Annotated in this window: 44 protein-coding genes and 11 pseudogenes (2 of these 55 cut by a window edge); 10 read left to right on the top strand and 45 right to left on the bottom strand. The window is 38.2% G+C overall.

Annotated features, from left to right (window positions below; all coding sequences use genetic code 11):
* The 5 genes in view from ACLKL2_RS00545 to ACLKL2_RS00525 are tightly spaced (at most 55 nt apart) and all read left to right on the top strand, a layout consistent with a single transcriptional unit that may run on beyond the window.
* A protein-coding gene (locus ACLKL2_RS00545) for a paraquat-inducible protein A (protein WP_413692972.1) crosses the window boundary here: on the top strand, positions 1-530 show its 3' portion. It extends 31 nt beyond the left edge of the window; only the last 530 of its 561 coding nucleotides appear in the window; the start codon falls outside the window, past its left edge; its stop codon occupies positions 528-530.
* Positions 523-1,155 carry a paraquat-inducible protein A gene (locus tag ACLKL2_RS00540; RefSeq protein WP_413692971.1) on the top strand — a complete coding sequence of 211 codons (633 nt, stop codon included), beginning with the start codon at positions 523-525 and terminating at the stop codon, positions 1,153-1,155. The genes ACLKL2_RS00545 and ACLKL2_RS00540 overlap by 8 nt, the downstream gene beginning before the upstream one ends.
* Positions 1,145-3,811 carry a PqiB family protein gene (locus ACLKL2_RS00535; protein ID WP_413692970.1) on the top strand — a complete coding sequence of 889 codons (2,667 nt, stop codon included), beginning with the start codon at positions 1,145-1,147 and terminating at the stop codon, positions 3,809-3,811. Before ACLKL2_RS00540 ends, ACLKL2_RS00535 begins: the two co-directional genes overlap by 11 nt.
* A 55-nt stretch (positions 3,812-3,866) precedes the next feature.
* Complete coding sequence (locus ACLKL2_RS00530) at positions 3,867-4,874, top strand: NOL1/NOP2/sun family putative RNA methylase (RefSeq protein ID WP_413692968.1); 1,008 nt, start codon at positions 3,867-3,869, stop codon at positions 4,872-4,874.
* Complete coding sequence (locus ACLKL2_RS00525) at positions 4,813-5,313, top strand: methyltransferase RsmF C-terminal domain-like protein (RefSeq protein WP_413692967.1); 501 nt, start codon at positions 4,813-4,815, stop codon at positions 5,311-5,313. Before ACLKL2_RS00530 ends, ACLKL2_RS00525 begins: the two co-directional genes overlap by 62 nt.
* 344 nt (positions 5,314-5,657) lie before the next feature.
* Here ACLKL2_RS00525 and ACLKL2_RS00520 read toward each other — a convergent pair.
* From ACLKL2_RS00520 to ACLKL2_RS00455, 13 genes and pseudogenes are all read right to left on the bottom strand, one after another.
* A protein-coding gene (locus tag ACLKL2_RS00520) for an IS3 family transposase (protein ID WP_413692283.1) occupies positions 5,658-6,850 on the bottom strand; the annotation gives its coding sequence in 2 pieces (ribosomal slippage) (positions 5,658-6,542 and positions 6,545-6,850; 1,191 coding nt in all).
* Between the two features lie 33 nt (positions 6,851-6,883).
* Complete coding sequence (locus ACLKL2_RS00515; protein WP_413692966.1) at positions 6,884-7,414, bottom strand: hypothetical protein; 531 nt, start codon at positions 7,412-7,414, stop codon at positions 6,884-6,886.
* A gap of 720 nt (positions 7,415-8,134) precedes the next feature.
* Positions 8,135-9,127, bottom strand: a complete 993-nt coding sequence (locus ACLKL2_RS00510) for a transposase (RefSeq protein WP_413692965.1) — start codon at positions 9,125-9,127, stop codon at positions 8,135-8,137.
* Positions 9,128-9,217: 90 nt separating this feature from the next.
* Positions 9,218-9,981, bottom strand: a pseudogene (locus tag ACLKL2_RS20235) (transposase); the annotation flags it as partial.
* A 247-nt stretch (positions 9,982-10,228) separates the two neighbouring features.
* Positions 10,229-11,212: a hypothetical protein gene (locus tag ACLKL2_RS00495; RefSeq protein ID WP_413692963.1), complete on the bottom strand. Its 984-nt coding sequence runs from the start codon at positions 11,210-11,212 to the stop codon at positions 10,229-10,231.
* Positions 11,213-11,347: 135 nt separating this feature from the next.
* Positions 11,348-11,695, bottom strand: coding sequence for a cell division protein SepF (locus tag ACLKL2_RS00490; RefSeq protein ID WP_413692962.1), 348 nt, complete (start codon positions 11,693-11,695; stop codon positions 11,348-11,350).
* Positions 11,692-11,916, bottom strand: coding sequence for a hypothetical protein (locus ACLKL2_RS00485; RefSeq protein WP_413692960.1), 225 nt, complete (start codon positions 11,914-11,916; stop codon positions 11,692-11,694). The genes ACLKL2_RS00490 and ACLKL2_RS00485 overlap by 4 nt, the downstream gene beginning before the upstream one ends.
* Before the next feature lie 20 nt (positions 11,917-11,936).
* A complete protein-coding gene (locus ACLKL2_RS00480; RefSeq protein ID WP_413692959.1) occupies positions 11,937-12,587 on the bottom strand; it encodes a hypothetical protein in 651 nt (216 codons plus the stop codon).
* Between the two features lie 797 nt (positions 12,588-13,384).
* Complete coding sequence (locus ACLKL2_RS00475) at positions 13,385-14,680, bottom strand: undecaprenyl-phosphate glucose phosphotransferase (protein ID WP_413692958.1); 1,296 nt, start codon at positions 14,678-14,680, stop codon at positions 13,385-13,387.
* A gap of 340 nt (positions 14,681-15,020) precedes the next feature.
* On the bottom strand, positions 15,021-16,271 hold the full coding sequence (wecC, locus tag ACLKL2_RS00470; RefSeq protein WP_113817693.1) for a UDP-N-acetyl-D-mannosamine dehydrogenase: 1,251 nt from the start codon (positions 16,269-16,271) through the stop codon (positions 15,021-15,023).
* Positions 16,272-16,273: 2 nt separating this feature from the next.
* Entirely contained in the window at positions 16,274-17,395 is a 1,122-nt protein-coding gene (gene wecB / locus ACLKL2_RS00465; protein WP_413692957.1) for a non-hydrolyzing UDP-N-acetylglucosamine 2-epimerase, read from the bottom strand.
* Between the two features lie 248 nt (positions 17,396-17,643).
* Positions 17,644-17,868 (bottom strand): DUF2835 domain-containing protein, encoded by a 225-nt coding sequence (locus ACLKL2_RS00460; RefSeq protein WP_113817695.1) that lies wholly within the window; start codon positions 17,866-17,868, stop codon positions 17,644-17,646.
* Positions 17,868-18,638 carry a methyltransferase domain-containing protein gene (locus ACLKL2_RS00455; RefSeq protein ID WP_413694378.1) on the bottom strand — a complete coding sequence of 257 codons (771 nt, stop codon included), beginning with the start codon at positions 18,636-18,638 and terminating at the stop codon, positions 17,868-17,870. The genes ACLKL2_RS00460 and ACLKL2_RS00455 overlap by 1 nt, the downstream gene beginning before the upstream one ends.
* A 455-nt stretch (positions 18,639-19,093) precedes the next feature.
* On the opposite strand from ACLKL2_RS00455, the gene ACLKL2_RS00450 reads away from it, so the two are divergent.
* Positions 19,094-19,897, top strand: a complete 804-nt coding sequence (locus tag ACLKL2_RS00450; protein ID WP_413692956.1) for an ElyC/SanA/YdcF family protein — start codon at positions 19,094-19,096, stop codon at positions 19,895-19,897.
* Between the two features lie 75 nt (positions 19,898-19,972).
* On the opposite strand, the gene ACLKL2_RS00445 is transcribed toward ACLKL2_RS00450, so the two are convergent.
* From ACLKL2_RS00445 to ACLKL2_RS00340, 22 genes and pseudogenes are all read right to left on the bottom strand, one after another.
* Positions 19,973-20,155: a DUF1737 domain-containing protein gene (locus tag ACLKL2_RS00445; protein WP_220149623.1), complete on the bottom strand. Its 183-nt coding sequence runs from the start codon at positions 20,153-20,155 to the stop codon at positions 19,973-19,975.
* Between the two features lie 346 nt (positions 20,156-20,501).
* Positions 20,502-21,957, bottom strand: a pseudogene (thiI, locus tag ACLKL2_RS00440) (tRNA uracil 4-sulfurtransferase ThiI).
* An 88-nt stretch (positions 21,958-22,045) separates the two neighbouring features.
* Entirely contained in the window at positions 22,046-22,582 is a 537-nt protein-coding gene (locus ACLKL2_RS00435) for a YaeQ family protein (protein ID WP_113817698.1), read from the bottom strand.
* A 70-nt stretch (positions 22,583-22,652) separates the two neighbouring features.
* Positions 22,653-23,756 carry a 3-isopropylmalate dehydrogenase gene (leuB, locus tag ACLKL2_RS00430; protein WP_113817699.1) on the bottom strand — a complete coding sequence of 368 codons (1,104 nt, stop codon included), beginning with the start codon at positions 23,754-23,756 and terminating at the stop codon, positions 22,653-22,655.
* A gap of 193 nt (positions 23,757-23,949) precedes the next feature.
* Positions 23,950-24,939: a murein tripeptide/oligopeptide ABC transporter ATP binding protein OppF gene (gene oppF / locus ACLKL2_RS00425; protein WP_413692955.1), complete on the bottom strand. Its 990-nt coding sequence runs from the start codon at positions 24,937-24,939 to the stop codon at positions 23,950-23,952.
* Positions 24,939-25,904 (bottom strand): ABC transporter ATP-binding protein, encoded by a 966-nt coding sequence (locus tag ACLKL2_RS00420; protein ID WP_413692954.1) that lies wholly within the window; start codon positions 25,902-25,904, stop codon positions 24,939-24,941. The genes oppF and ACLKL2_RS00420 overlap by 1 nt, the downstream gene beginning before the upstream one ends.
* Before the next feature lie 19 nt (positions 25,905-25,923).
* Positions 25,924-26,824, bottom strand: a pseudogene (gene oppC / locus ACLKL2_RS00415) (oligopeptide ABC transporter permease OppC).
* An 11-nt stretch (positions 26,825-26,835) separates the two neighbouring features.
* Positions 26,836-27,754: pseudogene (oppB, locus tag ACLKL2_RS00410) on the bottom strand (oligopeptide ABC transporter permease OppB).
* Positions 27,755-27,877: 123 nt separating this feature from the next.
* Positions 27,878-29,286: pseudogene (locus ACLKL2_RS00405) on the bottom strand (ABC transporter substrate-binding protein).
* Between the two features lie 980 nt (positions 29,287-30,266).
* Positions 30,267-31,022, bottom strand: coding sequence for a Nif3-like dinuclear metal center hexameric protein (locus tag ACLKL2_RS00400; RefSeq protein WP_413692953.1), 756 nt, complete (start codon positions 31,020-31,022; stop codon positions 30,267-30,269).
* 58 nt (positions 31,023-31,080) lie between these two features.
* On the bottom strand, positions 31,081-32,550 hold the full coding sequence (locus ACLKL2_RS00395) for a right-handed parallel beta-helix repeat-containing protein (protein WP_413692952.1): 1,470 nt from the start codon (positions 32,548-32,550) through the stop codon (positions 31,081-31,083).
* The gene (locus ACLKL2_RS00390) at positions 32,459-32,821 is read right to left on the bottom strand and encodes a hypothetical protein (protein ID WP_413692950.1); all 363 of its coding nucleotides are present in this window, start codon (positions 32,819-32,821) and stop codon (positions 32,459-32,461) included. The genes ACLKL2_RS00395 and ACLKL2_RS00390 overlap by 92 nt, the downstream gene beginning before the upstream one ends.
* Before the next feature lie 4 nt (positions 32,822-32,825).
* On the bottom strand, positions 32,826-34,811 hold the full coding sequence (locus ACLKL2_RS00385) for a transglutaminaseTgpA domain-containing protein (protein ID WP_413692949.1): 1,986 nt from the start codon (positions 34,809-34,811) through the stop codon (positions 32,826-32,828).
* Between the two features lie 4 nt (positions 34,812-34,815).
* Entirely contained in the window at positions 34,816-35,721 is a 906-nt protein-coding gene (locus ACLKL2_RS00380) for a DUF58 domain-containing protein (protein WP_413692948.1), read from the bottom strand.
* Between the two features lie 86 nt (positions 35,722-35,807).
* Positions 35,808-36,725 (bottom strand): AAA family ATPase, encoded by a 918-nt coding sequence (locus tag ACLKL2_RS00375; protein WP_413692947.1) that lies wholly within the window; start codon positions 36,723-36,725, stop codon positions 35,808-35,810.
* A 410-nt stretch (positions 36,726-37,135) separates the two neighbouring features.
* A complete protein-coding gene (gene phoR / locus ACLKL2_RS00370; RefSeq protein WP_413694377.1) occupies positions 37,136-38,239 on the bottom strand; it encodes a phosphate regulon sensor histidine kinase PhoR in 1,104 nt (367 codons plus the stop codon).
* Positions 38,219-38,373, bottom strand: a pseudogene (locus ACLKL2_RS00365) (phosphate regulon sensor protein PhoR); the annotation flags it as partial. The pseudogene ACLKL2_RS00365 and the gene phoR, both read right to left, overlap by 21 nt.
* 120 nt (positions 38,374-38,493) lie before the next feature.
* Positions 38,494-39,177: a phosphate regulon transcriptional regulator PhoB gene (gene phoB, locus ACLKL2_RS00360; protein WP_113817711.1), complete on the bottom strand. Its 684-nt coding sequence runs from the start codon at positions 39,175-39,177 to the stop codon at positions 38,494-38,496.
* 130 nt (positions 39,178-39,307) lie between these two features.
* Positions 39,308-40,852 (bottom strand): annotated as a pseudogene (locus tag ACLKL2_RS00355) (diguanylate cyclase domain-containing protein); the annotation flags it as partial.
* A gap of 191 nt (positions 40,853-41,043) precedes the next feature.
* A pseudogene (locus ACLKL2_RS00350) lies at positions 41,044-41,262 on the bottom strand (CHASE sensor domain-containing protein); the annotation flags it as partial.
* Between the two features lie 92 nt (positions 41,263-41,354).
* The gene (locus ACLKL2_RS00345; RefSeq protein ID WP_413692946.1) at positions 41,355-41,900 is read right to left on the bottom strand and encodes a YfiR family protein; all 546 of its coding nucleotides are present in this window, start codon (positions 41,898-41,900) and stop codon (positions 41,355-41,357) included.
* 10 nt (positions 41,901-41,910) lie between these two features.
* The gene (locus ACLKL2_RS00340; RefSeq protein WP_413692945.1) at positions 41,911-43,728 is read right to left on the bottom strand and encodes a TonB-dependent receptor plug domain-containing protein; all 1,818 of its coding nucleotides are present in this window, start codon (positions 43,726-43,728) and stop codon (positions 41,911-41,913) included.
* A gap of 727 nt (positions 43,729-44,455) precedes the next feature.
* On the opposite strand from ACLKL2_RS00340, the pseudogene rdgC reads away from it, so the two are divergent.
* The 3 genes and pseudogenes from rdgC (at position 44,456) to ACLKL2_RS00325 (ending at position 46,609) form a co-directional block, all read left to right on the top strand.
* A pseudogene (rdgC, locus tag ACLKL2_RS00335) lies at positions 44,456-45,399 on the top strand (recombination-associated protein RdgC).
* A 321-nt stretch (positions 45,400-45,720) separates the two neighbouring features.
* Entirely contained in the window at positions 45,721-45,960 is a 240-nt protein-coding gene (locus ACLKL2_RS00330) for a hypothetical protein (RefSeq protein ID WP_413692944.1), read from the top strand.
* Positions 45,961-46,405: 445 nt separating this feature from the next.
* The gene (locus ACLKL2_RS00325; protein ID WP_113819148.1) at positions 46,406-46,609 is read left to right on the top strand and encodes a YaeP family protein; all 204 of its coding nucleotides are present in this window, start codon (positions 46,406-46,408) and stop codon (positions 46,607-46,609) included.
* A gap of 85 nt (positions 46,610-46,694) precedes the next feature.
* On the opposite strand, the pseudogene serS reads toward ACLKL2_RS00325, so the two are convergent.
* The 6 genes and pseudogenes from serS to fadR all read right to left on the bottom strand — a co-directional run bounded on the left by serS (position 46,695) and on the right by fadR (position 53,662).
* Positions 46,695-47,980, bottom strand: a pseudogene (gene serS / locus ACLKL2_RS00320) (serine--tRNA ligase).
* 8 nt (positions 47,981-47,988) lie between these two features.
* Entirely contained in the window at positions 47,989-48,375 is a 387-nt protein-coding gene (gene crcB, locus ACLKL2_RS00315) for a fluoride efflux transporter CrcB (RefSeq protein WP_113819150.1), read from the bottom strand.
* Between the two features lie 40 nt (positions 48,376-48,415).
* Entirely contained in the window at positions 48,416-49,744 is a 1,329-nt protein-coding gene (locus ACLKL2_RS00310) for a replication-associated recombination protein A (RefSeq protein ID WP_413692943.1), read from the bottom strand.
* Positions 49,744-50,358: an outer membrane lipoprotein chaperone LolA gene (lolA, locus tag ACLKL2_RS00305; protein WP_413692942.1), complete on the bottom strand. Its 615-nt coding sequence runs from the start codon at positions 50,356-50,358 to the stop codon at positions 49,744-49,746. Before lolA ends, ACLKL2_RS00310 begins: the two co-directional genes overlap by 1 nt.
* Positions 50,359-50,360: 2 nt before the next feature.
* Positions 50,361-52,895: pseudogene (locus ACLKL2_RS00300) on the bottom strand (DNA translocase FtsK 4TM domain-containing protein).
* A gap of 56 nt (positions 52,896-52,951) precedes the next feature.
* Positions 52,952-53,662: a fatty acid metabolism transcriptional regulator FadR gene (gene fadR, locus ACLKL2_RS00295; RefSeq protein ID WP_413692941.1), complete on the bottom strand. Its 711-nt coding sequence runs from the start codon at positions 53,660-53,662 to the stop codon at positions 52,952-52,954.
* Positions 53,663-54,005: 343 nt separating this feature from the next.
* Here fadR and dsbB point away from each other — a divergent pair, with 343 nt between their 5' ends.
* Positions 54,006-54,542, top strand: a complete 537-nt coding sequence (gene dsbB, locus ACLKL2_RS00290; protein WP_413692940.1) for a disulfide bond formation protein DsbB — start codon at positions 54,006-54,008, stop codon at positions 54,540-54,542.
* 59 nt (positions 54,543-54,601) lie between these two features.
* On the opposite strand, the gene ACLKL2_RS00285 is transcribed toward dsbB, so the two are convergent.
* From ACLKL2_RS00285 to ACLKL2_RS00270, 4 genes are all read right to left on the bottom strand, one after another.
* The gene (locus ACLKL2_RS00285; protein ID WP_113819156.1) at positions 54,602-54,862 is read right to left on the bottom strand and encodes a DUF5062 family protein; all 261 of its coding nucleotides are present in this window, start codon (positions 54,860-54,862) and stop codon (positions 54,602-54,604) included.
* 88 nt (positions 54,863-54,950) lie between these two features.
* Positions 54,951-56,969 (bottom strand): NAD-dependent DNA ligase LigA, encoded by a 2,019-nt coding sequence (gene ligA, locus ACLKL2_RS00280; protein ID WP_413692939.1) that lies wholly within the window; start codon positions 56,967-56,969, stop codon positions 54,951-54,953.
* A gap of 82 nt (positions 56,970-57,051) precedes the next feature.
* Positions 57,052-57,447, bottom strand: coding sequence for a cell division protein ZipA (gene zipA / locus ACLKL2_RS00275; RefSeq protein WP_413694376.1), 396 nt, complete (start codon positions 57,445-57,447; stop codon positions 57,052-57,054).
* Positions 57,411-57,671, bottom strand: partial view of a hypothetical protein gene (locus ACLKL2_RS00270; RefSeq protein ID WP_413692938.1) — the 3' portion only. 222 nt of this gene lie beyond the right edge of the window; only the last 261 of its 483 coding nucleotides appear in the window; the start codon falls outside the window, past its right edge — the gene reads right to left on this strand; it ends in the stop codon at positions 57,411-57,413. The genes zipA and ACLKL2_RS00270 overlap by 37 nt, the downstream gene beginning before the upstream one ends.

Genomic DNA, 57,671 nt, shown 5'->3' with positions numbered 1-57,671 from the left:
ACGTTGCTAAATGTTCTCGATGCCAACATACGTTGTACAAAGCGAAAGTGGCTAATGAAAAGAAAATACTCGCCTTAGCTCTCAGCGCATTATTACTTGCAGTCCCTGCTTTTTCTTTCTCTTTAGTCTCAGTGCATTTACTTGGTGTAACAGAGCAGACTAGCTTATTACAAGGTGCACTATTATTAATCGGTTTTGCACCTATTGTCGCGCTTGTAGTGATTTTTTGTGCGGTAGTCGCCCCTGCACTGCTCGCTGCTTGTATGTGCTTCAGTAGTGCTTGTGTTGTTTTAAACAAACGCCCTCCTTTATTAAACCCAGTGCTTAAATTAACCAGCGTATTAATTCATTGGTCTATGTTAGAAGTTTACATCGTCAGTTTTATGGTGGCTCTGTTCAAACTAAGTAGTTATGCAGATATCTATTACGATAGTGGACTATTCTTTTTAGTGGCTTTATTAATCCTTAACATGAGTATGATCTGTGAATACAGCAATGCTTATTACTGGAGCTTCTTAACTAATGAATAAACCATTAAAAAGTGGATTAAGTGCAATTCAGCAAGATACACAACTATGTAAAGAGTGTGATCGCCCTTCTACTATTAGTCAGCATAAAACACACTGTCCGCATTGTGGCACTCCTATTTCAGTGAGAACAAAACACAGTATTCAAAAAACCTGGGCATTGTTATGCATTGCATTTATTTTTATCTTTCCCGCAAATATTTACCCAATAACGTTTTTAGTCAAAAATAATGAAGCTTACCCAGACACTATTTTTTCTGGCATTATGACCTTAGTCTCCACGGGCATGCCAGGTATTGCGCTTATTGTATTTGTCGCTTCAATGTTAGTACCCGTATTAAAGATCATTGCCTTAGCCGTGATCTCTTTAGCCGCGCATTTTAAATGGAAGATGAACCCTAAGAGGCAACTTCTTGCCTATACTATTGTCGATTGGATAGGACGCTGGTCAATACTCGACCTGTTTGTTATTTCTATCATGATGGCCGTATTTGATAAAGGTAACCTTTTATCTGTATACCCAGGAATTGCCGCAACCTCTTTTACCGTAGTGGTGATCACTACCTTATTCGCCGCACAAAGTTTCGATACTCGCTTAATATGGGACGCTAACCTCGATGCCAACTAATTTAAACTCCTCCACTGACTCAACTTCTCAGCCAGTGATTGCGCCTGCTAGATCCATTTCTCCAATATGGTTTTTACCATTTATCGCCGCCGTATTGGCGATTTGGATCCTATTTCAAAACATTACCCATCGAAATGTGCAAATTAGCATTCACTTTACCAATGCTGACGGGATCATTGTTGATAAAACCAAAGTACGTTACAAAGGTGTGATTGTAGGTACAGTGAAAAAAGTCGAGTTAGATGAGGTGGATGGCGTGAATGTGATCGCTGAAATTGAATCCCATGCAACCTTCTTATTAAAAGAGAAAAGCAAACTCTGGTTAGTCTCGCCTAAAGCCTCTTTAACCTCTATCACGGGGTTAGATACCCTATTCTCAGGCAGTTATATCAACATTTTACTCGGTGAAGGTGAAGATGCCACGGAATTTATGGCCACTGCAGAGCAACCGATCATCATTCCCGATAATGCGCTATTAATCAATTTAAGTAGTACTAATGCTGACTCAATTACCGTAGGCACACCGATTTTCTTCAAAAAAATACAAGTGGGTGAAATCGCACGCGTTAGATTAGATAAATCAGGGAAGCACGTTAATATCCAAGCATTTATTGAAAAGAAGTACAGCAGCTTAGTTAAACAAAAGAGTAAGTTTTGGAATATTAGTGGTTTGAATGCCAATTTATCTCGTTCAGGAGTGGAATTTAAATTAGATAGCTTAACCACCTTGATTGCCGGAGGCATTACTTTTAGTAGCCCAGAAGGGTCAGCATCAACAGATCAAGATAAGGTCTATCAGTTGTTTGAAAATATTGCCGATAGCCAACAGGGATTAAGCATTACTTTACAATTAAACAATACCAACAACTTACCTAAAAGAGCCGGTATTTTATTCAAAGGACATGGTATTGGACGTATCGATAATATTCGCTATGACTCAGCGAGCCAATTGTTTGTTGCAAATGCGACAATCAACCCAGCATTTAGTGAGCTAGTCACTGAGAGCGCAGAATTTTGGGTAGAGCAAGCCGCAGTGTCATTTTCTAAAATAGAAAACTTGAGCAACTTGATCACCGGTGATTTCATCAGTTTTTCACATGGCGATAACTACCTAAATGAAAAACAACAAACCACATTTATGGTTAAATCTGATCAGTCTAAGGAGACATTATCGCTTACCTTAATAGCAGATAATGCCAATGGATTAAGTGAGAACGCACCGATTACATTTAAAGGGTTAACCATAGGCCACATTAACGGTTTAACCTTAAGTAATGACAGTCAGCATGTACAAGTTAACATGGATATCGACCAACAATTTGCTTACCTAGTTAATCAGGACAGTAAATTTCACTTACTCAGCGGCGTTAATATTAAAGCCTCTGTTCAAGGTGTAGAGGTTGATAGCAAACCGATCCAACATATCATTCAAGGCGGTATTGCGTTATATAACCCAACGCCATCTAATCAAGAAACTGCGCCGTTAACAGAAGATCGTAATTTCTATTTATATGCTTCTAAAGAGATGGCGAAATTAGGTAAAGATGCCTTTGCTAGCCCATTGCAAGTTAACCTATTAAGTAAAGAGTTACCTTCCGTCAGTATTGGGTCGCCTGTTTACTACCATAAACTCGCGATAGGTGAAGTAAGTGCTCTGAATTTACACGATAGCAGTTTGATGCAAACCACCATCAATATAAACCCAAAGTTTAAACACCTGATCACCGAGCAAACTATCTTTTGGAATATTAGCGGTTTTAGCGTTAACGCTGGCCTATCTGGCATCAAAGTCGATGCACAATCTTTATTGTCTATTGCTACGGGAGGCATTGCCTTAGCCTTTTCACCTGATGCAACGGGTAATAAGACTCAGAATGGTGCGTACCGTTTGTATAATAGTTACCAAGATGCAACGCAATCTTTAAAGCAAATCACCCTCTTATATGACGATGCCTCTGACTTAAAAGTCGGTAATAAAGTTAAATTAAAAGGACTAGAGATTGGTGAAATCAGCGCCTTAGATTTAAATAACAACAATCAAGTGGTTGTCACCTTAGATATTATGGAAAACTACTTTGATAAGGTCGCAAAACAAGGTAGCCGTTTTTGGATAGTTCGCAGTGATATCTCCTTATCAGGAGCCAAACACCTATCAACCTTAATCAGCGGCGTCTTTATTAATGTTGCACCAGGACAAGGTCAAGTCAGCAAACAATTTGTAGGGGAAGTCGCACCACCTACATTAGATAAAGATAAAGTGGGTCTCTCTCTGATTTTAACCGCTGATAATGCAGGCTCTACTAATATCGGCAGCCCTATCTACCACCGTAAAATTCAGATTGGTGAAGTGACGGATAAACGCCTGAACAGCAATGCATCAGGTGTGGAAATAATGATCAACATATACCCAGAATTTAGCCATTTAATTCGAGAAAATAGTATTTTCTGGCCGGCCTCAGGCTTTAATCTAGATATTGGTATTACCGGCGCTGCATTAAAAGCAGCCTCATTAACCTCACTATTAAAAGGAGGGATCAGCATGAGCACAACCGACAATAAACCATTACAGCCAGCGGCAGCTGATTATTCAACCTTTAAATTAAAATCTGGATTAGATGAAGATTGGTTAGATTGGAAACTTAATATTCCTAATTAAAATCAGATTATGGTATCTTGCGCGCATTAACCGTGCGCGTTTTGTAAGGATCCAAATGGACAGCAATACTTTTATACCTCAAGCTTTTATCGATAAGATGATCAACATTTTACCTGAACAATTAAATATTGATGATTTGCTCAGTGCCTGTCGCCGTCCGCTGCGCCGCGCCATTAGAATTAATACACTGAAAATAAGTATTAATGCCTTCAAACTTATTGCACAAAAGCACGCTTGGTCCTTAACGCCTGTACCTTGGTGTAAAGAAGGTTTCTGGATTGATATTGAAGATGAATCAATCCCACTGGGTAATAGTGCAGAGCATCTAGCAGGTTTATTTTACATTCAAGAAGCCAGCTCAATGATGCCCGTTGCCGCTTTATTGAGTCATTTTCAACCGAACAAAACCTCTACCTTATTAGATGCCGCAGCAGCGCCAGGTTCGAAAACCACGCAACTTGCATCAGCAACGAATAACCAAGGTTTGGTGATTGCCAACGAGTACTCTTCAAGCCGTATCAAAATGTTACATGCCAACATACAACGATGTGGCATACAAAATGTAGCATTAACGCACTTTGATGCTGCCGTATTTGGTCAATGGTTGCCGAATACCTTTGATGCTATTTTGTTAGATGCGCCCTGCTCTGGTGAAGGCACAGTGCGTAAAGACAAAAACGCCATGAAAAATTGGCAGCAATCAGCGATTGACTCCATTGCATTAACGCAAAAAGAGTTAATAAAAAGCGCCTTTCAAGCGCTTAAACCAGGCGGTGTCATGGTTTATTCAACCTGTACATTAAGCCTTGAAGAAAACCAAGAGGTCTGCCACTCCCTACAACAAACCTATCCTGAACAGGTTGATTTCCTTTCTCTTAACAACTTATTTGAAGGCGCAGAAAAAACCTTAACAGAAGAAGGCTTTTTACATATTTGGCCACAGGTTTACGATACGGAAGGTTTTTTTGTCGCGGCAATCCAAAAAACTGGATTTGTAGAGAGTGAGCCTGCAAAAGAAACGATTAGGAAAATTCCCATTTCAACCTACACCAGCAACCACTAACAAGAGCCTATTAAATTACTTTAGTGAGCAATTTGGCATTAATGAGTTTAATGGAGTTCTCTATCAGCGTGATGATGAATTTTGGATCTTCCATGAAAATATAATTCCATTAATTACAGAATTACGTTTTTCTCGATTAGGTATAAAAGTCGCAGAGCAATTTGGTAAAGGCCGTAAATCGGGGTTCAGGGCAAGTCATGAGTTTGCGACTTGTTACGGACAACAAGCGTCAAATAACAAAGTATCTTTAACCGCTGAACAAGCAAAATCCTATTATCAGGGACGTGATATTCACGACATTGATACTTCAAATACCAAAGGTGAAGTGCTATTAACCTATCAAGGTCACGTCATAGGTTTAGGTAAATCGCTAGATAATCGCATTAAAAACAGTCGCCCTAGAGACCTGATCATCGACCAAAACCTGTTTGATTTTTAACACTAGAGATTAAGTAACACCTACCAGCTTGCCCACTGTGAATAGTGGGCAAGCTGAAATAATTGGCTAACGTTAAATATATGACAACACTAAACGTCCCTAGTACAACACCTCAATAACCTCATCAGTGTGAAGAAAAAGAGTCGACTAAAGAGGAAAAGATCAGTGCATCAGATATCGATAGCTGAGATTGGCGTGGCTGCGTCATAACAACTACCCATTAGCATGCAAAAAACTACATAACTAAAAGGTTGGAGAGTCATTATGATTCGTCAAAGTTATTAGGTGTCCATTAGTTTCATGTTAGTTGATCTTCACCCGCAAAAGTGGACACCTTCCACTTGTTATATCTTTGCTAATTCATATTCTACAGGTGTTTTATATCCTAAGCTCGAATGCAAGCGCTGTCGATTATAAAAATAGTTTAAATAGCCTTTAAGCTTAGAATGCAACTTACTCATTGTTTCAAAACGATTTCCTCGAATTAAATCGGCTTTAAGCGAGTGAAAAAATGACTCTACTTCTGCATTGTCCGTGCAACACCCTGGTCGATTCATACTCGCATTAATGTTGTGTCTTTTTAAATATTCCTGAACATTATGTGCTCTATATTCCGCACCTCGGTCTGTATGAAACAATACACGATTGACAGGTTGACGCTTTTTAATCGCCAAACGTAATGCTTTAAGAGTAAGCTCTGTAGATTTGTTCTTCCCAAAAGCCCACCCGATAACTCTACGTGAAAACAAGTCAATAACGACTGCAAGATAGTGCCACTTAGTTCCAACTTTAAGATACGTAATATCACCTGACCATTGTTGATTGATATCTGTTGGCTTCTCAATATTCTTACGTTCATTTTGTATTTCTTTATAAAAGAACTTTATCTTAGCGGGCTTGCTATAAGTTTTTATTGCCCGTGCCCTTAGCCCATTTTCACGCATTAATCGTGCAACCCGCTTTCCACTTGTTCTTATGCCAGCCCTTTTTAAGGCATGAAAGACTCGGGGGCTTCCATAAGTTTGGTGATTATCGTTAAACACTTTCTTAATACTTTGCAACAAAACTGCATCTGATAAGGCCCTCACCGAAATAGACCTTTTTAACCAGGCATAGTAGCCACTGCGAGAGACCTCAAGCCATTCACAAAGGTATTTGACGCCTAAGACTTCTCCGAACCCTTGGATGAATCCAAATCGTTCTGATGTACTTCCGCCAGATACCGTTGCCACTTTTTTAGCAAACCATTCTCCAATTTCAAACGCTCATTTTCTTTCTGAAGCTTCTGAATTGCAGTTAATTCTTTTTTAGTAGGGACTTTTTTCATATTTTCACTATCGACACTGTAGCGCTGTACCTTTAAGAACTTTCCTTCTCGATACTCTTTTCGCCACCGACTTAACATTAATGGATGAATATCAAGTGCTGAAGCAACATCCTTAGACATTACATCGTCTCTTAAGCTTAGTTTGACCGCTTTAATTTTAAAGCTTACTGGATAAAACCAGGTCTTTCTTGGTTGTGTATATTTGGGCATTTCAACCTCCTCAGTGTATAGAGGAGGTGTCTACTAAAGTGGGTGAGCATCAGAATCCGACTTGATTGCCTTGTTAAGTGTTCTATATTTGGCTGCGAACCTAAATAAAATTAAAGCAATAACTGCAAACCAAAACGTGCTAGAAGTCAGTTGGTAATAGCCCCAAAATACCCCTTCTTGCTTAACACCAACGATAGCTTGAATTATCGATACAACTATCGGAAAAACAAAAACACCAGGTGCTGAAAAATTTACCATATAGTCCGTTATCACCGATGCAGAAACCCCTTTTTTGATATTAGAGTAAAAATCCCACCCTATATTCCCCCAAAACACACCTACAACAAGATAAGCTGTTTCAAGCCCTGATTTCCAAAACAAAGGATCTCCATGCGCCTTAACAATCATGGATAATTGAAAATAGGTCAACCACAAGCAGAAAAAGCCCATAATAAAATGAAAGAATATAAATAACTTACCAATATTATTTGTAATAAACCCATTTTTATCTTTAAATTCATACTCAATAGTTGAGGTGACTAAGCTTTTTATTTTATTAAACAAATTTTTAATACTCCATGAGGAATTAATACACAACGCATGACACTTAACAGCATATTAGATAACAAAATGTCACTTTTCCCGCGGAAAGATGGCAAATATCTAATGATTAATAATAGACTTAGACTAATGCAATTATCATTTTAATCAACAATTTAAAATGAAACATACGATAATCCGGACATCCATCAATTTACATTATAATGATAATACGATTTCGGTTATCAAAAAGCTAAGTGAACAATACACATTGTTGAACTATTCGAGATAATACGTTTAATTTAGAAGAAAAATCTTAAACATATCAATTTTTGTATGCGGAAATGCTTAGCGAGCGCTAATTAGGGCATTATTGTTAATGAAATAAACTACCGATTAGCTAATGCAGCCGTAATTGATTTTTACTGGCTATCCAACGCTTTCCTGTGTGGCTGCATAAACGGCTAATGCTTCTAACGACCCGACCGCTCCGTGATAATCTTTACCAAAGCGACTGGCTAGAATCTAACTTAGACATCCATTAATTTACATTATAATGATAATACGATTCGATTATCAAAAAGCTAAGTAAAAAACTAAGTGAACAATACACATTGTTGAACTATTCGAGGTAATGCGTTTAATTTAGAAGAAAAAACTTAAAGATATCAATTTTTGTATGCAGGAAGTGCTTAGCGGGTGCTAATTAGGGCATTATTGTTAATGAAATAAACTACCGATTAGCTAATGCAGCCGTAATTGATTTTTACTGGCTATCCAACGCTTTCCTGTGTGGCTGGCATAAACGGCTAATGCTTCTAACGACCCGACCGCTCCGTGATAATCTTTACCAAAGCGACTGGCTAGTGATAACCAAGTGTCATCATCTAACCCAAGCTGAGAGAGTATGCTAGGACGATGCATTGAAATAGCGCCACGTTTATCCTCTCTTATAATACGACCACTCCAATCCACTAACTCAATATAATCTAATAGCGAAAATGGAATACCTCGTGTTGATTGTTCATTTTCATCACCTATAAAACCAAATAAAGGTTTTTTAGTAAAAGTGTACGCTAGTGGTTTTTCGTTTTGTTGGGCAACACCATGAATGCGCTCATAAGCAGACGTATATTCAGAGGTTTCTACACTATCACTCATTTTTGCTCGAACTGGATTCAAATCCACATAAGCCATACAAGTTAATAAGGCATCTTCATCTAATAGCGCTTGAGATTTAAAACGCCCTTCCCAGAAACGACCTGAGCATTCATCTTCTTTATTGGCTTTACGTGCGACGAATTCGTTTAAGCAACGCATAAACCATGAGATATCAGCGAGCCTATTTCTCCAATTATCAATAATAGATAATGCCACTTTATTTTCTGCTTCTGATATGGTTTGTGTTGATTGCCAACGTTCAACTAATACAGGCTTTGTATATAGCTGACACCAGCGTTCACAAACTGCCTCATCACTTAGAGCCTCATTAGATGCTTCATCTACATGTAACACCAGATGATAATGATTGGACATAATAGCATAGGCACAAATATCAATACTAAACAGCGAAGCAAGGTAATGTATTCGTTCAACCACCCATTGACGCCTATGCTCAAAAGACTTTTCAGTGTATTTATCTTCCCCGCACAAATAAGCACGGCGAACACAGCGTGAAATACAATGGTAATAAGGCGTATCAGATAACGATACTTGTGATTGGCGGGATTGAGTCATAATAAACTACCTCCTAAATGCAACAATAAGCACATCTAAAAGATAGTTTACGTTTTAAATTAATTCAAAATAGATGGGTGTCCGCTACTTACTTATGCCGTTATAGCCTTGAATAGTACCTTTACTCGTGGTCATCTTCGCACTGTCTGGGTCAGTGATATTACTTTTACGGGCTTTCTCTGACTACCTAACTTCTCTTCATTGGTCGCCAAGAATTCTTTAATTTTATCCGCGCTTTTATCAAGTTTAGCCTGCTGTTTTAAATCATGGGCAATTTCATCTTCACTCAAACTATCTTGTGCTTGATGACGTGCAAGTATGCGCTGACTTGCTCTGCGCAACTTCGCTTGTTTACGTTCAAGTTCATCAAATGTGCCACTCCACTCTTTACTAGCATTCGAACGAATTTTACATCCATCAATCGCAAACATGTTACGGCCTATCAAACCTTCACGGTCGCATATCATTAATACTTGAGTAAAAAGTGGTTTAATTTGGTCTTTCATTTTAGCGACAAAACTAGCTATGGAAGTGTAATGAGGTTGCTCATCACCCCTCTTTTTTCAACAACATCTCATGAAGGTAATATTGGTTTCACAAGCATTTGCAATGCGACGACTGCTGACCAAGCCTCGTGAATAACCAAACAGAACTATCTTCAACATCACTGAAGGAGGATAAGCAGCCGCGCCATTTTTATCGTTGTTGTACCATTTATCAAAAGTACTTAGATCAAGGTGTTTGTCGACGATATGGGAAAGTGCGTATTCAAAAGTACCAGGGATAATTTGCTGTGAAAAATCAATCGGAATGAATTTACTTTGGCAGAATAAGTCAGGTTTATAGTTAGCCATTACATTTAACTCTGAGCGAATAATAGCTATTAGATCACAGTCGATCACCGCATTCAAGGTCGTTTTCTGTACAATGAGACACAATTAAAAAAGAGCGATAAACGCTCTTTTTGGAGAAATTCTACAGCCTCAACGCCCTGTTAACAGGCAAAAAACAGTTGGTTAAAATTAGCGACGAAGGAGCAAAACCAACTGTTTTTTGTGATCTTCACCCGCAAAAGTGGACACCTTCCACTTGTTATACCTTTTATTTTTTATACCAGGATCTAAATTTCTTTTTAAAACGCGATACATCCAATGATGTCTTGCTTTCAAAGACTTCTCTAACAACTTTTTTTAATTGATCACTATAAGCTTGATCATTAGTTTCAATATACTTTTTCTCATAAGCAGTCGAGAGATAATTACAAGTTGTAAACCAGCCTTTGTCTTGGTTATTGTCCAAGTATCTTTTCGAGAGTTCTAAATACCTTATAGCTCGACTGTATTCATTTAATTGTTGTGAAAGGAATATGCCAAAAACCATTAAAAGTGATTGGTGAGCAACAGTTCCAATCAAATATCTATAATCATATTCAATGGATTCGATAGCTTCTTCGTATAAATGTTCAACTTGTTGTAATATTTTTTTGTCGCCACGATAAAACTTCCTAATACCTTCTATTAAAAGCCTTGCTTTTTGTAGAGGTAAATAAGGGTGGTTAGTTATAAATGAATGTTCATCAAATTCTTTTAAATACTTCTCATAACCACTTTTATCTCGAGCACCAACACAAACTATAGCTTCACCATACAATGAAAATAGCTCTGCAATGATGATCTTATCTATATAGTTTCTTGGTTGCCAAACAGTTACATTATGATGAAGTACTGAATTTTTTTCTTGGATGTCATTAAGCTCAGCAATTTTTTGCTTCATTCGGGTTTTATGAGTTTTAATTTTATCTTTGATATTGCTTTGAATGAATCGATCAGGCAATAGCTTTATAAACACAAAACGTTTGGCAAATTCATTGAGTTCGTAATATTCACCTTTCTTGACTAAAACCAACCTTTCTAGCAAATAATTACAGATTTTTTCTGCATCTGAAACATCAATTTTGACAAGTTTACTTACTGAGTAAAGTTCTATTTTTTCATCATACAATGAAATTATTTGCATAACTTCATTTACAGGAAGACCTTGTTCTGAAAGGTATAATAAAGCATTATCAAATGTATTTTTATACATAAAACTTGCTATCATTTCAGCGTTTTTAGAATCTCATACTTTCTAGTGAAGATGTAAGCTCATCAAAAGTTGATACATTTCTATCAATAATATTTAGAGCTTGAAGAATAATTAGTGCATTACCTTTCGATACTTTTAAGATTTTTGGATCTGTAGGTGAGTAAGATCTAAGTTAAACCCTTCAGATTCAATTATTTCTTCAATGAAACTTAAGCCTATTGGATCTTGTCTAAATTCTTCAACGTGTATTTTTTCTTCACATTGTTCTTCATTTCTAGATGTTAATATAAATTGAACTGTTCGTGGGACTGATTTGATAAAATCTAATATTTTAATCTTTTCCGATTCATCAATATTTTCAATGTTATCAATAGCAATAATTCCATTTTTATCATACTCAGCTAAATCAGAAATATTCTCAAAGCTTAAGGATTTACAAATTAGACTTTGTAACCCTTCAAGAGTTGTAAATTCCGGCTTCATGCAGAGTCTAAATATAATTCCCCTGTTGACTTATTATCTCGCAAGTACTCATCTTTACTTGAGTAAAATAAAAGATAGCTAACGTCTGTATACTTACCATCCTTTTTATCACGTAATACTCGGTATAAAAACTCCGTAGTTATAGCAGTTTTACCCACACCACCATAGCCATATAAAACAATTGAACCAGCAAGCCTTTGACGAATATTATTACCTAACAATGAGCTATAAAGTTGCTCTATTATTTTTCCCTACAGTGCAATGTATTGTGGTGAGAAATGGCATAGTTTAAATTTTCTGTAAGAGCATGATTATGTGAATTAATTTGATTATATTTAATTACGTCATCACCTAATTTACTTTTTGAGTAATACCAAAAATACTTGCTGTCTAAATTTGCAATAATATTTTCAATGAAGTAAATCGTTTTATTCGCTTCAAGTTCAGAGACAGGACGAGAACCAGGGTGAGATAAGTTGTTTCTAATTTTATGATATAAAGTACAACAATAATGAAACTCTTCTATAGAGCTAAAAGAGTTAGAAATATCTTTTTCTAAGAAACTTGAGTTAAAAAATATTAAAAGTAATTCTAATATTTCTGAAACATATGGTACATCATTGTTAAATTCATTATTAATCATTGAATTATTACATTCATTTAATAATGCGTATATTTCATCAGATTTAGCGACAAAAGACCTAATTTTTGCAGTTATTCTTCTTGAATAAATTAAATCTTCAGAAATAGATATAGCTTGAAGTGCACTTTTAAATATCTCAGGAGAGGTATACTTACAAACTAAGACCTCAGAAATAAAACTTCTAAAAGATACTTCCGTACATTTTATGACCTTATCTAAGGTGTTAGACTGCTCTACAGATATATACAATTATTTTTCCTTTTTAAATAGTAATTTATTCTAGTTTCGGCAGAAGGTATAACATCTTATTAGATAACAAAATGTCACATTCCCAGCGGGAAGATGACAAACATCTAATGATTAATAATAGACCTAGACTACTGTAAATATTATTTTAATCAATAGTTTAAAACAAAAGATGAAATATAAATCATGTGGAAAGATGACAAAATGCAATATTTACGGCGGAAATGTTGCAAATACTCTATGTGTATAAATAAACGTATATTTCTTTACGTAAACTCACTGAATAACTCTTCTATTCAATTAAGAAAATACAAATAGAATCTTTGGTTTCAGCTTTCTACTGGTTTAAAGGAAGTAACCCACCGACAAAGCGATACTAGTAATAATAAGATTAAAGTAGGTTGGACAAACGTAAGCATTAATTAATACTAAGTATTTATTGCTCTATGTATATATAAGTTCCGACGGAGGAGCGCGGAAACCAGGTAAAGTCAAAACAAGCCGGTTGAAGCCAGTGCCCCTAAAACCATATCTCATGAGCTAAGTACTAAGCTAAAAAATTGTTATAACGACTTTTAGTTTAGCTGTAACAAAGCCTATTCAATGCAGCGACTAAAAGCCTAGCTGGACCACGACAAACGTTAACATATGAAACGGGCTGAAGAGAATGGCTCAAATCAACGGGAGTGATTAACCAACACACTTTTTACTGTGCCTAATATTCAGACATAATACTTATGTAAATCATCATTTAGTAAGAACATCAAGCTCAATCCTTTCCTCTATCACCAATAGCAAGATTAATAAGCATTCTTATCTCTAAAGCCACGGACTATGGTTAAGCAAATAATTTTGAGATCAAAACTAATTGACCAGTTACGGATATACTCTAAATCAAATTCAACACGTTTTTGCATTTTAACTAGGGTATCTGTCTCGCCTCGCCAGCCATTAATTTGTGCCCAGCCTGTGATGCCTGGTTTGACTTTATGGCGCAACATATAATAGTCCACCAGCTTTCGGTACTCTTCATTATGTGCAACAGCATGAGGACGTGGGCCAACTAATGACATGCTGCCAAACAACACATTAATGAATTGAGGTAATTCATCCAAGGAAGTTTGACGCAATATTGCCCCTAACTTAGTGATACGCACATCGTTGCGTACGGCTTGGTTCACTACTTTGCCATTTTCCATGGAGTGCATGGATCGGAACTTCCATACCTGTATCGCTCGACCATCTAACCCATACCGTAGTTGTTTAAATAAAACAGGCCCTCTAGAGTCGATTTTTATTAACAAGGCGATTAATAACATAGGTAGTGCAATAATCGTTAGTATCACTAATGAACCAAGGATATCTTCAAGACGTTTTAATAATCTTGAGGGGCCGGTCATTGGCGACTCATAAACACTGATTGTTTGAATGGCACCAAGGTGTGATAAACGAGCATTCAATAAGTTAAAGGTAAAAAAGTCGGGCACAATAAACACATCAATGGTGGTATCGCCTAAAGATCTCAACACCCCTTCTATACGCTTTTGGGCAGCTAAAGGTAATGCGATATAAATAACCTCGATCCCTCCCGCTTTTGCGAGCTCAATACCTTGATTAATACCACCTAATAAATGCTCTTTGTATTTAGTGGGTGAGCGAGTATCAGCTCGGTCATCATAGAAGCCAGTTAATATATAACCAGTTTCAGGCTTATTAATGAATTGTTCAGCCAGTAATACCCCTGATTGGGTTAAACCAAAAATCGCCACTTTACGTGTATAAAACCCAGCTTGACGACGTTTGTAAAGAAACAGGTAAAGCAGAAAGCGCCAACCCGCGAGGGCAATACTATTAAAAACAATCCATAACCCAACAATTAGTCGAGAGATATCTAAACTGGTTTTACTAAAAAACAGGAAAATGACCACACAGAACACACCTGCTACCCAACATAGGAAGGTATAACTGGCGATTCGAGAGAACTCACCAAGGCGCCAACAACGATATAGTTGATAACTTTCAGCGGCAAATAAGAAGCCGATTGATGCAATTAAGCCAACGACTAAGTAGGTATGAATATAGACCTCTTCTCGCATCGAGAGGATCAGAAATAAGCTTGTTTGAATAATGAGAAATCAATACATCGGTATAGTGCTGAATAGGCATTGGCACTATCTTTTACATAGCGAGGCTCAGACATCTACTCTCCTTAGCAAATGAGACCAATTATATAAAATAAGTAACCTAAATGTTGCTAAGGAAAATAGTGTAGATTTAAACGAAGTTGAACCTGTCGAGAGTTAACAAAAGGTATTAACTCTTTAAAGGTTGTTCCTTTCAAGAAACGTACAACGAAGCAATAAATTATTTACACAAGCAAAATAGATCAATTAATAAATATGATTGGTATTAACTTGCTTCATTATGGCGCAAAAGTTAAATAATGCCTCGGGTGTCTATCACAACTTTGGTAGCAAATTTAGTACGGTCGGTTGCTTTGAATTGTTTATGGTCCACTAACACAACGATCACATTCGCTTTTTCCAATGCATCTTCGAGTGTGGTTAATTTCACACCAGACTTAGATAAGGACGCAGGTAAGGTTTTAATATTTGGCTCAACGGCAAGAATATCACCAAAACCTTTAGCCACGAGATCTTCCACAATGTCCAATGCAGGACTTTCACGTAGGTCATCAATGTCTGCTTTAAATGCTAACCCCAAGCAAGCAATCATAGGGTGTTTGAACTGATCAGCCGCTTTATAAATTTGATCAACTACGTAATGTGGTTTGGCATCGTTAGTTAAACGCGCTTGTTTGATTATATTCGCCTGTTCAGGACAGCTATCAACGATAAACCATGGGTCAACAGCAATACAATGCCCACCAACACCCGGACCAGGGTTTAAAATATTCACTCGCGGATGGCGGTTGGCTAATTTAATTAACTCCCACACATTGATTTTCAATTGGTCACAAATCACCGATAACTCATTCGCAAAAGCAATATTCACATCGCGAAATGAGTTCTCTGTTAATTTTGCCATCTCAGCAGTACGCGCATTGGTCACAATGCACTCACCACGTACAAATTTTGCATATAACATGGTCGCTAACTTGCTACATGTACTCGACATACCACCAATAACACGGTCATTAGACACAAGTTCATGCAACACATGTCCAGGCAATACACGCTCTGGACAATGTGCAACTTTAATATCAGCAAGGTCACCTTTATCTTGCGGGAAAGACAGGTCTGGTCGAGCTGCTTTTAACCAAGCAGCTAATTTTTCAGTCGTCCCCACTGGCGAAGTTGACTCTAAAATAACTAGGTTACCTTTAGCGAGTACTGGCGCAATCATCTGAGCAGCAGATTCAATGAAAGAGATATCGGGAGTAGGTATTCCGCCTTCGTTTAGCGTTAAAGGAGTAGGTACTGCAACCATAAATACATCAGCAGGCTCTGCTTTAGTTGTCGCACGTAATTTACCTGTGGTGACCACACTGCGCACCACGATATCTAAATCAGGTTCAACAATATGAATTTTACCAGCGTTGATCGTTTCAACAGCTTCACTATTTACATCTACACCTATTACATCCATACCGCGTGAAGCGATCACTGCAGCAGTAGGTAATCCAATATATCCTAGTCCAATCACAGAGACCGTCTGAAATGGCATAATTAATCCTTCAATAATTCGTTTACTATTCGTGCACAGGCTAAACCATCCCCATAGGGGTTATGTGCTTTAGCCATGGTTTGATAACTGTCTTTTTCTGTTAATAACAGCAAGGTTTCCTCGGTAATACTTTGCACATCTGTCCCAACTAACTTTACTGTGCCAGCAGTAATTGCTTCAGGACGTTCCGTAGTGTCCCGCATCACAAGTACAGGCTTACCTAAAGATGGCGCTTCCTCTTGTACACCGCCAGAATCCGTGATGATTAAATAGCACCGATCCATCAAGTAAACAAAAGGTAAATACTCTTGAGGTTCAATTAAATAGACGTTGTTAAATTTACCTAATAAGCGGTTAACAGGCTCTCTCACATTAGGATTTAAATGCATTGGGTATACAATTTGTACGTCAGGCTGTGCTTTGGCAATATTGGCTAAGGCTTCACAAATACGTTCAAATCCATCACCAAAACTTTCTCGTCTGTGCCCTGTCACTAATATCATCTTTTTATTTTTATCTAAAAAGGAGAATTGAGCATCCAAACGCTGTTGTAAACGAGTGTCAGACAGTAATTTGTTTTTTACCCATAACAATGCATCTATAACGGTATTACCTGTTACCGTAATATGCGCATCTGGCACATGCTCTTTTTCTAGGTTCTTTTTGGATAATTCAGTAGGTGCAAAATGATAACGGGTTAATACTGCCGTCAATCTTCTGTTCGCCTCTTCAGGCCAAGGGGAATAAAGGTTACCTGTACGCAAGCCTGCCTCTACATGACCTATTTTAATATTATTATAGAATGCAGCTAATGAAGCAGAGAAAGTGGTGGTTGTGTCGCCATGTACCAACACAACATCAGGTTGAAACTCATCAAGGACAGGTTTTAAACCACTTAAAATGCCTTCGGTCACATCAAATAGGTCCTGCCCCATTTTCATAATATTTAAATCATAATCTGGAGTAATGGCAAACAGAGCTAATACCTGATCTAGCATTTCTCTATGCTGAGCCGTGACGCAGACTTTACTCTCTATATTTGGTTCAGCCGCTAATCGATGGACTAGTGGCGCCATTTTAATCGCTTCTGGACGAGTCCCAAAAACGGTTAATACTTTTTTCATGAATCACCCATTGAAATGGTATTAATTATAATAAGAACGACATAAATTGGGAAAGTAGAGAATACTTCCCTGTACATAAAGACAAGAAAACCAATCAATAGGACGCTAAGGACGGTTAATAAGATAACATTCTTGTAATATATATAAAAAGTCAATTTTTTAGAGATGCAGTATACAAATTATGCCCACTTAAGTATCTACTCATTAAGATAGAGAAATAGACCTAACTAGCTATTCTCTCATGATATTTAATGATGAAGACAGGTTAAACTTTGAAACTTATTTTCATCAGTTAGCTGTAACTCAAAGTACCCTCTTACCCCTAATTGCGTAAAGAATGGGACAAAGCGCATTGCAGGCAACTGAATAGTCGCGCCTTGTTCACTGCGTACTTTAACCACTGTGTTAGGTACTCGGTATAACTTTTCAAACTCTTGATAATTGATATTAATTCTAAAATGGTATGACTGCATTAGCTTTCCCTCGCTAAGGTTAAATGCGTATATCGCCCCAAGGAAGCATAGGGCTCTTGGTGGCAATAGGTCATTTCCATACTTAAAAGCTGTTCAAAATCATTTTCAGCCACCTCAGGTGATTTCATATAATCGTGAATAACACGCACTCCAGTTTTACGTAGGGTTTGCATCTTAGCTTGTGTAAGCCAATCTACCACATCTCTTTCATATAGCGGATTAGTTGGTGATAAACGCACTACTTTTTTGCGAGGCATGCCTAATTCTACAAAATTCAAGTTACCTGATACTAGGTTAAAAAAGCGTTGTGCTTCCTTGTTATAAAACATCAATGACAACAAACCATCACCCTTAAGCCAATCTAACAAGTTTAATAAGGTGGCTTTCGGTTCTGCTAACCACTCTAATACGGCATGATTAAGAATAAGATCAAAATGCCCAGAAACATATTCTGGAAGCGATTGAATTGAGCAATGTAATAAGGTCACATTGTGTTGATAATCTTGTCCTTCCAGCTGTTTTTTTGCTACTTTTAATAATTCACCAGAAATATCACATAACACAACTTGGTGTCCTAATGCGGCGAGTTTTTGACTAAAAAAACCAAAACCTCCACCTGCATCTAAGACTCTAAGAACAGGTTTATTTAAGCGCTGTATACAATATTCCAGTTCTCGCCAAACCACTTCTTTACGGATTTCACCTTTGTCACTCCCGTAAATGTTTTTTACAAATTTTTCTGCGATTGGGTCAAAATTATGGTCACTCACTGCTATTTCTCGTCTATTCTTTAAAGTCATTAACTCATACCAATCATGCTAATTAACGCTTCTATTTACTGGTTAAAAATTTACTGGTTAAAAACTTATTTCTGCGTTGTTATTTCATTCATAGAGTAACTGTTTAATTAAAATGACGCCTTACACTGAGTCAGTTTTTCTGCGCAAATTAAGCTCATTTACTTTAATATGATTGGTATAAGCTAGTATACGGGATATAACTGAATTATTGTTAACAATCATCAACATAAGCCAATTAGCTTATTCCTAAATTGACTATTCACTTAGTGTTATAAAAAGTGATATTGTAGAGCAAGTCATTTCTAAAAAATACCTAACAAAGTGAGCTAAATAAAAACAGTCAACGTATTATGCTAATTCATTAACAATAACGCTAAGCTATTGATTAAAATATTTTAAATATATAAATAACAAAAGGAAGCACAATGGAGTTTATAATAAAAAAATGGATCGGCGGATTATTAATGCCACTGCCTTTCGCTTTATTATTATTGTTTGCCAGCCTTTTAATGCTGTTTTTTAGTGATCGCCAAGTCATAGCCAAACTACTAACACTGTGCAGCTTCTTAATCTTGTTTAGCTTTAGTTTACTGCCTAGTGCTTATCATCTAACCAAACCCTTAGAGCGACAATACCCACCATTATTAAAAGCCGATCAATCTTTCGATTATATTTTAGTATTAGGCTCTTCAGGTATTGATGACCCAAATCTACCTATTACCGGACAACTTTCGGCAACCGCATTAAGTCGTTTTAGTGAGGTGTTGCGTTTACATTATGCCAATCCTGATGCCATGATCATTGTCTCGGGATCGGGGTTTGGTGATACACAAAGTCATGCTCAACTTTTAGAGCAACTTGCCGTTACCTTACAGATCCCAAAACAGAAGATAATTCGACTAGATTACACACTTGATACCGCGCAAGAAGCAAAAGTGATGTCATTGATTATTGATGGTAAAAAAGCAGCCTTAGTGACGTCAGCAACACATATGCCAAGAGCTATGCAATTGTTTAAGCGTTTCCATCAATCCCCTACTCCGGCTCCAGCCATGTATCTCGCTAAAGACCATAGCAATGGTTTGCCTTGGTACAATTACATTCCATCAGCTTACCAATTGTATAAATCAGAACGTTCTATGCATGAATATTTAGGGCAATTACAGCAGTGGTTACTTAAGAAGATGCGTGAAGAGGAGATATTACCAGCAGAAACGACCGTAGAATAAAGCAAGCCTATCACTAAGCTTGCTTTTAATAGCTTTATACCAATTAAATTGATTCGTTAATGAGTATGATTGGTATTAAACCAATTGAGAGGGTCTTTTGATCACAGCTTGCCCTACCACAACATGTTGACCATTAAAGGTCATTGTTGGTGACCCATAAAGCTCATAACCTTCACTTAATGCTTTAGTAATACGCTTACAAAACTCTGAATCATCTTTACCCGTAATTAATCTATAGTTATCAATTGAATGTGGCATTTTCCAGTATCCTTTTCGTAATTTATGAACGTAACTTCAGGATACGACTTTTTAGCTAGAATCACCTATTAATTTTCAAAAAAACTGTGAATTAATACCAATTGTATTAAATAACTGATCTAAATTTTGCGCCGGAAAAATGGCTTAGTTTGAGGCGAAAGTTGATGTAAATGGTTGTTCCCTATACGAAACTTACAACGAAAAAATAAGTTGTTTTAACAAGTAAAATAGATCAGTTACTTACTATGATTGGTATAACAAACCACTTGCATAAAAAAACGGCATATTTAATGCCGTTTTTCGATAATCTGCTTTTAAAGCTTAAATTATTACCAAGGTCTGATGACTAAGGTCTATATACCTTCACATTTTCAAAACCAGCTTCTTTTAAGTATAAGGCTTGTAATTGACTCATCACGCCACGGTCGCAGTAAAGCAAATAGGTTTTACTTTGATCTAAGCTTTCAAATTTAGATGCTAGCTTGAAGAAAGGTAGATGTTCAACTTTCACATCATCAAGTTCTAATGGTTGGTCTTCTTGCTCTTCTGCAGAACGGATATCTAATATCACTTCGTCAGCAGTAAAGGCTGATACAGACTCTACTTCAGAAACTTGTTCTTTGGCTGCTGTTGCTATCTCCTTGATATCTAAAGTTGCTGCATCGGCAACAACTTGATCAATCAGTGACATATCAAAGTTAGCTTCCTCTTTCTCAATTTTGGCCATCACCGCTTTCACAGTAGGACGTTGAGAAATAACACCACAATATTCAGGGATAGTTTCAGATATTTCAGCAGTACCAATTTCACGAGCGCAATCGATAATTTCTTGTTTATCCGTTGCCACTAACGGTCGCAAAATCAATGTATCGGTAACTTGATCGATAACCGAAAGGTTACGTAACGTTTGACTTGATACTTGGCCTAACGCCTCACCGGTCACTAAACCTTCAATCGCTAAATTATCAGCGACTTTACTTGCGGCGCGCATCATCATACGTTTTAACACAACCCCCATTTGGCCGTTATCTACTTTTTCAAGGATCTCAGCAACAACGGGTTCAAAAGGGACAGAAACAAACTTAACACGGTGTGAAGCGCCAAAACGCTCCCACAAATGATAAGCCACTTGCTTCACGCCAATTTCGTGTGCCGCACCGCCAAGATTAAAGAAGCAGTAATGTACACGTGAACCACGTTTCAATAACTTGTAACTCGACACACCTGAATCAAAACCACCTGAGATAAGTGATAATAGCAGACTCTTGTGTGCCTAATGGGAACCCACCCAGCCCTTGATGACGTTGGTCAATCATAAACAATTTATCGTCGTTTATTTCAATATTGACCGTCACATCAGGATTTTTTAATTTAACAGAAACAGCTTCAGTATGTTGGTTTAAACCACCACCCACGTAACGCTCTACTTCGTTTGAGCCAAAATCATGTGTGCCAATTCGTTTTGCACGAACACAAAAGGTTTTACCCGCTAAGCTATCACCAAAACATGCTTTTGTTTGTTCATAAATATCATGAATATCCGTAAATTTAGATTCAGTGACTTCTAAAAAGTGCGCGATACCTGGCGTACTTTTTAGATAATGAATCACTGTTGCTTTATTCTCTGGATCATCGTTAGTACTGCGCACGATGATTTTATCCCACTCTAGAATTACCTTAATATCTTCGTCATGACGAGTTAATACATTACGGATATTTCCCTGTAACATTTTACTAAAGCGCTTACGCACAGGTTTACTTTTCATCATGATTTCAGGAAAAAGCTTAACGATAAATTTCATGGGGGTACCAACTTTGGATTCAGGACTGTGTAATTTTAAGAAGTGCGGATTATACGCTGTCAATTGCAGTGTGCAATGTTTATACCTATTACTCACTTTTTAAAGTAGTTAGGTTCACTTCACAACTACCTTTATCAGTCGCAATATAAAAAACATTATCAGTAATAGTAATACTAAAATCCATAGTACGTTCAACTAATGCGGCAAAAGCCTGAATCTGTTCAAACTCAAATTGATAAACCTGCGCTTTAGTTGTATTAAACTCTTTCTCAGATTGTTTCCACCACACATTGGACTTAGTATTAAAGGTATACACTTTCACGCTTTTAGCTTGATGGCAGGCTTTTCTAATTCGCTCAAATGCAGGTTCACCCACATCAATCCAACACAAAAACTCGTCGCTGTAATTTTTTGCCCAGATATCAGGATCGTCGACTTCACTTAACCCTTTCGTAAAGCTGAGAAACTCTTGATTATTTAATACAAAAGCTAATGTTCGGGTCACCATACGTTCAGTGGTTTCCGATGGATGTTGAGCGATAGTTAAGGGAATACTTTCATAAACATCATCGTCTAAATTAGAGACATTGATGTTCATTTTAATAATAGTCGGCTTTAGTGCCATTTTGCTTTCTCCAAAAAAAACCACGTTATATAACGTGGTTTAACATTATTTAATCATTGATTAACAATGATTATACAGGCATTTTAGCCAATTCTTCACAAACCATATCACCGAATTCAGCAGTACTTACTAAGTTTGCTTCACCTTCTTTAGATAGGTCTGATGTTGAATAACCGTTTGCAAAAACACTTTGCATTGCTGCCCACAGGTTTTTCGCTTCTTTTTCCATGCCAAAGCTCATTTCTAGCATTAACGCCACAGAACCGATCATTGAGTATGGGTTAGCAATACCTTTACCAGCAATATCTGGCGCAGAACCGTGCGATGGTTCGTAGTATGACTTTTCAGGGCCTTTACAAGCTGAAGGCATAAGGCCTAGAGAACCTAAGATACCGCCGCCTTGGTCACTTAAGATATCACCAAACATGTTTTCCATTACCATCACGTCAAACATAGTTGGTTTTAGACATAAGTAAGTTGCAGCAGCATCAACAAGAATATTGATCACTTCAACTTCAGGGAAGTTTTTGCTTTCTTCTTCAACGATTTCATTCCATAAAACACTTGATTTTAATACGTTTGATTTATGGATGTTGTGCATTACTTTCTTGCGTTTCATTGACACTTCAAAACCAACGCGAATGATTTGGCGAATTTGATCTTCATCGTATTCTAATACTTCACGAACAAAACGCTTACCTTCAGCGTCAACACCCGTTTCTTTCTCACCAAAGTATAAACCACCGACTAATTCACGGATTAGCATGATATCGATACCGTCACCCACTACAGACTCTTTTAATGGAGAAAAGTGAGCAAGGCCTTTTGGTAGGTATACAGGGCGGAAGTTAGCATAAGTATTATAACGACGACGTAGTGGTAATAATGCGCCACGCTCAGGTTGCTCATCAACTGGAATCTTTTGAGAATCTTCGTGATTTAAACCAATCGTACCTTTTAAGATAGCATCAGCTTTATCACAAGCCGCTTTTGTTTCTTCAGGGAAAGATTTTCCAGTTGCAAAGTAAGCAGCAGCACCAAATAATACGTCGTTTAATTCAAAGTTAACGTCAGCGTTACGCGCTTCAACTAGTTTTAAAACCTTTACCGCTTCCTTCATAACTTCAGGACCGATGCCGTCACCAGCTAATAAAGCAATGTTATATGTAGTCATTATAATTCCCTAAATGATATTCGATTGTTTTTCTTGGGGCACATCATAAGGTATAACTAGCGAGAATTTCAATGCAAGATGATAATTTTTACAATTTAATGAAAATAATAAGAAGATTTGAAGTCGTAAAATATTGGATTGATTGATAATACTCCAGTAATCAGATTAATCATCTGATTACTGGAAAGTTAAGTTACACCGCTAAAATACACGCAGTAGCATGACTTTCACTGCCCTTTAAAGGTGTTTCGCATTGACTACAATTAGACTCAGCAATCGGGCAACGTGTCCTAAACACACAACCCGATGGTGGGTTCATCGGTGATGGCAAATCCCCTTCTAACATTTGCACTTTTTTATTGCGTTCAATGTTAGGATCAGGAATGGGCACAGCCGACATCAAGGCTCTGGTGTATGGGTGTTTAGGATCGGCGAACAGCTCTTCTGAAGTACCAAATTCAACTGCGTTGCCTAAATACATAACCAACACGCGATCTGAAATGTGTTTCACCACAGATAAATCATGCGCAATAAATATCAGGCTTAGCCCTAACTCTTTCTGTAAGGATTTGAGTAAATTCACAACCTGAGCTTGAATTGAGACGTCTAACGCAGACACCGGCTCATCACAGATGATCATTTTTGGTTTCAGGATTAATGCGCGAGCAATACCAATACGCTGACACTGACCACCAGAAAACTCATGTGGATATCGATTAATGACATTAGGCAATAACCCTACCTTATCCATGATCTCCTTAACCTGTGCTTTCACTTCTTCTTTACTTAATCTTGGATAAAAAGTACGCAATGGCTCAGCAATGATATCTCCCACATTCATACGTGGATTTAAAGACGCTAAAGGATCTTGGAAAATCATTTGAATCTGCTTACGTTTATCACGCATCGCTTTTTCGCTCAAACTTGCAAGGTCTTCACCTAACCAAACGACTTGCCCCGAACTAACTGGTACTAAACCAATAATAGCGCGAGCAAGTGTTGATTTCCCACAACCAGACTCACCTACAACGCCTAAGGTCTCACCTTCATAAAGCTTAAGATCAATACCATCGACTGCTTTTAATGGGATTGGTTTCGCCCAAGGTAACAGTGATTTAGAGGGGATATTAAACTGTACTTTTAATGATTTAATATCGAGTATTAATTTTTTATCTGCTTCCATTACCATGACTCCCAATTAGAAAAACAGGCACGTGAACGCCCTTCTGCAAACGCGGTTAACTGTGGTGTTTGATCGCATTCGCCCTGCACGACTCGATGACAGCGATCTTGATAAGGGCAGCCTTGTGGTAAATTTAATAAGTTAGGTGGATTACCGGGAATAGTGGGTAATTCATCCGCTTGACTATCTAAGCGTGGAATGGCTTTCAATAACCCTTCCGTATAGGGATGGCTTGGTTTGTAAAAAATTTCGTTTACTGAACCGTACTCCATTGTGCGCCCAGCATACATCACTAGCACTTTGTCACAACTTCCCGCAACAACGCCTAAGTCATGAGTGATCATAATAATCGCTGTATTAAACTTATGCTTTAACTCATTCAGAAGATCCATGATTTGTGCTTGAATGGTCACATCGAGCGCGGTAGTTGGTTCATCGGCAATAAGTAACTTAGGGCGACATAATAACGCCATGGCAATCATGACTCGTTGACGCATCCCACCAGAAAATTCATGAGGGTACATATTAATACGGCTTCGTGCTTCAGGTATTTTAACCGCTTCAAGCATTTCTACCGATTCTTCAAAAGCGGCTTTTTTACTCAAACCTTTATGTAGAATCAGTACTTCCATCATTTGAGCGCTGACTTTCATATAAGGATTCAATGATGTCATTGGGTCTTGAAAGATCATGGCTATTTGTTCTGCGCGGACTTTATTTAACGCTTTTTCAGGTAGGTTAAGAATTTCATTTCCTTCAAACTTTGCGCTCCCAGAAATGATCCCATTTTTGGCCAATAATCCCATTAAGGCAAATACCGTCTGTGATTTTCCAGACCCTGATTCCCCTACAATACCTAACGTTTCACCCGGTTGAAGTGAAAAAGTTAAATCATTAACGGCTGTTACATTGCCATCTTGGGTAGTGAACTCCACACGGAGATCTTGTACATCTAATAAACTCATTTTTGTTTCCTTAATGCAACTATCGGTCTTTTGGATCTAACGCATCGCGTAGACCATCGCCAATGTAGTTAAAACAAAATAACGTCACTACCATAAAAGCAGCGGGAAATCCTAATTGCCAAATGGCCACTTCCATACTTTGGGCACCTTCTTGTAATAAAGCCCCCAACTGGTCATGGGCTCTTGCACACCTAAGCCTAAAAAGCTTAAAAAAGATTCAGTAAGGATCATGCTTGGCACTAACAGTGTTGAGTAAACAGCAACGATTCCCAATACATTAGGAATAATATGACGGCGAATGATATTCCACTTGCTCACGCCAGAGACATGTGCCGCTTCAATGAACTCTTTGCCACGCAAACTCAGAGTTTGACCACGCACAATACGCGCCATATCCAACCAAGCAATCGCACCAATAGCGACAAAAATCAGTACAATATTTCGACCAAAAAATGTAACTAATACAATCACTAAGAACATAAAAGGAATCGCATAGAGGATCTCTAATACACGCATCATAATGCGGTCAACTTTACCGCCAATAAAGCCTGAAGTAGCGCCATATACCGTGCCAATGATCACTGCTACAAGCGCACCTAGCACCCCTACCATCATGGAAATACGACCGCCAATAAAGGTACGGACAAAGAGGTCTCGGCCTAAACTATCAGTACCAAATAAGTGCGTAGAAGAGGTCCTTCATGCAACGCGTACCAATCGGTGTCGTCATAAGCAAATTCCGCCACCATCGGGACAAAAATAACGGCCAATACTATCAAGACTAAAATGACTAAACTGACCATCGCAGCTTTGTTGCGCATAAAACGGATTCGAGCATCTTGCCAAAGGCTGCGGCCTTGTATTTCTAGATTGCTAGAGAAGGCTTCTACTGCTTCCACATTTTGTTTTTTCGTAAACATCTACTCAGTCCTTAATAGCGAATTTTTGGATCAACATACGCCAATAAAATATCCACAATGGCGTTAAATACGATAAACAACAATCCAATTAAAATGGTGATCCCCATGACTAACGAGTAATCTCGATTAAATGCTGCGTTAACAAACAGTTTGCCAATACCGGGTAAACCAAAGATGGTTTCAATCACCACGGACCCCGTAATAATCCCAACAAAGGCAGGCCCCATATAAGAAACAACAGGTAACATGGCAGGTTTTAAGGCATGGCGAAGTACGATATAAGAAAAGCTTAAGCCTTTTGCTCGGGCTGTCCTGATGAAGTTACTATTGAGCGTTTCAATCATGCTACCACGTGTAATACGCGCAAAAGTTGCCACATACATCATGGCCATCCCTAACACTGGCAACACCATGTATTTCAAAGAACCATCAAACCATCCACCAGCTGGAAACCAACCTAAACCAATGGAAAAGATATAAATAAGTACAGGCGCTAATACAAAGGATGGCATTACAATGCCGAGCATCGACGTTGACATTAAGCCATAATCAAGCCAGGTATTTTGCTTGAGTGCCGCAATGGTGCCAATTGCAACACCACACACTAACGCAAAAATAAAAGCAAATGCTCCAATTTTTGCAGACACTGGTAAAGCAGCAATCACCAATTCATTAACGGTAAAGTCCTGGTATTTAAATGATGGTCCTAAATCACCTTGTAGCACATTGGTTAAATAGGTGGTGTATTGTTCAAAAACAGGTTTGTCCAAACCATATTTTGCATTGATGTTTTGCATTACCTGCGGGGAGTTCACGTTCACTTGAAAAAGGACTTCCTGGTGCAAAGCGCATCAAAAAGAAAGAGACAGTAATTAAAACTAGTAATGTTGGAATAGCCTCAATGACTCTCTTTAAGATAAATTTAAACATAACATTCTCAGTTTATAGGTCACAAAAAATACGCCGACGCATAGTGTCAGTGTATTTAATATGACTAAAAATGGATAATGAGGGGCTAGCCCCTCAGCTTAAAGTAGTACAAAAAAGTAACGCCTAGTCTGCGATGATGTACATATTTTTAGAGTAGTTTTTATCTTCAGCATTGTGATGGGCATAACCACCTACATGCGGGTTAAGTAGACGAGCTTTAACATATTGATAGATTGGAATAATTGGCATATCTTTAGCCAGTAAGGCTTCTTGTGCATAATATAGCTTCTGGCGCTCTTCCTCTGAAGTACTGAGAATCGCTTGTTCCGTTAGCTTATCGTACTCTGCACTTTTATAATGTACGCCACCAGTGGTGTTGTTACCTTCCATTAACGAAGTGAAAGTAGACGCTTCATTGTAGTCACCACACCATGAAGCACGTGCAGCTTGGAAGTTACCTTGATTTTTAGTTTCTAGGTAAGTTTTCCACTCTTGATTTTCTAACGTCACTTCAACACCTAGGGTTTTCTTCCACATTGAGCCGATTGCAACGGCTAATTTTTTGTGGTTTTCACTGGTATTGTAAAGTAGCGAAAACTTAAGTGGATTAGCTGCGTTATAACCAGCTTCTTCTAATAATTTCTTAGCTTCTGCATTACGCTCTTTTTGAGTGAGTTTTGCATAAGGGGGCAATACAGGATCAAAATGCGCCACAATTTCAGGCGTTAGCCCATAAGCTGGCTTTTCACCTTTACCTAGTAAAAACTTAGCGATGACATCACGATCGACAGCATAAGACACGGCTTTACGTACACGTAGATCGTCAAAAGGTGGTTTATGCGTGTTTAAACTATAGTAGTAAGTACACAGATCGCCTTTTATCGCCAAAGACTCTGCATGCTCTTTCTTCAAGCGTTTAAAATGCTCATTAGGTACGTCGTAAGTCATATCGATTTCACCGGCTAGAAAACGATTCATTTCCGCTACATAATTTTCAAGTGGAAGGTAAGTCACTTTGGTCAAAACGGTTTTATCGTTATCCCAGTAGTATTTATTAGGCGTCATTTCGATGCGTTCATTCACTACCCATTTACTCATCACAAAGGCACCATTACCCACGAAGTTTTCAGGTTTAGTCCATTGCTCACCATATTTTTCAACCGTTGCTTGATGCACTGGCATCATTGTAGTGTGACCCATCATCATCACGAAATAAGGAACAGGTGTCGCTAATTTAACTTCAAAGGTGTAATCATCTATCGCTTTCACCCCTAATGTACTTTTATCTTTTTTACCGGCAATAATATCCGATGCATTCAACATCGTTGTCATATCCAGATACCACGAATAAGGGAAGCTGTTGCAGGGTCTACGGCGCGTTGAAAACTATATACAAAATCATGAGCGGTAACAGGGTCACCATTAGACCATTTAGCATTTTTACGAAGATGAAAAGTAAAGGTTTTATTGTCCGTTGTTTCCCAACTTTCAGCAACGCCTGGAATGGTATTACCCTCTGCATCCTGGGTCACTAATCCTTCTAACAAATCTAAAATAACATTAGATTCAGGCACGCCTTGTGTTTTGTGTGGGTCAATGGACGCCACCTCTGAGCCATTTCCTTTTACTAGTTCTTGTTTCTCAGCGAGCTTAGTACCGGCTGGTACATCCGCAGCAATAGCAGTAAATGAAGTAGCTGCAAAAGAAAGGCTTAAACCGGCGAGTAACGCTTTTGTTATATTATTTTTATTCACGCTTAGTTCCTTTATTTGTATTCGATTTGCTTGATTCGGGAGGTAATTTAATGTCAATGCCTCACTTCAAGTGAGGTAAAATAAAGCAAGATAAAAGCCAATTAAAAAAAGCTTAATTATCAATAAGATAATTTATTTAGCATGTGCATAACAAACGCCACCGCACCAAAACAGGGCGACTCTAAGTTATATTTAAATCAATAACCTATTTACCAAAAAATATAAAATTCAATGACGAGGAGCAATACACGCTTTATTTATTCACTTCTATCTGAACTTTTGTAATTAAACTCATTCCCTGACTGTAAGTAGCTCGGTTGGCTACCTAGATTGAACAGTTCAAACTTGCGACGTTTCATCGAAAAGTCGATATAAATTTAACTTCCAATCTAAGAACTTACCTCTATCACGCCAGTATTTATAATAATAATTTCTTATAAAGATCATAAAATTTTATTATAAATAGCTAGAATTAAAATAACGGTGTCTTGGCTTAGTCAAAAAAAGGAAAGGATAAAACGCAGAGGTTAAAGAGGAACTTAGAGATTTGCATGGTTACTGATTTAATAAAGCCAACCGCCCGTTACACTACGGGATTACTGCCCTACTCCCATTATTCTAACAGCATAATATTCATTAGTTAGATAAATAATTAACAACATAAGCGTCGTAAATAGCTGTTTGCTGTACGACACTTACCAATAATCACTAAGTCATTTTAACCATTAAAATAGACTGATGACTAATGCCAGTTGATTTTATACTGGGTTATCAATATCAATAAATGTGACATCGACCGCCATTTCATTGGCTAACCATTCACCTAATGCTTTTGCACCATAACGTTCTGTTGCATGATGACCCGCTGCAAAATAATGAATGCCCATCTCTTTTGCAATATGTGTAGTTCGCTCTGAAATTTCACCACTAATAAAAGCATCAATTCCCTGTTCAGCAGCGATGGTAATATAATCTTGTCCACCACCAGTACACCAAGCGATGGTTTTTATCTCTGGCTTACCACCATCAATCCATAAAGGTTCACGGTTTAATTGCTGTGTAATAGTCTCTGATAATGCTTGTGGTGTAACAGCTTGCTCAAATTTACCAACGCGACCAACACTGCGTTTATCCCAAGGCTCTAAAGGACGTCTATCGGTAATACCTAATAATTTAGCAAGTTGCGCGTTATTACCTAACTCAGGATGTACATCTAAAGGCAGATGATAAGCATACAGGTTAATACCATTTTCAATTAAGGCCTTAATACGATTGTATTTCATGCCCACTATCTGCTGTGCTTCACCTTTCCAGAAGTAACCATGATGCACTAAAATTGCATCGGCATCTAATTCAACGGCGGCATCAATTAACGCTTGATTAGCTGTCACACCTGTTACTATTTTTTTTACTTGCTCTCGGCCTTCAATTTGTAAGCCATTAGGGCAATAATCTTTAAATTGGTGGATTTCTAAAAATTGATCTAGTTTGTTGGCAAGTTTACGATTGTTCATAGGCTTCACTTTTAAATTAGGAGACTTTAGTTATAACCTACCATGATAAAGGTAAAGATTACTTTTGAACATATTCAAAGGCACCAATATCTGGCTTTTCACCAGAATAAGCTAAGGAAATTTGATCTCCTTTTTCCCATGTAACAGCTTTATCCAGATAAAGTTGTCGCTGTTCATTATCAACTTTCACTATCTGTGCTGATTGCAAACTAGCTGTTTCCTTTGAAAGGATCATCACCTTATCTCCGGAGATTCCTGCAATGCCCTGTCCATCAAAGAAGAACTGACTATCTGCAACGGTCAATACATCACCTGTATCATTGTCACTGGTGATTTCTGTCAATAACACGCCTTTGTCAATCATAGGGCTCGCTGCACTAAGTTGGTAATCACCCTTGGCTGAATTAACAAAGAGTGGGTCTTGAGCCAAACTATCTTTAAACTGTACCGGGATAAAACTGCCCTCAAAGTCATAAACACTCATAGCAGGACTTTTGCCCCATAAACCAATCACCTTATCACTGTTGGTGTTACCTATATTATTGTTTAAGAACCATTGGTCACCTTGCTTAGCCACAAAGAGGATCTGCTGAGTACCTTGATCTTTACATTGGTTCTTGGTTAACCCTTGATTGTTCCAAAGTAAATTATTAACAAACTGGTTATCTTCGAAGCGTTTTTTCCAACGCCCTATTGCAATCCCAACACACCAGTTATCATGAAAAGTGTTGTTATAAATACGATTCCCATAATTATAAGCCGCTTCCGTTTGATAGCTCGACAAACTAAATCCCACATTCGTGTGGTAGAAAAGGTTAAAACGCACAATTCCCTGTTGCCCAGCGTATTGGATACCGTTGCCGCCACTGGCAGAATAATACCGTACAGCATCTTTAAAGATATTATGCTCAATCAGATTATGTTTACTGGCATCTAACACAGATTGAATCTGTTTAAACTGCCCATTGCCATGCCAATTCATGGTCGCTGACTCACAATCAAATACAGAGCCAATTTTCTGCTTTTTGTTACTAAAAATATTATTTCGAATAACGTTATAACTACCGCATTTAATATTCCATAGATCATGGCCAGCTAATGACATCTCGTTACCTTCGACCAGATTGTAGTTGGAGTGCACTAAGGCTAAGATATCCGTACCCTTCTGAAAGTGGTTATTAAGAATGCTATTGTGATCACTAAAAGCAATATATAAACCGCCACGTTTACTTGCCCCTTTACCGTTATTATAAAGACTAGAACCACTGAAGTGATTACCAGAAAAGATATTGTGATGGGCATTAATAAAGCGCCCAAATCCAATGCTCTTTTCTACTGTTAATCCATTAACTAAATTATAAGAAACTTCATCTAACCATATAGCACCGTATTGTTCGCCTTGATCCTGAGAATTGACGCCGGAAATAACCACTTTTTCATCTTGATAGGCAGCAAAGCCGATATAAGCAGATGCTGTTCCACTTTTGGTTAAATGCAGTACTTGCTGATAACGGCCAGCACGAATCAAAAAAGATCGCTGGCTCGGCCATCGCCGTTGCTTCAGCCAAGCTAGTAACTGCTAAATGCTGGCCATTAGCACAGTGGCGGCGAGCCGTATCATAGTTTTCACAAGCTCGTTTAAGCTGCCGATCAACAAAGATTGTGCGAGTAAAATGAGGGATGGAAAAGCGTTGTACTATGTCTATAAACTGTGACGTAACAAAACCATTGGCTTGTACTGATAAAGTTGCTAACAGTAACAAACAACCCACCATCAATAGATAAAGACTACGTAGCATCTTTCTACTCCTTAGGAAATTGTTTTAAGGCGCTGACAAGTTGTTTTTGATTGTCTTGCTGCTGGTCATATAAAGCCGCTTGTGACAACCTAGCTAAACGCTCGCAAGCTGTATCAAGTTGTGGCTGCACACCCCTTAAGCGTAAGCAAAACTGAGCAATCGTTTCACTATTTTCTCGTTGTACTTGCCACTGTTGGCAAGTGTTATCAAAGGTTTTTAATGCCTGCTGTAAGGGAGTTCGTGCTTGCCATTTAGGGCGAATAACAAAAACGATATAAGCCCCCATTAAACTGCCCAGAAACAGTAAAAAGATTAAACCAATACGCCATGGCTCTTTACCACCAAACAACTGTTTAAGTAATTGGCTTTGTTGCTGAGCATCATAACTGAGCACCCAACGGCTCCATAAATAGTTTGCGGCATCAAAACGATGACGTAAATTGGTTAGCCATTGCGGCGCACTAAATTGCCCTGCGGCGACTCTATTTCTATCATCAGCTTGTAACGCATTATCTATACCTTGTTCCACTCGCTGCGGTGCCACAGCGCTAGTTGGATCAACACGTAGCCAGCCAATGCCAGCTAACCACACCTCTGTCCATGCGTGGGCATCGGCTTGACGAATACTCCAATAATTTTCAGACGCATCGTAACGCCCGCCTTGGTATCCAACCACCACCCTTGCTGGGATATCTGCTGCACGCATTAACACCGTAAAGCTACTAGCGAAATGCTCACAAAACCCTTGCTTAGAAGAAAATAAAAAGTCATCAACACTATTTTCACCTAGTAATGGTGGGCTTAACGTATAGTGAAAGTCTTGATGATAAAAAGCCAAAGCTTTATTAATGATCTCTTCAGCAGAGTCTGATGCTTGGCGCCAGGTTTCTGCCAACGCCACAGTTTTAGGGTTAAAACCAATAGGTAATGCCGTTAACTGCTGCCTCTGTTGTTTTGATAAGGCTTTGTAAACAGTCTCTCTAGGTCTAATACTACTCACTTGATATTGTAAACGAGTGGTCAATGGCTCTCTTGTTATCAATAACCCTTCACTGGTAATACGTGAGCGTACCGACCCTGTATCTGATTTTATTGGTTCCGCTAAACTAAATAACCAAGGGTAACGGTGTGGCTCTATCAAGATTTCATAATTAACCGTCGATTGACTTGCTCCATTAGGCACAGGTGCTCCCGCAAATTGCAAGTGAGACTGTCGCGCCCATGTTCGACCATCAAAGGTATCTAATATTAACCCTCGCCAATACAGTTCACTTTGCCTCGGCGTAGTCTCATCCAGAAAAGTCACTCTAAATGCTGTTCCCGTTGATTGTACTAAACTCCCTATATCACCAGGTGATAAGGTTTCACTAAATCCTGTTTGTGCCTGCTGATTTAATAAAGGCGTATGCCATAACGGACCAAGACGAGGCATTACCACAAACATCACCAACATTAATGGTATCGCTTGTAATAATAACAGCCCGCCTCCAGTTAGCTTTTGTTTAACCGGTAACTCACGTGTCACATAAATAGTTTTCCAAGCGGTGATCAGCACACCACAAGAAAAAGCGGCATACAAGGTCGCCCATATCGATTGTACAAATAAAAACTGTGCGGCAACGGCAATAAAACCGATACAAATAATTAATAAACCATCTTTTCTACTGCGCAGCTCTAATAGTTTAATGATAAAGGTAAACACTAAAAAACCCACCATGGCTTCCACACCATAAGCACCTTGATAATTCAAAAACAAGCCAACAATCGCCAATGCACTAATCAAGAATTTACTGATGCTATTAGGAAATGGTCGTTTCCCCTTAAAAATTTGATAACGCCAATATAATGCACCGCCCCATATCAACCATAACCATAAGGGTAACTGAAATAATAGGGGTAATATCACCACTCCTTGTGCGATCAATAACCACAATAAATTGTCATGTCGAATCAACTGCTGTTGCTGGAAAATATCCTGTGGAGTATGCATAGTTTTAAACACCTCGCGCAAGATTAAAGCGTGCTAATAGCGTCAGCACTGTTAAACGATGTTGCTCACCGATGGCTGGTTTTATCTGAGTATCTGGCATGATTAAACCGTAAGGTTGCTGAGTGCGCTCAAATTGAAGTACCCAATAACAGATTGCACTTAATCTTTGCTCAACTTCGAAGTGGGCAAAGTCTTGCCAATCCAACCAACAATCTTGCTGTAATTGCGCACTATATTGTTTGGAATATAAACCTTTTTCGCGGGCATAATGCTTCCAGGCTATATGTTTGATCGGATCTCCAGGGCGATAAACTTTCAATCCATCAAAATCCTCCATACCTTGCCCTCCTGTACCATTTTCTCCAGCATTTCCGCAGCCTAACTGCACCGGAAAAGGCACTTTCAATGGACGAGGAAATACCACCGCAGAAGTTTGTAAATTAACCCAAGTCCAGCAACGTATCACCCCTAGAGGGAAACGACTTTCAATTAATAACTTGCCTGGCGTTAATATGCCTCGCTTTTGAGCATCTAGTGCGACCTGTATCGGTAACACTTGACCTGGTTGAAGATCAAAACAAGCCGCTTCTCCTTGCCACCAGCGAATGGTTAAGTTTTCATAATGCTTATGCTGTGCAGCCGAAAGCTGTAAACTAAAATAAGCGGTTTCATTAGCAAATACAGGCTTAACACCTAATACTTTAATGGTTAAGCCCGCTAAATTGGCATAGGTATGAAAAATGGCGACCATCATTAAACTGACTAACAGGTAACTTAAGGCCAAAACGAGGTTATTTTGATAGCTGGTGCCCAACAACCAAAGAATACTACTTAAAGTAAATACACAAAGCCCAGTTAAGCTTGGGAATATATATAAGTTTCTTCTATTCAAAGCGACTGTTGTGGCCACTGGATTACGTTTATCTACCCAACTAAAAAGAGCGCTTGCAACACCGTTATTGGAGAGAATAACCTGTTAGTTAGGTTTAACATCCGTTAGATTACCGCAACCGATGCTAAGAGATAGTCGATAAGATTATTATGCTCATGCCCTTGCTCTACTTCATCACCTCGTACTCTATGGCCTAATACAGCGGGCGCCACCACTTGAATATCTTCTGGGATCACATAATCTCGACCTGCTAATAATGCCCAAGCTTTTGCTGCGCTTAGCCATGCCAGTGCCCCACGTGGCGATAATCCATAGGTGAAACGACCATCTTCACGGGTAAAGGTCACTAACTTTTGTAGATAATCTAATAATGGATCGCTGCAACGCACTAACATCACCTGTTGTTGCAATGACTGTAGCTGTTGATGTGTTAAGACTGGTTGCATCTCATTAATACGGCTGCGGGGATCTATACCCTGTAGTAATAAACGTTCTGATTGTTGATCTGGGTAACCTAAACTGAGGCGCATTAAAAACCGATCTAATTGCGATTCAGGTAACATAAAAGTGCCCGATTGAGAGGTCGGGTTTTGCGTGGCAATCACAAAAAAAGGAGTCGGTAATTGGCGAGTTTCTCCCTCTATGCTGACTTGTCCCTCTTCCATCGCTTCTAATAAGGCGCTTTGTGTTTTTGGTGTACTACGGTTAATTTCATCGGCCAATAATAACTGAGTAAAAATAGGACCAGGATGAAAGTTGAAAGTTGATTGTTGTTTATCAAATACTGCAGCACCAAGAATATCGGCAGGCAATAGATCACTGGTAAATTGCACTCGCTGGTAATCTAACCCAAGTACTTTTCCTAAACAGTGGGCTAAAGTGGTTTTACCCATTCCTGGTAAATCTTCTATTAACAGGTGTCCGCGACCAATCAAACACGCGATGGCTAATTTAACCTGTTGATCTTTTCCTAATAATACATGACTAACCGCGGTAACAAGCTCACTCAGCAATGGTTGCATTGATAATCCCTATCATAATGATACCGATCTTATACCAATTGTATTAAATAACTGATCTAAATTTTGCGCCGGAAAAATGGCTTAGTTTGAGGCGTAAGTTAATGTAAATGGTTGTTCCCTATACGAAACTTACAACGAAAAAATAAGTTGTTTTAACAAAAAATAGATCAGTTACTTACTATGATTGGTATTATTAATCGGTATTACAGTTATATTAAATATTGCTAATCATAATAGAGTAGTTATTAACGTTAATGAAGTGTTTTAAATAATTGAAAATTAATAAAAGATATTTTGATAGGAAGGTTAATTAAAGCGTAAAGAATCACAATATTAGTTGAATAATGATCACTTACTAAACAAAAAGTAAATAACCATATTCAACTAATCGCACCAGTTACTGCTCACGACTAATGAACGTAACTATTAGGAATGATAAATGAAAACTGACTGCCTTCACCCACATTACTTTCAATTTGCAACTGAGTATCATAATGGGATAAAGCATGCTTAACAATCGACAAACCTAGCCCTGAACCACCAGTATCTCGTGAACGTGATGCATCCACACGATAAAAACGTTCTGTTAAATGTAATATATGCTCAGACGCAATACCATCACCTGTATCCATCACACAGAAATAAGCGCCTTCTGGTAATTTCTTCCATAACACTTTAATACTGCCACCTTCTGGTGTGTAATTAATGGCATTATAAACCAAGTTAGCCATGGCACTTCTTAACTGCATTTCATCACCAACAACCGACAATTTAGGATCCACTTTAAATTGAACAGATTGCGACTTTTTACGCCCGAGTGTCACCGCTTCATTTTCAATTTGAGTTAATAAAGCAGGGATATTAATACTTTCATAGAAATCTAAGGTCGCAGCACCTTCAATTTTTGAAAGGGTCATTAACTGTTCAACCAGAGAGCACATTCTCGCCGTTTGTTGATCTAATACGTTGATGGTCTTTAACTGCATTTTGTTGTCTTGAGCGCTCATCTCTAAAATTTCAATATAGCCCTGTAATACCGTTAATGGTGTACGCAGCTCATGAGAAACATTAGCGACAAAGTTACGTCTTGTTTCATCCATTTGACGATAACTTGTGACGTCACGGACAATCAATAAACGCTGATTTTTAGCGTAGGGCATGACCCTAAACTCAAGTATTTTTTCAATATTAATAGGAGAGATAAGATCCAATGGTTCGTTATAAGCTTCACTACGTAAATACTCAACAAAATCAGGGTGGCGGATCAGATTAGTAATCTTATCACCAGCATCATCAGGCCATTTAAAACCCAGCTGATATTGTGCTAAGCGATTACACCAAACAATTTCACCATCACTTTTAAAGACAACAACCGCATCTGGCAATGCTTCTGAACCTTCACGAAATCGGCTGATTACATTGGCTAAACGATTACGTCGTTTACGATTTCGTTGTTGCATATTGTGAATACCAATATAGGCATGTTCCCATACTGATTTACCTTGTGGCAACACCGTACTTCTGCTCACCCACAACCAATCATTTAATTTTTAAGAAAATAATAGTGCCAGCCAATATGCACTATGGTAGAAACTAACAATAACTCCACTAACCAACCGGTTATTAAACCAAGAATAATAACGGGCACATAGATAAGGAAAATGGCCCAGGACAACTGTTTCCATGTATATACTTTCAAATGCACTACTCTACATTAGGACGACTATTCTTCGTCATTTATTACTTTTATTCACAACACTTAAACCGACTATGAACGCGTTGAAAAACGGTATCCAGCACCACGAACAGTTTGCACTAAATGGTCATGATCAACTAATGCTTTTCGTAAACGACGAATATGAACATCAACGGTGCGATCTTCAACATATACATTAGTGCCCCATACATTATTTAGCAATTGTTCACGGCTATAAACGCGTTCAGGGTGAGTCATGAAAAAATGTAATAATTTAAACTCAGTAGGCCCCATTTCTAAAGCTGAATTATTTAACGTTGCACGATGAGAAACTGGATCTAACTTTAATTTACCCACTTTCAAGGTATCATCTAATGACGTTGGGTTTACACGACGCATTACGGTTTTCAAACGTGCCATCAGCTCTTTAGGAGAGAAAGGCTTAGTGACATAATCATCAGCACCATTTTCTAAACCGCGTACTTTATCTTCTTCTTCACCACGAGCTGTTAACATCACAACAGGTATTTGACGTAAGATTTCATCTTGTTTGAGGAATTTAAGTAACTGAATACCACTGCCCCCAGGGAACATCCAATCTAATAAAATCAGATCTGGATATGGTTCATGTAAGTGGGTGATTGCAGCTTGATAGTTATCAGCTTCTAAGGTTTCATAGCCATGTTGCTCTAATACAAAACTTAACATATCTCTGATTGCAACTTCATCTTCAACTACTAAAATTCGACTCGCCATTAACTCTACCTACCATTATGTATTGTAAATTACAGTATTATCACCATCTAACATTACATTTATATTACAACTGTACACCAACTGTCATAAAAGTATGAATTCAACTATTAAAGCAGTTAGTTATCAATTAAATTAAGCTTAGATCGATCGGAGAACTGTGAATAAAGTATTGTCTTTTAAAGGTATTGATAGGTAAGGGTTTAGAAAACAAATAACCTTGTCCAAATTCACAACCAGCAGCGGTTAAAATATGTTTTTGCGCTGCATTTTCTATCCCTTCAGCGACCACTTGTATATCTAAGTGATGCGCCATCATGATAATAACTTGGCATAATTCGCGGCTATTTTTCTCATTTTCCAGTTCATCAACAAATGATTTATCAATCTTTAGAACATCAACATCCATTTTTTGCAGATATGATAAAGAGGAATAACCCACACCAAAATCATCAATCGCAATAGCCACGCCGCGTTTTTTTAATTTAGTAAGTTGTGAGCGAATTGAATCTTCACTTTCCATTAATAAGTTTTCAGTGATTTCGATAATAATTGAGTCTCGTTGTAACCCCAGTGACTCTGTGTACTTAAACCAATCTAACATCCATTGCCCATCACCTTTAAACTGAACTGGTGATACATTGATACTTATTTGAAAGTCATCCGCAGCACCTAATCGTTTGAACTCAGCAAGATCTCGAGCAGCCCTGCGTGCGACCCATTCACCCATCTCTAAGATTAATCCCACCTCTTCGGCAATGGCAATAAACTCAATGGGTGGGACCAAGCCTCGCTCTGGATGATTCCAACGTATCAAGGCTTCTGCTTTACACATTTTATTAGTTAATAAGTTAACAATCGGCTGGTAGTACAATTCAAATTGGTCATTCTCTAAACTATGTCGTAAATCTTCGACTAATTGATGCTTTTGAATCACGGCATCCAACATACATTGTTCGAAAAAGTGATGGCTATTACGCCCTGCTTCTTTTGATTTATACATGGCCAAATCGGCATACTTGACTAAGTTTTCAACGGTTCTTCCATCTTCGGGAAAAATGGCGATACCAATACTAGTAGTCACAAATACATGCTTTCCTTGAATCAAAAAACCTTTAGTTAACTGTTGATTAATGGTGTTAGATAGAGAACTTAAAGCGGCTTTACCTACAGCCCCCTCCACTAAAATAAGGAACTCGTCCCCCCTAATCTCGCTAACATTGCCGATTCATCAAGAATATTGGTAATACAATTGCTCACTTCAATCAACAGTAGATCACCAAAATCATGGCCCATGGTGTCATTAATCTCTTTAAAGCCATCTAAATCTAAACCTAACAGGGCAAATTCATGTGTCTCACTGCGATTAACTAAAGTCGACAGTTTATCTAGAATGTAACGTCTATTAGGTAAGCCAGACAAAGGGTCACTAAAGGCTTGAGTAGTTAATTGATTATTAGCAATTTCTAATGCGTTGGTACGCTGCTGTACTGTTTCTTCCAATGAGTTATCACGCTGTTTGATGGTTTCTAGCATAGAGTTAAAACAGCTAGCCAGATTACCAACTTCATCACTGGTTAATACTTTAGAGCGTAAATTATAGTTATTAGTTTTAGTGACGCGCTCCGCAACATGCGCTAAATGAGTAAGCGGATAGATAAGACTTTTTCGCAAGAATAACGACAGTATAAAACTCAGGAGTAAAATTAACGCTAATATGGCTAATAAAAATAAGCTAAAGAATAATAGGCTGCGCTCAATCACAGAGTAATCGGCAGTAATACTTAATAAACCATGCCTTACCCCTTTCATTATTAAAGGTGTATGACTTACCATCAATTTATTAAATATTTTAACTTCATTGTTCTTTTTTGTAGAAACCCCTACAAATAGATTGCCATCATTATCTTTAATGGTAGCGCTGACAATATTACTTTGTCCAAGTAATGACTCTAATGGCTCTGTAGCACTCACTTCATCTTGAAAGATAAGGGAAGCCGTTAAGGTAGGTGCAAGAATCTTAGCGATTGAATTGAGCTTTGACTGTTCAGCTTTTGTAACAGCATTTAATTCATAAACGGTAAACATAGCCGCAATAGTCATGCTACTAAAGAGAGCTACTACCATTAAAATCATTAACAACTTAGCATTTAATGACTCGGTTAAAGCACGAGGTAAAATCATTGTGCCCTCTCTTCATAAACTCTACCTAACCGCAGTACTTTAGAGCTCATTTTTATACCTGACTTTCTTAAACGTTTTGGTGCGACCTCAAATCGAATTTTACCACTAACGATAAAAAAGTTGATATGCCCTCCCGAGGCCAAAAACCCGTCAAACTCTCCCACTAACATCATATTTGGAAAGTGTTGTTTTTCTTCCATGGTGTTCCAAATATCCGTATCAGCTTTTGAAATAAATAAAGTATTACAACTCGTTAGATCCACATTATCCTTAGTTAACAATCTTAAGTTAACAGGACGAGACTCCACCTTCATATGCAATAATGTTTTAGTGGCTGTGACGACAAAATCTAAATTGAAACTACAGATATTATAGTTATGTTGATGGCTAGCATTAAACCATTTTCCCTGAGAATAGCGAGCAAAATTGTATATAAACCCTGATTTTATCGCTTCTTCCCTTGGCGTAGCGAATAACTCTCCTGAGACAGTCAAGAGTAGAAGTCCAATCAATAGCATGCTAAATTTACGTGAAATTAACATGGCATGATACCTAGAATGTTGCCGTTATTTGAGCTAAATAACTCGGTTCAATATAGGTGGCAATAGTATAAGCTTCGCCTGAGTTACCATACTCAATATGCTTACCGTACAATAAGTTGTTACCAGTTAGGGAAAAAGTGAGCATTTCATTAACTTGCCAACGCCAACTTACGTCTAATACTGCATAGTCTCTTGTATCGTAAGCTTCTCCATCTTCAATTCGATAAATAACAGAAAACTGATGGTCATTGGTTAGTTCAAAATTTGCTTTGGCCATGATTTGACGCATAGAAGAATCGTAACCAATCGCTTCTTCTGTTCCCTCAGGTAAATCGTATTGGTAAGAGGTAAAACTATACCCCAACTCGGTGCTTAATCTTTGATAAGGACGCCAATGTACAGTCGCCTCACCACCATAAGTGGTTAATTCACCCTCAGATAAAAAGTTATAAGTAATATAAGTAAAAGTATCGTTAACATTAGGCTCAATCACTAACACATTACGGGCTTTTGTATGAAATAAAGAAACATCCACTTCAAAGTCACTCAAGCTATAGCGGTAGCCTAACTCTTTAGATACCGATTTTTCTGCATCAATATCATTGCTACCAACAATATCGGTACGAATACCGTAAGCTGAATGAATACGAGCCGTATTGTTATATTCTAAGAAAGAAGGAATTCTAACGCCCTGTGAAACGGCTCCCCAAATCGAATGTCGAGATGCCGGTGTCCATAAAAAACGCACCATAGGTTGATGCTCCCACCCCGTGAAGCTATTTCTTTCGGAACGGTTACCCACAATCAACTTAAACTTGTCAGGCACTAAATTAAATTGAAATTGAACAAACCCACCAAAGTGGTCATAGTGATTTACGTTACTGATGTTAGAAAAGTAATCATTCTCTTCAATGAACACATCGGTATAGCGATAATTAATGCCCCAATCAAATTGAGTATTTTTAATGAGCGTGTTCATTTGATAATCAATATCAGTGGTTAAAAATCGATCTCTATAATAAGCCTGGTCACCACGTTGTGAACTAAAGGAAGCTTGTAACATTTGATTAGAATCAGAAGATAAACGATGGTCTAATCGGGTCATTAATTGCAAGTAATCAAGAGAGTATTGATCAACAACAGGGGTCGCTAAGTTAGTGTTAAGGTCAGCAAGACGTAAATTCTGTCCCATATCTATATTGTTGTACCAGAATTGCGCTAATAAGGATAAATCATCATTGATATTTATATCCCCTCGCGCATTTATATTTTGTTTTTTACCATCATCATTTGCAGAGAGTTCTCTGTCACTTTTATTGGCAGCATCACTTTTCTCAATGCCACCTGATACTCTAAACGAGCTATAGTTGGACAGATCCCCACCAACTCGAAAATCAGCTTTATAATCCTGCTTTGTCCCCGTCGCGACTTGTACAAGATTGTCACGGGTATCCATAGTGTGTTTAGTAATAATATTTACCACACCATTGGTGGCATTACTTCCCCATAATAAACCACCCTGACCACGTATCACTTCAATCCGTTCTATATCATAAAGAGGTACATTAATCGCCTCCCAGTACACACCAGCAAAGCCAGGGTTAGAGATGCTCTGCCCATCAATCATCACTAATAATTTGCTGGAGTGGCGTCCTGCCGTACTTCGACTAGTAATAGCCCATTGATTATTATCTAACTTACGCACTTGCATACCTGGTACTAACGTTAAGGCTTGTGCAACTGAGGTAACACCTGATTGAATGATTTCATTATGTGTAAGTACATAAATGGAGGCAGCCGTATCGGACTTATTTTGCAGACGTTTCATGGCTGAAGTAACCTGTATATCAGCCGCCATTAAACTGTCAAAATCTAAGCTAGGTAAGTCGTCATAAACGGCTTCAGACTCTGCGTGAGCCTGGTTAACAAAGATAGCCTGACTTAGAGAAAACCAACATAAACATTGCGAAATAATGGTGATGTTTCGATCTTAAGCTAATCATTGCTCGAGTAATTTCCATATAAAATCCATATCCTGATAAAACAATAATTTTTTTAGTTACTAATACCACTGGAGAATAAGAAGCTACTATCCTATCTCAACCTAACGACTCATTTATTGATCTATAGATTGTGTCATTGCAAATATTCCAATACAGAAAATTAGCTTTAAGGTGGCACTGTTTAATATCGTACATGCTAATCGTAACTTACCTAAAGATAACGACTATTAAAGAATTAACATATTGTCGTTATTTGGCGATTAATCAAGTTAACCTTTAAAAGACACAAGGCCCTCTTTGGGTTAATTTTTATAACGCAAAATGTTATGCATAGAATTAATAATATTCTGATGGCTTCATTATTGAGTAGATAAAAGCATAAAAATACGAAATTAACATTATTTAATCTAATAAAAAGAAGCCTTTGCACCAGTATAGCCACAAACAACAGTAAAAAAGCAAATTTATATATCAAAATGAGTAAATCATAATAAATTAATGACTGCATGGTCACGCAAATTTTGATGCTTGATATAAAATCATTTACACTCGATGCTCTTTTACCTCTTACAGATTAAGGTGCATTTCATGTTTTTTAAAAACCTTCAAGTTTATCGTTTTACTCGCCCTATGGAACAGGACGACAGCGCACTAGAAAGAAACCTAGAGGAATTTAAATTTAAACCTTGTGGTAGCCAAGATATTTCTAAACTGGGCTGGGTATTTCCAATGGGTAAAAGTGGCAGTATGTACACTCACATCCACCAAAAACAGATTTTAATTTGCCTTAAAAAAGAAGAAAAGATGTTACCTGCTGGGGTGATCAAAGATCAACTCAATGAACGTGTTGAAGCAATTGAATTAGAACAAGGCCGCGCGTTAAAGAAAAAGAAAAAGATAGCCTTAAAGAAGATATTATCATGCAGTTATTGCCACGTGCATTTAGCCGCACTTCTCAAACTTTCGCTTGGATAGATAATGAAACCAACATGCTATATGTTGATTGCTCAAGTGCTCGTAAAGCAGAAGAGCTTATCTCTCTTTTACGTAAAACCCTAGGTAGTTTACCAGTAGTCCCAGTTCAACTTCAAAACCAAACCGATGTAGTGATGACAGACTGGTTAGTAGAAGGCAACATCCCTGCTAACTTCCAATTAGAAGATGAGGCGGAACTATGCTCTGCGCTAGAAGGTGGCGGTATTATTCGTTGTAAGCAACAAGACCTGCTTTCAGAAGAGATAAAGAAACACCTCGATTCAGATAAATTTGTTACTAAACTAGCGCTAAACTGGGCTGATAGTATCTCTTTTGTGATTGGTGAAGAGTTTGCCCTGAAGCGTCTGAAATTCTCTGACGTACTACAAGAACAAAATGAACACATAGAAGCAGATGATTTTGCAGCGCGTTTTGATGCAGACTTTATTTTGATGACCGGAGAGATAAAACAACTTGTCCCCTCATTAGTAGAGATATTCGGTGGTGAGCAAAGTTTGTAAATAACCAAACTATTCACCATTCAGTAAACTTCAATTAAACCTGCGCTTGCAGGTTTTTTTATGCCTAGTGATTAGTGAGATTAATAAAAAGACTTCAATACGTGCACGTTTCTGAAACACTCAATCGATCCAGTATTATATTAGTTTTAAGTGATGACCTCCGCCAATAAACCATTTAAGTACCTCATCTAGACTATAAGCGCGTTCAAAACTTAACCACAAAACACAAAAAATGAGCAATATAGGCAAAATTTACTTGATCATTACAAAAAATAAGAATACTGTTGTTACATACAGTGTTTATTTATACAGGTGAATCATATGCTATCTAGATTAATGACAACAACACAAGCTAACTCATTTTTATTACAAGATTATGAGCCAGAAACAACAATAAGTGCTGAGTTAGTCAATGTGCATTATCAAGAGAATAACTATCAAAAACTGTTATCGCATATACAGGCGGGTGAAGACCAAGGTTGGATATTATTCCTAGCACCACCAGGAAACCAAACACACAATTCTTTCAAGCAGCAGGCATCGATAAAAGCCGTGTATTGATGATTGATTCAAGCAAAGTAAACAATCAATTAACCCTGCTATCAGCGTTATTAAAAAGTAACAATTATTGCACCGTAGTAACTTGGTGAACGACTTATCTTCACAAGCTCGTGCAATTATTGAAGCAGATGCGCAACAAACTAATACCAGTTGCTTTATATACTGTAATCAATAATTAATGGTTTAAATACAAGCCTGATGGTTAAGCTTAAGAATAGATAGAGTTGAAATGAAATATTCAAACGCATTAATCATTTTAGCTGCTTGAATAGTAGAGGGTTAACTATAAGAAGCAGAAGTTTATCTAGGTAAAATTGACCTGAATCATTTTTTGATGGGTTGTCTTGTTTATACTGATTTCATAGCCTGTTTTATTAAAACAGCCATCATTACACAACAAGACTCAAACAACACTTAGCGAAATGTGTTTTCATAAGGATCGACTATGTTCAAATACAGTGAAAAAACCAAAAACCTTATTAACCTTATTGGTAGCGGTGATACTGCTTATGTACCTAAAGCAATCACCTGCGCAATTAATACCTTGGATGAAATAGCCCAAGATACGAACTTACCAGAGCAAGTCAGAGAGTCAGCGGCATTTGCTGCTGCAAACTTAGTCCTAAGTGACTATAACGATGATGAATAACCTTTACAGATAAATAAAACACTAAAGCAAAAAACAAAAAAGGAGCATAAAGCTCCTTTTTTCGTTAACTTACTATTAGTCTAATTTAACCAATATGTGTTAAACCACCCATGTAGCTTTGTAATACAGCTGGGATTTCAATACGACCATCGGCACATTGATAGTTTTCTAAAATAGCCACTAATGTACGGCCTACCGCTAAACCAGAACCATTTAAAGTATGAAGTAATTCAGGTTTTTTCGCACCAGCACGACGGAATCTTGCTTGTAAACGACGCGCTTGGAAATCACCGACATTAGAACATGAAGAGATTTCACGGTAAGTATCTTGTGCTGGTAACCATACTTCTAAATCATAAGTCTTAGTGGCACTGAACCCCATATCGCCCGTACACAATACAACTTTACGGTAAGGTAGTTCTAAGTTTTTCAATACTTGTTCTGCGTGACCTGTTAACTCTTCTAAAGCTTCAAAGCTTTTTTCAGGGTGAACAAGTTGTACCATTTCTACTTTATCGAATTGATGCTGACGGATAAGACCACGAGTATCACGACCGTAAGACCCAGCTTCACTTCGGAAACAAGGTGTATGGGCAGTCATTTTAATTGGTAAATCTGTTTCATCATAAATCACATCACGGCTCATGTTGGTTAATGGCACTTCAGCCGTTGGGATTAATGACATGCCAATACCCTCTTCCGTTGCCGGATTCGTATTGAATAGGTCATCTCCAAATTTAGGTAATTGACTAGTACCGTATAAGCTATCTGCATTAACTAAGTAAGGCACATACATTTCAGTATAACCGTGTTCGTTAGTATGTAAGTTAAGCATGTACTGTGCTAATGAACGGTGTAATTTAGCAATTTGACCTTGCATAACGATAAAACGAGAACCAGAGATTTTAACCGCTGATTTAAAGTCTAAACCGCCAAGCGCTTCACCAAGTTCAACATGGTCTTTTACTTCAAAGTCATATTGCTTAGGCGTGCCCCAAGTTGATACTTCAACATTTTCACTTTCATCTTTACCAATCGGTGCAGATTCATGTGGTAAATTAGGAACTCTGTCTGAGATTGTTTTGATTTGCTCACTAACCACAGCAAACTCTTCTTTCGCTTTTTCTAACGCGTCACTTAATTCGTTCATTGCTTCACGTAATGGTTTGATATCTTCACCACGTTTTGCAGCTTGACCAATATCTTTAGAACGAGTGTTACGCTCCGATTGCAAGTTTTCGGCACTCATTTGTAACGATTTTCTTTCTCTTCTAATTCACTTAGTAAATTAACATCTAAATCGAAACCACGTCTTTTTAACTGTTCAGCCGTTTGCTCAATATCATTACGTAGAAACTTTGCGTCTAACATCTTATTCCCTAACTTTTCAAAACTAATAAAGTACCTAGATATGCTGCTAATAAGCATACCATCACATTTAATACCACATTCAACATCGCCTTCAATAACTCGCCCTGTTGAATCAATAACAAGCTATCCATGGAAAATGAAGAGAATGTGGTTAATGCACCTAAAAAACCTACACCAATTAATGGCCACCAAGGTGAAGAGGAGATTGTTTCTTGTTGAACTAACTGATAAATACAACCCATTATCAGTGAGCCAATCACATTGACCGTAAGTGTAGCAAAAGGAAAACCTTTTCCAAAGAGGCTAACCATACCAATACCAATTAAATAACGGAAAGTTGCCCCAAATGCGCCGCCAAAAGCAACAAAAGCAATATTCACCATAAGATTGTTCATTTTACATCCTTAAACATACGCTATTAGAACGGACTCATCGTTAATAGCGTTTTTTATCACTTTGTTGATCGTTATGTTTTAAATAACGTAGTTTTTCTGCAATTTTAGTTTCTAAACCACGCTCTACAGGATGATAAAACGCCATACCTGCTAATGCTTCTGGTAGGTAAACTTCGCCGGCAGCATAAGCACCTAGCTCATCATGTGCATAACGATAACCTTCGCCATAATTTAATGACTTCATTAATTCTGTTGGTGCATTACGTAAATGCACAGGCACTTCTAAATCAGGGTAAGCCTCTACCGCTTGTTTGGCTTTTGCAAAGGCCGTATATACCGCATTACTTTTAGCCGCACAGGCACAATAAACAGCAGCTTGAGCAATTGCCCGCTCGCCCTCTTTAGGGCCAATTCGAGTGAAACAATCCCAGGCAGATATGGCAACTTGCATCGCTCTTGGGTCTGCATTTCCAATGTCTTCCGAAGCTATCGCTAATAATCGCCTTGCCACATATAAAGGGTCACATCCTCCCGCCAACATACGAGCATACCAATACAATGCAGCATCAGGATCAGAGCCGCGCACTGATTTATGAAACGCAGAAATCAGGTCATAAAAAAGATCACCTTGTTTATCAAAGCTCACTCCTTCTCGACCTGCAATCTCCATTAATAAGGCAATATCAATCACTAACTTATCGTTATGTTGCTCGCCCATATCACTTAATAACTCTAAGTAATTTAAGGCTTTTCGAGCATCACCTTGTACTAGCTGCGCTAACTTATCTAACACACCCTCCGCAAACTCAATTTTTTGCTCAGCTAATCCTATTGATGATTGGCAAGCTTGTTCAATCACTTCTACTATTTCCGCTTCGGTTAGTTTTTTTAATAGGTAAACACGAGCCCGAGAAAGCAATGCGTTATTCAGCTCAAAGGATGGGTTTTCGGTAGTGGCGCCGATAAACAAGAAAGTACCATCTTCAATATAAGGTAGAAAAGCATCTTGCTGACTTTTATTAAAACGATGTACTTCATCAACAAACAATAAAGTACGGCGGCCTGCTGCTTGATTTTGTTTTGCAACATCAATGGCAGAACGAATCTCTTTAATCCCTGATGTCACTGCTGAAAGTCGCTCTACGTGTGCATCACAATACTCAGCGATTAGCTCTGCTAAAGTGGTTTTTCCTGTACCAGGCGGTCCCCACAAAATCATCGAATGAGCATAACCTGATTCTAATGCTTTTCGCAGTGGTTTGTCTTTTGCTATTAGGTGAGATTGGCCAATATATTGGTCAAAGTTTCTTGGCCGCATACGTGCAGCCAAGGGTTGAAATTGATTATCAAATGAAAAGAGATCTTGCATTAGCGTTGGTCATCTATCTCAATACCTGCAGGTATCTCAAACTCAAAGAAATCGTCTGACAGGTTAGAGGCTGTTTTATTGTTACTAAGAGTAAAAGTACTTGTCTGACCTTGTGCTTCTTTAACTGAAAATTGACTGATATGGTCAGCTTTATCAAATACAAAAGTAAACTGGTTAGCATTCACTTTATTCTGTTTATTAGCCACAACAAATGCACCTTCCTTCTGTTGCACATCGAAGTTTTGCCACTCAGAAGCATCAGCACCAGACAACAACGCAAAGGGAGTACCTGCAATCGCATCAGAAAAGTTCATAATCGTCACTTGTTCAATGAACGGACTGTATAACCACATATCAACACCATTGGATACAATTAACTCCTCATCTGGTGATGTGACCTGCCAATAAAAATTACCCGGACGAGCAATGGTTAGTTTACCCACACTTTGTTGAATCAAGTCACCTTGCGCACTGATCACTTGTTGTGAAAAATCTGCTTGCATGGTGCTCACTTTAGCCAATTTTTGTTGTAATAATTCACTGTCTGTTTGAGCATGTGCAGCAGATAAGGTGCACCATAAAAGCGTCAAAGCGATAATTAATTTGTTTTTCATTTTTAATCCTTAACAGGTGGTGGAGCTAATACATCACGATTACTATTAGCGCCAGAAGGTGCACTAATCACACCTTGAGCTTGTAATTGGTCAACTAAACGCGCCGAACGGTTGTAGCCAATACGGAACTTACGTTGAATGCTCGAAATTGAGACTTTTCTAGTTTCGGTAATAAACGCAACCACTTCATCGAATAATGCGTCTATTTCATCTTCGCCTTCAGGTTGTTCACCTGGTAACAACATATCTAAATCAGCGTCACCAGCTAAAATTTCTTGAATATAATTTGGTTGACCACGTTTTTTCCAGTCAGCAACCACTTTATGTACTTCATGGTCATCAACAAAAGCACCATGTACACGCGTTGGCATACCAGATCCTGGTGGCATATATAACATATCACCATGACCTAATAAGGTTTCTGCACCTTGTTGACCCAAAATCGTACGAGAGTCAATTTTACTCGATACTTGGAAAGCAATACGCGTTGGAATATTTGCTTTGATCAAACCAGTAATAACATCAACAGATGGTCGTTGTGTAGCAAGTATAAGATGAATACCTGCAGCACGTGCTTTTTGTGCGATACGTGTAATTAGCTCTTCACATTTTTTTACTCCACAATCATCATCATGTCGGCAAACTCATCAACGACCACAACAATAGTTGGTAGTTTTTCTAGTTCCGGCGCACTTTCAGCCATGCTATCTCCAGGTTTCCATAACGGATCATAGATAGGCTCACCCGCTGCTTTGGCTTTTTTAACTACCGCGTTATAACCTGCTAAGTTTCGGACACCAATTTCAGCTAATAGTTTATAACGACGTTCCATCTCACCAACACACCAACGTAACGCGTTAGCAGCATCCTTCATGTCGGTCACTACTTCGGTTAATAGATGAGGAATACCTTCGTAAACATTCAATTCCAACATTTTTGGGTCGATTAAGATCATGCGTAAATCTTCAGGCGATGATTTATACAATAAACTCACCAACATACAGTTTACACCAACAGACTTACCTGAACCCGTTGTACCTGCCACTAATAGATGCGGCATTTTGGCTAAATCAACCACAACAGGAGAGCCAGAAATATCTGCCCCTAACACCATGGTTAATGCAGATTTATTTTCGTGGAACTTAGTGCAGTCCAATACTTCAGAGATATACACTATTTCACGATGGCGATTTGGTAGCTCCAATGCAATCACTGACTTACCAGGGATTTGGTCAACAACACGTACACTCATTGCCGATAAAGCACGAGCTAAATCTTTTTCTAAACTGCTGACAGTGCTCACTTTCATGCCTGGTGCTAAATCTAATTCAAAACGAGTGATCACTGGGCGCAGGTAACACATTCACTACATCCGCTTTAATCTTAAACTCCAGCAATTTTGATTCAACTAGACGTGCAGCGTTATCTAACTCCTGTTGGGATACAGGGTTCTCTTTCTTGTCCGGTCTATCCAGCAGGTCGATGCTAGGTAAAGGAGCAATATCGGTTTCAGGTACAAACCTTTCAGCAGGACGAGCATGCTCAGGCAAGTGTGAAAAGTCAGTCTTAGCCTGTTTTTTGGCAACAACAGGTTCCTCTTCTTTCTCCACCTTTTCTGCTTCAGGTTCAGCTTGCCACTCGATATTATCGATATTGAGTTCAGGTAACTGTTCTTCTGGTTGGTCTATAAAATTAGTGCTAAGGAATGCATCATCGGCTTGATTATCTTGCTCATAAGATTGACTGAAATCGATAGCTTGTTCAGTTTCGTCGTTCTCAATTTCAGGCTCTGCTTCAGCCAATTTAGCCAATCTTTTATTTTCTTTTTCAGCTTGTTTTTGTTGTTTTTTCTCTAATTTATCTTGTAAAACCTGTTGCTTCTCAAGTAAACGTTGATCTTCTCCTTCGGCGCGCTTTTCTTTCATTTCACCTAGCAGATTTGGCAAATTAATTAACCAACTAATAAAGTTAAGAGTGTATTCACCTAAGCCATCAATTAAACGTATCCAAGAGAAGCCAAATAAGAGCGTTGTACCTGAAATTAAAAAGGTTAATAAGATAAGGTTAACAGCCACTAAGCTGAAAAAACCAAGCATACTTTGCGCTAATATATCCCCGACTAACCCACCCGATGGATAGTATAAATAGTCGCTGACATTCAAGGCAATCAAAGCACTTAAACTAAAGAAGGTAAAAATAAAACCAACAATACGTAGGCTTAAATTTAAAAAATCCACATCAAAGGTGAAAGACGGTTTCCATAAAATAGCCCAAGCAAAGGAGACGATAATCACTGGGATTAAATACGCTAAAAAACCAAAACCATAAAATAATATGTCAGCAATCCAAGCGCCTACTCGACCACCGGAATTTTGAATTTCTGCTACCCATTGTTGCTGTGACCAGCTTGGGTCAACAGGTGAAAAAGTGAATAGGGATAAGGTAATGAAGATGGCAACGAAGGCACTAATGATAATGCCCACTTCCAGTAATTTTTGCACCCCTGAAAGGTGGTTTAATAATTTGCTATTTGACAAGAAAATAACCCTAAATATAAAAATAGCCCGCAGGCCGAATAAAAAATAAAATGCGATTAATCTAAAAAATCATCGGGTAATTGATCACGTAGACGTAACCAAATTTTACCACTGGCAAAAGCGGTATCCCTTACTATTTGCATGATCTGCTGACCGTTGCCCTCTTCAAATACTTTTTTAATATCCGCATAAAATGTTAAAGCGATTAATTTTGCTTCATTATTAGAAAAGTAAAACATACCCACTTTACGATATAAGTCTTGCAACCCATTTAAAATAAGTACGTAGATCATGTTATTTGATGACACCGCAACATGGTGATAAAAACGGTAATCAAATTCAGTAAACGCTTCGCTGCTTGCATCAACAGCGGGGACCTCTTTTAGAAACTCTATAATGCTTTTACTGTTATGTTTAGCAGCCATACGTAAGATGATGGTACTAATATTTGTTCGTACTGACATCAGTTGGTCAATAAAATCGCCGCGATGTTCCTTATCTAAACGAGTAATTGTACTTAATACGTTTAAACCAGAGGTTTCCCAGAAGTCATTGACCTTAGTTGCCTTACCGTGACGTATGGTTATCCACCCTTCTTTTGACAATCGCTGTAACACTTCGCGTAATGTGGTTCTAGTAACACCAATTTTATCCGCCAGCAATCGCTCAGCAGGCAGCTCAGAGTGAATAGGTATACTACCATTCCATATTGATTCTATTAGATATTGCTCTGCTACGTCAGCAGGCCCTTTAACTTTCATTATCATTGTTATCTTGATTTTCCAATATATTATGACCGCATCTTAACATATTCAGTTCGCTCTATGAGGACTGTTTGTAAAAACAGTAACATTAACTCACTTTAACATGAAATAAACGAAATATTCTAACCTAGTGATGCCCACAATTAACTCTGTTTAATTATTTTAATAGACTGATTTAAATAAAATTAAATGAATAACTTTACCTAGTGAGATCAAAGGTTCAGACTCATTCTCAATATAGGATGTTTAGATTATCTAAATTTGACCTTAGCGTCTTCTGTTTATGTTGAAATTTAATGAAATACGAGGTTATATACGTGCTGAATTATTCTATTAGGAGAATCCCTTGAATTCAAAACCCTCTCAATTCAAATTAAAAACACTGTCTCAACAACGTTGGCCATGGTTATTACTTGCTGCTAGCGCATTAATAATGGAAATAACGGCTCTATTTTTTCAACATGTAATGCATCTTGAGCCCTGTGTGATGTGTGTGTATGAACGTTTAACTATGTTAGCAATAGTAGCTGCAGGTTTATTAGGTGCAATCGCACCACATAATGTGGTAATTCGATTAAGCGCCTTTGCTGTATGGGCTGTGGGTTCTGTATGGGGATTGTTATTGGCAATGGAGCATACGGATTATCAGATGAATCCATCGCCATTTGCTACCTGTGATTTTTACCCAAACTTTCCTGAGTGGTTACCACTACATGAAATGTTCCCATGGTTATTCAACCCAACGGGCTACTGTTCAGATATCGTATGGACTTTCCTAGATTACTCAATGCCGCAATGGTTAATTGTTAGCTTTGCTATTTATCTCGCTATTTTTGTTGTGGTTGCAGTGACTGCTATCCTACCAAGTAAAAAAGCAGCATAACCTTGTTACTATGACTGAATAGAATATTTACCTATTCAGTCGTTAAATTTGCGACGCATTTATTTAAGTAAGGAGTGGTCTGCAGGTAAGTTCTTCATGATCCAAGTGACTAGCTTATGACGGATATTAGCGGTATTTTCATCTGCGGGATTAAGTGGGTTAATTAATTTATCTTGTACTAAAAGGCGATAAATGCATTCCTGTTTATCTTTTGCTGAGGTGGTACTATCGATCCCCACATAACCTCGTTTTAAAGCATAAGCGGCACCTAACTTTGTGGCATGTTGTAGTAATTGAGACTCATTTTTAATTTTTTTCATTCACTCACCTTATCTATTTTCGTACCATTATATTAAACAAGTGACCTATTTACTGTCGTTAAATCGGTCACTAATCTAGTTACCATTATTATTTATTTAATAAAGCTAATACACCTTGTTCATCTAAAATTTCAATACCGAGTTCAGTAGCTTTAGTCAATTTTGAGCCCGCTGCTTCTCCCGCTACTAAGGTATTGGTTTTTTTAGAAACACTGCCCGCCACTTTTGCACCTAATGCTTGTAAAGCGGCTTTAATATCATTACGTGACATAGCCGTAAAACTACCTGTGATCACAAAGGTTTTATCCAGTAATGGTAGATCACTTTCGTCTACCACCTCGATCTCAGGCCAGTGTATGCCAGCCTCAATCAGTTGCGTGATGACCTCTAGGTTATGGTCTTGACGTAAGAAGTAATAAAGGTGTTTAGCAACTATCTCACCCACATCACTGACACTTTTAAATGATTCGATGCCCGCGGCTTTGATCGCCTCTAACGTTTTGAAGTGCTGTGCTAAATTCGCTGCCGTTGCTTCACCAACTTCACGGATACCTAATGAATATAAAAAACGCGCTAACGTTGTTTTTTTACTAATTTGTAAGCTATTTACTAACTTTTTAGCCGACGTTTCACCCATTCTCGGTAAACTCGCCACTTGTTGTACCGTTAATGAAAAAAGCTGCGCCGGATCTTTGATCATCTTATGATCAACTAATAGATCGACCAACTTATCACCCAAGCCATCAATATCTAAGGCTTTACGTGATGCAAAATGTTTAATGGCTTGTTTACGCTGTGCTTCACAATATAAACCACCAGTACAACGCGTAACCGCTTCCCCTTCAATACGCTCAACGTCACTATCACATACAGGGCAAGTCTCAGGGAATACAATAGCACGTGTTTTATCTGTTTCGCGTTGCTCTACCACAACACGTGCAACCTGCGGGATCACATCTCCTGCACGACGTACCACTACCACGTCGCCAATTAAAATACCTAAACGTTCGATTTCATCTTTATTGTGCAAAGTTGCATTAGAGACTGTCACTCCGCCAACAAAAACCGGCTTTAATTTAGCAACAGGAGTGATCGCACCAGTTCGGCCCACTTGGAATTCAACGTTATCAACCACAGTCACTGCTTCTTCAGCCAGGAATTTATAAGCTGTTGCCCAACGTGGCGCACGTGCTACAAACCCCATTTTTTGCTGCAATTTAATATCGTCAACTTTGTAAACAACGCCATCAATTTCATAGGCTAATGCCGGTCTTTTTTCAGCAATATTATCGTAAAACTGATGACAAGCTTGTTTGCCTACTACTCGTTTTACTTCACTAGAAACCGGTAATCCCCAAGCTTTTAATTGTTGAATACGTTGATATTGGCTGTCCGGTAATTCCCCTTCAAATACCCCTACAGCATAACAGTAAAAAGCCAATGGTCGCGCAGCAGCGATTTTTGAGTCTAGCTGACGTAAACTACCCGCAGCGGCATTACGAGGATTAACAAAAGGTTTTTCGCCTGCTTCTACTAAGCGCTGATTCAGCTTTTCAAAACCAGCTTTTAACATAAAGACTTCACCACGAACTTCTAAACGAGCAGGAATATTTTCACCACGAAGTCTTAACGGTAAGTTACCAATGGTTTTAACATTTTCAGTGACATTTTCACCCGTTAAACCATCGCCACGTGTTGCCGCTTGCACCAGTAAGCCATTTTCATAAATAATACTAGCTGCTAAACCATCCAGTTTAGGTTCAATACAAAATGCGGTTTCCGCTAAACTCGATTTATCCATCACACGCTGCATAAAGTCATCAAGGGAATCACTATCAAAAACATTATCTAAGCTGAGCATTGGTATCTGATGGGTTACTTGCTCAAATTTTGATAAGGCAGCGCCCCCTACTTTTTGAGTTGGCGAGTTAGCAGATAATAAGCTCGGATGCTGTGTTTCTAGTTGTTTAAGTTCATGGAAGACTCGGTCATATTCAGCATCAGGTACTGAGGGTGCATCTTGTACGTAATATTGATAGTTGTACTCTTCTAATAAGCCGCTTAATTCTTTTACTTTGTGTTCTGCTTGTTGCATATCATTGCTCATGGATCTTTGCTCTTTTCTAATATTACTAATAAAAAAACCTCGTAAAACGAGGCTTTCTTAGGAGAGTTGTCTCGCACTAGAATTATGCGTACTTCTCTAAACGAGTGCGATACTCAATAAATTGCTCAGTGGTAAATTTCTCACGTTTATCATTTAACACTTCACAGTCAAACTCTTCTGCGACCTGCTCTACCGCTCTTAACATCATATCAAAAGATTTGTTCACACTGATGTTTTTGTTAGGCGCAGTGAAAAAGAATGAGATGCCAGGAGAGTTAAACTGCTCCATATATTCCAAATCAAAGGTACCCGGCGCCATCATATTGGCGATACTAAATAACACCTCGCCTGTACCATCAGAATGTTCATGGCGATGGAAAATATTCATATCACCGAAACGGAACCCGGATGTTAAAAAGAATTGTAGTAACTCATGACCACCTAACTGCCCGCCATTTTTAGCGACAACATTGAAAATAAAGAGGTCAGTCTCTTCTGGTACTGATGCAGCTTTTTCTGTTTCAACTTCAATAGCTGGATCGTCATCAAGTGCATCAACCATATCGATATGCTCTTGAATCGGTAAATCATCAAACGTTGACACAACAACTGGCTCAGCTGTTGGTTTCTCTTTTGCTGAACATTAAAGTGAAACGCATCGGATTCATCATGTTGGTCATCAACATTTGTTGAAAACGCAAC

Source organism: Psychromonas sp. KJ10-2 (assembly GCF_047323255.1).
In the GTDB taxonomy this organism is placed as follows: Bacteria; Pseudomonadota; Gammaproteobacteria; order Enterobacterales; family Psychromonadaceae; genus Psychromonas.
Note: the sequence above shows the minus strand (reverse complement) of the source record. Positions and strands in the feature narration are given on the sequence as shown.

Excerpts from the sequence above, each read along its gene's own strand:
- ACLKL2_RS00390 (WP_413692950.1), bottom strand. The coding sequence starts at position 32,821 with ATGCTACGTAGTCTTTATCTATTGATGGTGGGTTGTTTGTTACTGTTA.
- wecC (WP_113817693.1), bottom strand. The coding sequence starts at position 16,271 with ATGCCATTTCAGACGGTCTCTGTGATTGGACTAGGATATATTGGATTA.
- ACLKL2_RS00310 (WP_413692943.1), bottom strand. The coding sequence starts at position 49,744 with ATGCAAGATCTCTTTTCATTTGATAATCAATTTCAACCCTTGGCTGCA.
- ACLKL2_RS00490 (WP_413692962.1), bottom strand. The coding sequence starts at position 11,695 with ATGAAGCCGGAATTTACAACTCTTGAAGGGTTACAAAGTCTAATTTGT.
- ACLKL2_RS00435 (WP_113817698.1), bottom strand. The coding sequence starts at position 22,582 with ATGGCACTAAAGCCGACTATTATTAAAATGAACATCAATGTCTCTAAT.
- ACLKL2_RS00450 (WP_413692956.1), top strand. The coding sequence starts at position 19,094 with ATGGAGTTTATAATAAAAAAATGGATCGGCGGATTATTAATGCCACTG.
- leuB (WP_113817699.1), bottom strand. The coding sequence starts at position 23,756 with ATGACTACATATAACATTGCTTTATTAGCTGGTGACGGCATCGGTCCT.
- ACLKL2_RS00400 (WP_413692953.1), bottom strand. The coding sequence starts at position 31,022 with ATGAACAATCGTAAACTTGCCAACAAACTAGATCAATTTTTAGAAATC.
- ACLKL2_RS00345 (WP_413692946.1), bottom strand. The coding sequence starts at position 41,900 with ATGTTAATTTCACGTAAATTTAGCATGCTATTGATTGGACTTCTACTC.
- ACLKL2_RS00325 (WP_113819148.1), top strand. The coding sequence starts at position 46,406 with ATGTTCAAATACAGTGAAAAAACCAAAAACCTTATTAACCTTATTGGT.
- ACLKL2_RS00510 (WP_413692965.1), bottom strand. The coding sequence starts at position 9,127 with ATGACTCAATCCCGCCAATCACAAGTATCGTTATCTGATACGCCTTAT.
- ACLKL2_RS00540 (WP_413692971.1), top strand. The coding sequence starts at position 523 with ATGAATAAACCATTAAAAAGTGGATTAAGTGCAATTCAGCAAGATACA.
- phoB (WP_113817711.1), bottom strand. The coding sequence starts at position 39,177 with ATGGCGAGTCGAATTTTAGTAGTTGAAGATGAAGTTGCAATCAGAGAT.
- fadR (WP_413692941.1), bottom strand. The coding sequence starts at position 53,662 with ATGATAATGAAAGTTAAAGGGCCTGCTGACGTAGCAGAGCAATATCTA.
- lolA (WP_413692942.1), bottom strand. The coding sequence starts at position 50,358 with ATGAAAAACAAATTAATTATCGCTTTGACGCTTTTATGGTGCACCTTA.
- ACLKL2_RS00460 (WP_113817695.1), bottom strand. The coding sequence starts at position 17,868 with ATGCAGTCATACCATTTTAGAATTAATATCAATTATCAAGAGTTTGAA.
- ACLKL2_RS00330 (WP_413692944.1), top strand. The coding sequence starts at position 45,721 with ATGCTATCTAGATTAATGACAACAACACAAGCTAACTCATTTTTATTA.
- ACLKL2_RS00340 (WP_413692945.1), bottom strand. The coding sequence starts at position 43,728 with ATGAAACGTCTGCAAAATAAGTCCGATACGGCTGCCTCCATTTATGTA.
- ACLKL2_RS00475 (WP_413692958.1), bottom strand. The coding sequence starts at position 14,680 with ATGCGAGAAGAGGTCTATATTCATACCTACTTAGTCGTTGGCTTAATT.
- ACLKL2_RS00495 (WP_413692963.1), bottom strand. The coding sequence starts at position 11,212 with ATGTATAAAAATACATTTGATAATGCTTTATTATACCTTTCAGAACAA.
- crcB (WP_113819150.1), bottom strand. The coding sequence starts at position 48,375 with ATGAACAATCTTATGGTGAATATTGCTTTTGTTGCTTTTGGCGGCGCA.
- oppF (WP_413692955.1), bottom strand. The coding sequence starts at position 24,939 with ATGGAAGCAGATAAAAAATTAATACTCGATATTAAATCATTAAAAGTA.
- ACLKL2_RS00445 (WP_220149623.1), bottom strand. The coding sequence starts at position 20,155 with ATGCCACATTCAATTGATAACTATAGATTAATTACGGGTAAAGATGAT.
- ligA (WP_413692939.1), bottom strand. The coding sequence starts at position 56,969 with ATGAGCAATGATATGCAACAAGCAGAACACAAAGTAAAAGAATTAAGC.
- wecB (WP_413692957.1), bottom strand. The coding sequence starts at position 17,395 with ATGAAAAAAGTATTAACCGTTTTTGGGACTCGTCCAGAAGCGATTAAA.
- ACLKL2_RS00420 (WP_413692954.1), bottom strand. The coding sequence starts at position 25,904 with ATGAGTTTATTAGATGTACAAGATCTCCGTGTGGAGTTCACTACCCAA.
- ACLKL2_RS00285 (WP_113819156.1), bottom strand. The coding sequence starts at position 54,862 with ATGAAAAAAATTAAAAATGAGTCTCAATTACTACAACATGCCACAAAG.
- ACLKL2_RS00375 (WP_413692947.1), bottom strand. The coding sequence starts at position 36,725 with ATGCAACCATTGCTGAGTGAGCTTGTTACCGCGGTTAGTCATGTATTA.
- ACLKL2_RS00385 (WP_413692949.1), bottom strand. The coding sequence starts at position 34,811 with ATGCATACTCCACAGGATATTTTCCAGCAACAGCAGTTGATTCGACAT.
- ACLKL2_RS00530 (WP_413692968.1), top strand. The coding sequence starts at position 3,867 with ATGGACAGCAATACTTTTATACCTCAAGCTTTTATCGATAAGATGATC.
- ACLKL2_RS00535 (WP_413692970.1), top strand. The coding sequence starts at position 1,145 with ATGCCAACTAATTTAAACTCCTCCACTGACTCAACTTCTCAGCCAGTG.